This window comes from Pseudomonas sp. PS01301, assembly GCF_029960215.1.
GTDB classification, from domain to species: Bacteria; Pseudomonadota; Gammaproteobacteria; order Pseudomonadales; family Pseudomonadaceae; genus Aquipseudomonas; species Aquipseudomonas coleopterorum.
Genome location: NZ_JASCPM010000042.1, coordinates 1 through 41,062, shown reverse-complemented (window position 1 = coordinate 41,062; position 41,062 = coordinate 1). Strand labels below are relative to the sequence as shown.

The 41,062-nt window shown below is 62.7% G+C and carries 38 protein-coding genes and 1 tRNA gene; 21 read left to right on the top strand and 18 right to left on the bottom strand.

What is annotated here, in order from left to right; all coding sequences use genetic code 11:
- Positions 1–662: 662 nt before the first annotated feature.
- Entirely contained in the window at positions 663–1,031 is a 369-nt protein-coding gene (locus QMX89_RS18550) for a c-type cytochrome (RefSeq protein WP_049862506.1), read from the bottom strand.
- Positions 1,032–1,156: 125 nt separating this feature from the next.
- On the opposite strand from QMX89_RS18550, the gene ampC reads away from it, so the two are divergent.
- Both ampC and QMX89_RS18540 read left to right on the top strand, forming a co-directional pair.
- Positions 1,157–2,305 (top strand): class C beta-lactamase, encoded by a 1,149-nt coding sequence (ampC, locus tag QMX89_RS18545; protein ID WP_282349327.1) that lies wholly within the window; start codon positions 1,157–1,159, stop codon positions 2,303–2,305.
- A gap of 71 nt (positions 2,306–2,376) precedes the next feature.
- On the top strand, positions 2,377–2,937 hold the full coding sequence (locus QMX89_RS18540; protein WP_282349325.1) for a hypothetical protein: 561 nt from the start codon (positions 2,377–2,379) through the stop codon (positions 2,935–2,937).
- 244 nt (positions 2,938–3,181) lie between these two features.
- On the opposite strand, the gene QMX89_RS18535 is transcribed toward QMX89_RS18540, so the two are convergent.
- The 8 genes from QMX89_RS18535 to QMX89_RS18500 form a co-directional block, all read right to left on the bottom strand.
- Entirely contained in the window at positions 3,182–4,474 is a 1,293-nt protein-coding gene (locus tag QMX89_RS18535; protein ID WP_282349324.1) for an ATP-binding protein, read from the bottom strand.
- Between the two features lie 145 nt (positions 4,475–4,619).
- A tRNA-Val gene (locus QMX89_RS18530) sits at positions 4,620–4,696 on the bottom strand.
- Positions 4,697–4,800: 104 nt separating this feature from the next.
- The gene (locus tag QMX89_RS18525) at positions 4,801–5,469 is read right to left on the bottom strand and encodes a UPF0149 family protein (RefSeq protein ID WP_049862503.1); all 669 of its coding nucleotides are present in this window, start codon (positions 5,467–5,469) and stop codon (positions 4,801–4,803) included.
- 79 nt (positions 5,470–5,548) lie between these two features.
- Positions 5,549–6,535 (bottom strand): asparaginase, encoded by a 987-nt coding sequence (locus QMX89_RS18520; protein ID WP_049862502.1) that lies wholly within the window; start codon positions 6,533–6,535, stop codon positions 5,549–5,551.
- A 13-nt stretch (positions 6,536–6,548) separates the two neighbouring features.
- Entirely contained in the window at positions 6,549–7,739 is a 1,191-nt protein-coding gene (locus QMX89_RS18515) for a hypothetical protein (RefSeq protein ID WP_282349320.1), read from the bottom strand.
- 12 nt (positions 7,740–7,751) lie between these two features.
- The gene (locus QMX89_RS18510) at positions 7,752–8,645 is read right to left on the bottom strand and encodes a nitrilase family protein (RefSeq protein ID WP_049862500.1); all 894 of its coding nucleotides are present in this window, start codon (positions 8,643–8,645) and stop codon (positions 7,752–7,754) included.
- Positions 8,646–8,791: 146 nt separating this feature from the next.
- Positions 8,792–10,732: an FAD-dependent oxidoreductase gene (locus QMX89_RS18505; RefSeq protein WP_282349319.1), complete on the bottom strand. Its 1,941-nt coding sequence runs from the start codon at positions 10,730–10,732 to the stop codon at positions 8,792–8,794.
- A 206-nt stretch (positions 10,733–10,938) separates the two neighbouring features.
- Positions 10,939–11,922, bottom strand: a complete 984-nt coding sequence (locus QMX89_RS18500) for a 2-hydroxyacid dehydrogenase (protein ID WP_282349318.1) — start codon at positions 11,920–11,922, stop codon at positions 10,939–10,941.
- A gap of 199 nt (positions 11,923–12,121) precedes the next feature.
- Between QMX89_RS18500 and QMX89_RS18495 the strand changes: the two genes are divergently transcribed.
- Positions 12,122–13,003, top strand: a complete 882-nt coding sequence (locus QMX89_RS18495) for an alpha/beta fold hydrolase (RefSeq protein ID WP_049862497.1) — start codon at positions 12,122–12,124, stop codon at positions 13,001–13,003.
- 104 nt (positions 13,004–13,107) lie between these two features.
- Positions 13,108–14,019 (top strand): formate/nitrite transporter family protein, encoded by a 912-nt coding sequence (locus QMX89_RS18490; RefSeq protein ID WP_282349316.1) that lies wholly within the window; start codon positions 13,108–13,110, stop codon positions 14,017–14,019.
- Between the two features lie 12 nt (positions 14,020–14,031).
- Here QMX89_RS18490 and QMX89_RS18485 read toward each other — a convergent pair whose 3' ends face one another.
- On the bottom strand, positions 14,032–15,111 hold the full coding sequence (locus tag QMX89_RS18485) for an MBL fold metallo-hydrolase (RefSeq protein WP_282349314.1): 1,080 nt from the start codon (positions 15,109–15,111) through the stop codon (positions 14,032–14,034).
- A 187-nt stretch (positions 15,112–15,298) separates the two neighbouring features.
- On the opposite strand from QMX89_RS18485, the gene QMX89_RS18480 reads away from it, so the two are divergent.
- The 4 genes from QMX89_RS18480 to QMX89_RS18465 all read left to right on the top strand — a co-directional run bounded on the left by QMX89_RS18480 (position 15,299) and on the right by QMX89_RS18465 (position 19,555).
- Positions 15,299–17,428: an EAL domain-containing protein gene (locus QMX89_RS18480; protein WP_282349313.1), complete on the top strand. Its 2,130-nt coding sequence runs from the start codon at positions 15,299–15,301 to the stop codon at positions 17,426–17,428.
- Positions 17,429–17,541: 113 nt separating this feature from the next.
- The gene (locus tag QMX89_RS18475; protein WP_282349312.1) at positions 17,542–18,729 is read left to right on the top strand and encodes a GAF domain-containing sensor histidine kinase; all 1,188 of its coding nucleotides are present in this window, start codon (positions 17,542–17,544) and stop codon (positions 18,727–18,729) included.
- 98 nt (positions 18,730–18,827) lie between these two features.
- Positions 18,828–19,229 (top strand): DUF202 domain-containing protein, encoded by a 402-nt coding sequence (locus tag QMX89_RS18470; protein WP_049862492.1) that lies wholly within the window; start codon positions 18,828–18,830, stop codon positions 19,227–19,229.
- Positions 19,226–19,555: a DUF202 domain-containing protein gene (locus QMX89_RS18465; RefSeq protein WP_056844269.1), complete on the top strand. Its 330-nt coding sequence runs from the start codon at positions 19,226–19,228 to the stop codon at positions 19,553–19,555. The genes QMX89_RS18470 and QMX89_RS18465 overlap by 4 nt, the downstream gene beginning before the upstream one ends.
- Before the next feature lie 20 nt (positions 19,556–19,575).
- Here QMX89_RS18465 and QMX89_RS18460 read toward each other — a convergent pair whose 3' ends face one another.
- Positions 19,576–20,211, bottom strand: coding sequence for a DUF998 domain-containing protein (locus QMX89_RS18460; RefSeq protein ID WP_282349310.1), 636 nt, complete (start codon positions 20,209–20,211; stop codon positions 19,576–19,578).
- Positions 20,212–20,330: 119 nt separating this feature from the next.
- Here QMX89_RS18460 and QMX89_RS18455 point away from each other — a divergent pair, with 119 nt between their 5' ends.
- Entirely contained in the window at positions 20,331–20,744 is a 414-nt protein-coding gene (locus QMX89_RS18455) for a GNAT family N-acetyltransferase (protein ID WP_282349308.1), read from the top strand.
- Positions 20,745–20,754: 10 nt separating this feature from the next.
- Here QMX89_RS18455 and QMX89_RS18450 read toward each other — a convergent pair whose 3' ends face one another.
- Together QMX89_RS18450 and QMX89_RS18445 are read right to left on the bottom strand one after the other, a co-directional pair.
- Positions 20,755–21,732 carry a YihY/virulence factor BrkB family protein gene (locus QMX89_RS18450; protein ID WP_282349306.1) on the bottom strand — a complete coding sequence of 326 codons (978 nt, stop codon included), beginning with the start codon at positions 21,730–21,732 and terminating at the stop codon, positions 20,755–20,757.
- A gap of 237 nt (positions 21,733–21,969) precedes the next feature.
- A complete protein-coding gene (locus QMX89_RS18445) occupies positions 21,970–22,161 on the bottom strand; it encodes a CsbD family protein (protein WP_049862489.1) in 192 nt (63 codons plus the stop codon).
- 215 nt (positions 22,162–22,376) lie between these two features.
- Here QMX89_RS18445 and QMX89_RS18440 point away from each other — a divergent pair, with 215 nt between their 5' ends.
- A complete protein-coding gene (locus QMX89_RS18440) occupies positions 22,377–22,757 on the top strand; it encodes a hypothetical protein (RefSeq protein WP_049862488.1) in 381 nt (126 codons plus the stop codon).
- A 21-nt stretch (positions 22,758–22,778) separates the two neighbouring features.
- Here QMX89_RS18440 and QMX89_RS18435 read toward each other — a convergent pair whose 3' ends face one another.
- Positions 22,779–23,615, bottom strand: coding sequence for a S1-like domain-containing RNA-binding protein (locus tag QMX89_RS18435; RefSeq protein WP_282349305.1), 837 nt, complete (start codon positions 23,613–23,615; stop codon positions 22,779–22,781).
- A gap of 220 nt (positions 23,616–23,835) precedes the next feature.
- Between QMX89_RS18435 and QMX89_RS18430 the strand changes: the two genes are divergently transcribed.
- From QMX89_RS18430 to QMX89_RS18420, 3 genes are all read left to right on the top strand, one after another.
- The gene (locus QMX89_RS18430) at positions 23,836–24,024 is read left to right on the top strand and encodes a hypothetical protein (protein WP_177327984.1); all 189 of its coding nucleotides are present in this window, start codon (positions 23,836–23,838) and stop codon (positions 24,022–24,024) included.
- 160 nt (positions 24,025–24,184) lie between these two features.
- The gene (locus QMX89_RS18425; RefSeq protein ID WP_049862486.1) at positions 24,185–24,904 is read left to right on the top strand and encodes a TorF family putative porin; all 720 of its coding nucleotides are present in this window, start codon (positions 24,185–24,187) and stop codon (positions 24,902–24,904) included.
- 120 nt (positions 24,905–25,024) lie between these two features.
- Positions 25,025–25,858: a DUF6279 family lipoprotein gene (locus QMX89_RS18420; RefSeq protein WP_282349328.1), complete on the top strand. Its 834-nt coding sequence runs from the start codon at positions 25,025–25,027 to the stop codon at positions 25,856–25,858.
- Positions 25,859–25,867: 9 nt separating this feature from the next.
- On the opposite strand, the gene glcC is transcribed toward QMX89_RS18420, so the two are convergent.
- Positions 25,868–26,620, bottom strand: a complete 753-nt coding sequence (gene glcC, locus QMX89_RS18415; RefSeq protein WP_056844267.1) for a transcriptional regulator GlcC — start codon at positions 26,618–26,620, stop codon at positions 25,868–25,870.
- Between the two features lie 198 nt (positions 26,621–26,818).
- On the opposite strand from glcC, the gene glcD reads away from it, so the two are divergent.
- The 7 genes from glcD to QMX89_RS18380 all read left to right on the top strand — a co-directional run bounded on the left by glcD (position 26,819) and on the right by QMX89_RS18380 (position 35,491).
- Complete coding sequence (glcD, locus tag QMX89_RS18410) at positions 26,819–28,318, top strand: glycolate oxidase subunit GlcD (RefSeq protein ID WP_282349304.1); 1,500 nt, start codon at positions 26,819–26,821, stop codon at positions 28,316–28,318.
- Positions 28,318–29,379, top strand: a complete 1,062-nt coding sequence (gene glcE / locus QMX89_RS18405; protein ID WP_282349301.1) for a glycolate oxidase subunit GlcE — start codon at positions 28,318–28,320, stop codon at positions 29,377–29,379. The genes glcD and glcE overlap by 1 nt, the downstream gene beginning before the upstream one ends.
- A gap of 17 nt (positions 29,380–29,396) precedes the next feature.
- Entirely contained in the window at positions 29,397–30,617 is a 1,221-nt protein-coding gene (glcF, locus tag QMX89_RS18400; protein ID WP_282349300.1) for a glycolate oxidase subunit GlcF, read from the top strand.
- Positions 30,618–30,674: 57 nt separating this feature from the next.
- The gene (locus QMX89_RS18395) at positions 30,675–31,076 is read left to right on the top strand and encodes a heme-binding protein (protein ID WP_049862480.1); all 402 of its coding nucleotides are present in this window, start codon (positions 30,675–30,677) and stop codon (positions 31,074–31,076) included.
- 29 nt (positions 31,077–31,105) lie between these two features.
- Positions 31,106–33,286, top strand: coding sequence for a malate synthase G (locus QMX89_RS18390; protein WP_282349299.1), 2,181 nt, complete (start codon positions 31,106–31,108; stop codon positions 33,284–33,286).
- 112 nt (positions 33,287–33,398) lie between these two features.
- Positions 33,399–34,133: a response regulator transcription factor gene (locus QMX89_RS18385; RefSeq protein WP_282349298.1), complete on the top strand. Its 735-nt coding sequence runs from the start codon at positions 33,399–33,401 to the stop codon at positions 34,131–34,133.
- A gap of 29 nt (positions 34,134–34,162) precedes the next feature.
- Positions 34,163–35,491: an ATP-binding protein gene (locus tag QMX89_RS18380; RefSeq protein ID WP_282349297.1), complete on the top strand. Its 1,329-nt coding sequence runs from the start codon at positions 34,163–34,165 to the stop codon at positions 35,489–35,491.
- A gap of 24 nt (positions 35,492–35,515) precedes the next feature.
- Here the strand turns inward: QMX89_RS18380 and QMX89_RS18375 are convergent, their stop codons facing one another.
- The 3 genes from QMX89_RS18375 to cysK all read right to left on the bottom strand — a co-directional run bounded on the left by QMX89_RS18375 (position 35,516) and on the right by cysK (position 39,745).
- Positions 35,516–37,468: a TonB-dependent receptor gene (locus QMX89_RS18375; protein WP_282349296.1), complete on the bottom strand. Its 1,953-nt coding sequence runs from the start codon at positions 37,466–37,468 to the stop codon at positions 35,516–35,518.
- 155 nt (positions 37,469–37,623) lie between these two features.
- A complete protein-coding gene (locus tag QMX89_RS18370; RefSeq protein ID WP_049862475.1) occupies positions 37,624–38,562 on the bottom strand; it encodes an aspartyl/asparaginyl beta-hydroxylase domain-containing protein in 939 nt (312 codons plus the stop codon).
- Between the two features lie 208 nt (positions 38,563–38,770).
- Complete coding sequence (gene cysK / locus QMX89_RS18365; RefSeq protein ID WP_049862474.1) at positions 38,771–39,745, bottom strand: cysteine synthase A; 975 nt, start codon at positions 39,743–39,745, stop codon at positions 38,771–38,773.
- Between the two features lie 123 nt (positions 39,746–39,868).
- Between cysK and QMX89_RS18360 the strand changes: the two genes are divergently transcribed.
- Positions 39,869–40,945 carry a DUF748 domain-containing protein gene (locus QMX89_RS18360; RefSeq protein WP_049862473.1) on the top strand — a complete coding sequence of 359 codons (1,077 nt, stop codon included), beginning with the start codon at positions 39,869–39,871 and terminating at the stop codon, positions 40,943–40,945.
- Positions 40,946–41,062 lie beyond the last annotated feature (117 nt).

Sequence of the window (41,062 nt, the reverse complement as noted above, 5' to 3'; positions counted from 1 at the left end):
TTGTGATGCTGATAATCTTGTTGACTAACAGTCTTAACTCACAAGCACCCACACGAATTGCTTGATTCAATTGTTAAAGAGCGGTGGGTTGATTCTTTCGTCTCAACCGAGGCGCGCATTCTACGCTAGCCTCACATTCTGTCAAGCGTTTATTTTGAAGTTTTTTGAGAATCTCGAACAACTTCAACCGCTTGCGCTTTCGATTGCTCGTCAGCGGGAGGCGCATATTACAAGATTTTGCAGGGGAGTCAACGGCCCTCGGGAAGTTTTTTACGACTGTGGATCAATTGATCATTTGAGCATTTGGCGCCTCAAGGCCCTGGCGGGACCAGCTCGCACTCAGGTCGACTCGACTCCAACTGGCACAGGTGCTGCCGCCTTGGGTCGCCCATGGGCAGTTCACGGTACGCGGCCGGCCCCTTGCGCCAGGGATCCGGCGTATTCATTCCATTGTGCGGGTACTGCCCGCTCGGTGCACAGGCCACAAGACACAACGTTGCCACCCCGATCAATACTGTCACCTTCGCCATTCAGTCCTCCGTGATGGAAGCGCTCAATGATACGAAGACGGGCCAGGCTGCCAAGGGTGGGGTTTCATACTCATCTGTAGGATGCCGCCTAAATGTCAGTCCCCTGCGCAATCCCACCGCGTGGTACCTGTCCTACGGATTACTCTTGAGGTACTCGAGCAGGTCAGCCATTTTTTGGTCGTTGCCGAACCACCACAGGCGCATCTTGGTGCCGGGCACCACATCGCTGGGTGCCTCGACGAAGGCTGCGATCTTCTCGGGAGTCCAGACAATGCCCGAGTTCTTCATTTCGGCTGAATAGCTGTAGTCGTTCGTGCTTCCCGCGGGACGGCCGATCACTCCGTTGAGTTGCGGGCCGAAGGCGGCCTGGGCTCCTCGGCCAACCTTGTGGCAGCCACCACAGTTCTTTTCGAATGTGGCCCGACCGGCCACAGCGTCGCCTGCGGCGTGGGCGTACAACGGAGCCAGCAGTGCCAGAAGCATGCAGGTTGTTGATTTCATGATTCCTCGCGGCGTTTTCACAGACGCCCCATCATAGCGGCTGGCACGGGAAAGCGAGATGCCGGGATAATAGAGCATCTAGACAGAGACAATCAGTACCGATCAAAACGACAAAGGAGTCATTCATGGGCAGATCCCGCACACTCATGACCGTTGGATGCCTGGTGGCATTCGCGACGGCGTGGACGGGGACAAGCGTCCAGGCTGCCCCATCCGCAGTCGAAACCCTGGTCAAGGCTCGGGCCGAGTCCCTGATGAGTCAGTACAACATCGCCGGCATGGCGATCGCGGTGACCGATGGGCGTCAACAGATGTTCTTCAACTATGGACTGGCTTCACGAGAGGCACGGACACCTGTCACTGCAGACACACTGTTCGAGCTGGGTTCGATCAGCAAGACCTTCACTGCCGCCTTGGCCGCCTATGCGCAGGTCAATGGCAAGCTGTCATTGAGCGATCATCCTGGCCAATATCTGCCAGCGTTGCGCGGCACACCGCTGGATCAGGTGACGCTGGCGGATCTGGGCACTCACAGTGCTGGCGGATTCCCTTTGCAACTGCCGGATGACATCCAGAACGATGCGCAACTGACGACGTACTTTCGCGACTGGCGACCCAGCTATGCGCCGGGTACCCAGCGCAGCTATGCGAACCCCAGCATCGGCCTGCTCGGACTGATCGCTGCCAAAAGCATGGATGTTTCCTTCGCCCAGGCCGTGCACGACACACTGCTTCCGGCCCTGGGCCTTGCCCATACCTATCTGGATGTACCCGCCGACCAGTTGCCGTTGTATGCGCAGGGTTACGACAAGCAAGATCAGCCCGTACGGCTGAATCCTGCGGTACTGGCCGATGAGGCCTATGGTTTCAAGTCCAGTGCCCGAGACATGCTTCACTACCTGCAGGCACAGATGGGTACGGTGACGGTTCCGGCGAAACTTCGTGAAGCGCTGAAGGCCACGCAGCAGGGCTACTTCAGGGTAGGCGGCATGACGCAGGGACTGATCTGGGAACAATACGGCTATCCAGTCGCTCTCGACACCCTGGTGCAAGGCAACTCCAACGCAGTGGCCCTGGAAACCCAGCCTACCAATCCGCTGCAGCCGCTGGGCGAGGTATGGATCAACAAGACGGGAGCCACCAACGGGTTTGGCGGGTATGTGGCGTTCGTACCGTCGAAGGGAATCGGGGTGGTCGTGTTGGCTAACAAGAATTATCCGAACGAAGCGCGGGTAAGGTTCGCGCACGAGCTGGTGCAGGCACTGGATAAGTGAGGTTCGCGCGCGTTCTCAAGCCAAAGGGTCTGGAGTAGGATCCCACTCCTGACCCTATTGGAGTTTCGTCAATGCGCCGCACCTGCCTGTTTCTCGCTTTAACGCTGGGCCTGGCCAATGTGGCCTGGGCCGCCAAGCCGGCACCGAGCGCGCCGAAGACACAGACCGTCAAGACGCTTGATGGCAAATTCATGTTTACCCTGCCAGCTGGCTATACCGTCAACCCACTGCCCCCCGCGGATCCGAAAAGCGATGCGGCGGGCGCCAAGGGGATGATGTACATGAATGACAATGAGAAACGTGTGGTGGTGACCACCGAACTGCCCATTCCCAAAGGCGGGCATGCCGCCGACAACGACGATGAATTCCTGACCGGCGCCACTGCCGGCTTCATCGACCAGCAGGCAAGAGCACTGCCTGATTTCAAGAAAACGGCCGAGAAGCGCATCACCTTGCGCAAGCTGGGCGTGGAGCAGATAGACAGCACCGCGACCATGGGGGGCGGTGCAACCATGACCACCACTTTCGTTGCAGGGTCGGGACAGACCATGTCGGTCGTCCAGGTGATTTCCCGTGCCAGCGATGCGAGTGGTCACGCAGCCATGGTCAAGCGGATCGTGGCGGGCAAGTAACCTGATCTGCCTATCGCGGCAGACAGGTCCTGCCGCGATGGCGGAGAAAAACTGCGCCCAACAAAAAACCCGCCGAAGCGGGTTTTTTGTCTAGCCATTCCAACATCCTGTTAGCAGCTTCCTTGCAATGGCCGGTCGTCCATGACCCTGAGTCGTATCCTTCGTCCCAGTTAGTGAAGCTAGAATACTGCTGTGGTGAAGGTCGCAATAGAGGCGATTGTAGCCACTGCGTGTAAGCCATTGGCTATACCGCATCGATGCATCGCAGCCAAAGGGTAACCGTGGTGCCCTCGCCGGCCCGGCTTTCAATCCGAGCGATACCCTCGGCGCTCAACGCAAACCCATAGACCTGCGACAAGCCCAGTCCTGTGCCCTGCCCTGAGGCCTTGGTGGTATAGAAGGGTTCGAAAACCTGGGCCAGTACGTCTTCAGGGATGCCTGGTCCGTCGTCGGCAACGCTCAGGCAAAGGTAGTCACCATCGGTCAGCTGCGCGTCGCCGCGGACCGCTCGCAGACAGGTTGCAACTCGAATCTGTCCGGCACCGCGCAGGGCATCGCGGGCATTCACCAGCAGGTTGAGCAAGGCGGCGTCCAGTTGATGGGCGTCGCACATCACTGCCTGGGCGGGCGCCTGCAGATCCAGCAGCACCTGGGTAGTGGCGCCCAGCGCGCGGCCGAACAGATCGCTGTTGTGCTCGATCCGCTCGTCGAGCCTCACCGCGTGCACGCTGGGCTCTTCGCGACGGGCAAACGCGAGCAGGTGGTGGATCAGTTGGGCGCCCTGCCGCACGGCCTGCAAACCGATCTCTGTGAGGCGCTCGACTTCCAGGGGCTTGCGTGCCTTGAGACGGGTCATTTGCAGGCTGGCACTGACCGCTTGCAGCAGATTGTTGAAGTCGTGGGCGATGCCGGCGGTGAGCTGACCCAGCGAGGATATGCGTTGGGCATGCCGCAAGGTCGACAGGGTTTGCTGGTGCTCACCCAGCACATTGTCCAGCTGACGGGACAGGGCAAGGGTTTGTTTCTCGCGCTCTTCGTTGAGCAGGCGCAGTTCCAGTTGTGCTGCGGTCTGCCTGGCCAAGGCCTGCAGGGCATTGCACTGCGACACCTCCAGCGTGCGCGGCACGGTGTCGATAACGCACACGGTGCCCAGTGCCGAGCCCTGGCGCGTGATGATCGGCGCGCCGGCATAGAAACGAATGTAGGGCGGGCCCAAGACGAGCGGGCTCTCCTTGAAGCGCGGGTCGAGATGGGTGTCCGGCACTATCATCACGGCATCAGGCGCCAGAATGGCATGGGCGCAGAACGCCAGGTCGCGGTGAGTCTGGGAAACGTCGAGCCCTACACAGGCCTTGAACCACTGACGTTCGCGGTCCACCAGCGACACCAGGCCAATGGGCGTGCCGCAAAGGTGTGTCGCTAGGTGGACGATATCGTCGAAACCAGGCTCAGGGGGGCTGTCCAGCACACTCAGATGCTCGAGCGCAGCCAAGCGTTCGGACTCGTCGATAGGCGATGGAGCCGGGCTGTGAGTCATGCAATGGGCCAAGTCGAAGAAATGATCGGAATAATGCGCGCCACGGGCCACTGGGGGCAAGTGCGTGCAAGCCTATTGCGCGTAAACGAAAAAGGGCGACCCTTTCGGATCGCCCTTCTGCACCGCCCAGCAGAGCGGATTTGTTTGGTAGGCGCGATTGGACTCGAACCAACGACCCCCACCATGTCAAGGTGGTGCTCTAACCAACTGAGCTACGTGCCTGCTGTGGCGCGCAATTCTACGGATTGACGCGCCGCTGTCAACGGCAATTTGCCTCCAATGGTAAAAAAATCACCCACTTGCAATCGGTGCGCAGTGTTCGATCCTCAATGCAGGCAGCACTGCTTGAATTTCTTGCCACTGCCGCACGGGCAGGGATCGTTGCGCCCGGCTTTGGTTTCGGCGATGACCGGGGTGTTGCTCGGACGACGCTCGAACCAATACTGGTGCAGACGGATCGCGGCCATCTGGATCATTTCCATGGCTTCTTCGGCATCCAGCTCTTCGCCCGAACCGTCGCGTTTGAGCAGGTCGACGCCCTGTGTGTGCAAGGTGATCAGCGCGAGCAGGTCTTGTTCCTGGTCGGGCATATCAAGCCAGCTGCCGCCCACCACGACACCGCGCTCGTAGCCGTAGCACCAGTCCTCGACGCTGACGACTTCCTCATCGTCGAACAGATTGAAGATCGGCGCGAAGTTTTCGAAGTCTTCCTCCAGCAGCATGGCCAGTTGGTTCATGTGCTGGATGAGCAGATCGAAGAATTTCTGGAACTGCTTGTCGTCCTTGAAGACCGGCAGTTGGTCGGGACCACCCCACAGCGCTGCGTACCAGTCGTCGAAGGCGATCGCCTGTGGACCTGAAACGATGGCCGCAAAGAAACCGTCGAGCTCGGAAATGCTGCCGACCGATGTTTCGCTGGCGTATTGCCCCAGCACCTCTTCCACGTAATCCAGTTGTTCGTCGGTCAGCGCGTCGTTGCTGATGTTGTAGGCCATGGTCTGCTCGATCGGGTCATCAAAAGAATGCTCGCATTGTAGCCGCCAGCGTCGACGATGTCCCCGGATCTGCCGCGGCCTAGTCGCCCAAGTGAGCGAGGTAGGCTTGCAGGGCGCCCTGCTGGCCGCTGCCGAGCAGGGTCCAAAGCAGGATCCTGCACTTGCGTGGGCAGAGAAAGCTGCCCATGACTGCACCCTTGGCTTGCAGATCGATTTCGCCGCCGACAAAGCCGTAGCTGCCACTGGCGGTGGGACCCTGGCCGGTGCGGGTAGCGACTATCACCGGCAGGTGCTGGGCAATGGCCTGCAAGCAGGTGGCCCAGCGCTGCGAAACATGACCAGCGCCAAAGCCGGCAATGACCAGGCCTTGATACCCGACGTCGACGACCCTGTCGAGCAAGAGGGTGTCTGCATCCAACGCTGCTTCCAGAAGCAACACGCTGTGATCGGTTCGAGTGGGATACGGCACACAGTGGCGAGCCGGGGGTGGAGCGGCGTAATGCACCTGGTTTTCGACCATCAGTCCAACCGGGCCGAAGGGCGACGAGGCGAAGGCATCCATTGCCAAGGCGGCGACCTTGCGTACTCGCGATGCGGCGTGCACTTGATCGTTGATCACCACCAGCACGCCACGACCACGACTGCGTTCAGCCAGCGCCACTTGCCCTGCGGCGAGGAGGTTGGCCGGGCCGTCGGCACCGCAATGGGATGCCGCGCGCATGGCGCCGGTCAGGACCAGGGGCTCGTCCAGATCCCAGAGCAGGTCGAGAAAGAATGCGGCCTCCTCCAAGGTGTCGGTACCCTGGCTGATGACCACGCCCACCGAACCGGCGGCGATGCAGCCGCGTGCCCAATCCAGGGCATCGAGCAACGCCTGGAAGCTCAGGGAGGCGCTGGGCAACAGGTTCAGCGTGTGCACCTGAACCTCGGCCAGAGACGTGAGTTGCGGCAGCAGATCCACCATGCCCTGCCCGCTCAGGCTGGGCTGAACACCTGCACCAGTGGGCTGGGCCTGCATGCTGATGGTGCCGCCCAGGGCACCTACGGACAGTTTGGGTAGAGCCATGGGCGGTTCTCCGTCAAAGGTTGGGACTGCCGATGATCAGGCCGATCAGTGGCAGGATAAGCAAGGTGCTGATGGCCATGGACAGCACGTTACCGATGTAGCCATGCATATAGGACGGTAACCGCTGACTGATGGCGACGGCCAGTGGCGGCGCCAGCAATGCGCCCAGTGCGGCACTGAGGATGATCACCGGCAGGCTGCCACCATGGACCAGAATCGCGGCGGGGGCTACCGAGACCACGGGTATGTAGGTCGGGTACCAGCCGCGGGCTATCCATTGATGACGCCAGATGAGCACGCCCAGTGCCGAGGCGAGGGTTTGCGCCGCCAACAACTGCAACAGCCAGCCGGAACCGTAGAACGGGCTGGCCGGATTGAGCATCAGGGCCAGCAGCGCGCCCAGCACCAACCCCAGGCTGGCCCACTCGTTGCCGAAGAACGGCGCCTCGGAGAAGTCGGCAAGGATGCGCCGCAAGGTCCAGCGCACCCCGTAGTCCGGGGTCGCGGCCACCACCGGTGGCGCTGTCGAGGGCGTCGCATCGGGCTTCACCAGGGCCGGGAAGCGTTTGCACAGCAGGAAGCCGATGACGCTGCCCACTGCCATGCCCGTGACATTGCCGATCACCACCGGCAAGGCCAGCGGGGTGCACACGTACTTGACGATCAACAGGCAGGCTGGCGTGATCAGCACGGCGCCCATGACAGCTCCAGTGAGCGCCACACGCCAGCCACGGCCGAACAGCAGTACGGTGGCCGCCGGCATGGAAACGAAGGCGACGAAGGTTGGCTGCCAGGTATCGGCCGACAGCGTCCAGCCCCAGAGCAGGTTGCCCAGGCCCAGACCCAGCAGCGAACTGGTCACCACCCATGGCCACAGGCCGGTGCCGTAGCAGATTGCGAAACCCTGCCAGCGTTTGCCGGTGCGATTGGCCCACCAGCCCAGCCCGGCGCCGACGAGCAGGCCGATGGAGGCGAACTCGTGTTTGTAGAACGCCACTTCGCTGATATCACCGACTATCCAGCGCCACCAGGCCGCCGGATGGTGGAGGTTAGCCATCATGTCGCCATAGCCGGGCCACAGCGCATCGACAGCCAGCAGCTTGCCGCTGATCACGGTCAGCGTGACCGCCAGTGACAGCAACAGCAAACCTGTCAGGGTCCCGCTGGATGCGCGCGTTGGTGTGTCGTGCAGAGAGGTGTCCATGGGCATCCCTCCTCAGCGCGGCAGCGCGGCATGGCGGTCGTAGCCCAGCATCGAGCCGTACAGGTCGACCCGACGGTCGCGTGGCAGGTCGTTGAGGCTGTTCCAGATCGGTGCGCTGCGTGCCGAGACCAGGTCGATGTCGGCAAAGAGGATAGTTTCCTCTTCGGCGCCGGCCACTTCGCTGAGCGGCCAACCGTTGGTGCCGGCTATCAACGAGCAGCCGAGGAAGCGATCGCCGCGGTCGGTGCCGATGCGGTTGGCGGCGGCGATGAAGGTGTTGTTGACGTGGGCGGCAGTGATGGTCAGGTAAGACGCCATGCATTTGCCGGTTTCATCGAACAGCGGCGGTGGCGTCCAGACCCAGTTGTTCAGGCTGCAGATGATGTCGGCTCCTTGCAGGCTGAGTAGACGTGGTACTTCCGGGAACCAGACGTCCCAGCAGATCATCAGGCCGATGCGCCCGATGGGCGTCTCGAACACTGGAAAGCCGAGGTCACCGGGACTGAACCAGAGCTTTTCCAGGTTCCACAGATGCGCCTTGCGGTACTTGCCGATGAAACCATCGGGGCCGACCAGCACGGCGCAGTCGTAGAGCTTGTGACCGTCACGCTCTGCCAGGCCGGCGGCAAGGTAGACCGAGTGTTCGCGCGCAAACTCGATCCAGGCCTGAGCACTGGGTCCTTCAGGCACTGTCTCGGCCAACGCGAACGCTTCTTCGCGGTTGCGGAAGGCGTAGCCGGTGTTGGCCAATTCGGGCAGCACGATCAACTGGGCACCTTCGGCCACGGCGCGCTGGGCCAGATGCAGGCTATGGGAGAGGTTGAACGTGCGGTGGTCGACACCGCATTGCGGATCGAACTGAACGACAGCGACCCGCACGGGGCTGATAGCGGAAGCAGAGGACATGGAGGCACCTTTTTGTTGTTTTTGGATTGCCTCCGCATAGAAACGCATTCGTCTGGGTTAAAAAACAGGACGATTCCCAAGCTGGTGTAGGAGTAATCCTGCCAACCGTACAAAGTCGTTCAATACGCCTACGGACTCGATCGGGTTCAGGACTCAGTGCCATACCGAGGGTAATGGGACAGATCGAATCCGCCGTTGAACGCTACACCTTGGTTGGCGCAGAGGTTGATCACCGCATCGACGGCCCCGCGCATGGCCGGCTCGGTCCAGCCGGCGTCGACCGAAAAGGACTCACCCGCCAGGTACAGGCCAGATCGAGCACTGTAGTCACGGTTGTAGCTCATCAGGCCGACTGCATCCTGGTAGGCCCCGGCGCGGTAGAGCTTGGCGCAGCCCAGGGCATTGCGGTCCGTGACCCAGCGCTGCACGCACGCGTTGGCGGTGTCGATGAACGGAGAAATACGTGAACCGACATTACTGCAGCGCAGCAGGATGCGGTCCAGCTCGCGAATGCACTTGTCGACCAGCTCGGCATCGCTGAAAGCCGCCAGCTTGGTCGCATCGTCCTCCCAGGTGTAGCTGAGCAGGATGCAGTCGTAGGCATAGTTGTCGTTGTAGCGGTAGGCATAGACGTCGTGCACGAAACTGTCGGTGATGAGGATCTGCGGGATGTCACAATGGGCCGACAGAAAGGTTTTCTTCAGCGGGGCGTAGACTTTGCAGCTGGTTTCCCAGTGCGCGGTCTTGTAGGCATTGATGGTGGTCTGGGGGAGCATGGCTGGGGTGAAGCCGTCCACCTGGATTCGTGTTTCGAGGATCCAGGAGGGCACCGTGACGATGACCGAATCGAACTGCTCCGTCATTTGCCGGCTGGCCAGTGCGTCGCTCTGATGCCAGCGGTAGCCCACTTCTATGCTGCCATCGCCCAGTCGGGTGAGGCGGTTCACGGGGCTGTCGGTGATCAGGCTGGCAGGCTGCTGGCGCAATCGCTCGTAAGGCGAGCGAGCGCCTTCTTCCAGAGGCATGAACATCAGGCACTCATCCAGCGCGGCCAGACCCAGGTAGCGCGGTGTGGCGAACGTCACGCCCTTGGAGTCGGTCACGGCTTGCTCGCCTTGGAAAGGAGCTGGTAGCGGGTTGCCCTGGCCATCGACGCGGCCATGCACCAGTTGCAGGTGACTGCTGAAGCCGAAGATCGCAGTGCGCAGCGGGTACAGGCTGCAGACGTCGTAGAAGGCGCCCCAACTGCCGTCGCCTATGCCGATGGCGTAGAAAATCGAAGACTCGTCGGCCGACATGCCCAGCCCGCCGAAGTCTCCGGGGTTGTCGGGATCCCAGGCGATGATGGCGGCAGAACGGACCAGCTCGCGGAATGGCACATGCTGGTAGCGCGTGACGATGGCAGACCACAGGGTCGGCCATGCTTGGCTGCCGAACACGGCGGCGACCTGCGTTGCCATCCGCTCGGCGAACAGCTTCCATTTCTGGTAGACGGCCTGCAACGCGGCGGTGGGCGGTGGCGTGCTGCCCTCTGGATTGTTCCAGACCAGCAACCGGGGTTCGCCCTCCCCTGCCAGTTGGCCTTCGCGCAGATAAATACCGGTGGAGCGCACGAAGGGCGTGCCGGGATTCGGGAAGTCTGAGGTTTTGAGGTCGTACAGCCCAGCGTAGTACGCCATCAATGAGCGGCCTTGGGCGGGCGCCTCGCCACTGCGATTGAAAAAGGGCATGCGCATCGCGCCCATTTCGAAAGGCGTGGAAGGCGCTGTGGATTGCGGACCGTCCGGGTGCACGGTCAGATGACGTCCGCCGAGACGGCGCGACTGCTCGATCAAGGTGATGCGTTCGAAGCCGCAGCGCAGCAACTCACGGGCTACCACCAGGCCTGCGACGCCCGCGCCAATGATGCAGATGCGGTGTTGTGCGTTACCGCCGCGAGCAATGCCGCCGGTTTGCTCGAGCAGACGACGGTAGTCGAAACACAGATCCGGAGGGTTGGGAAAACGAGCGGCCCAAGGCAGGCTGGCGGCGGTTTGCAAGGTGGCCGCGATGTCGGCGGGATGGTTGTGGGATGAGCCAATGGTCATAAACGACAGTCCTTGTCGGTCAGCTTGAGGAGGCGTCAGTGTGCGAAGCCGTGGTGCGTCCAGGCAGAGGGATTGGGGGGCTGCGGTGTAGGAAGGATTTGGGGCGTATGTGGGAAGCAGGTGCGGTGGTTCAGGGAGGTTGCGGTGTGGCCGGACGCGGCTCGCGCCGCTGCTACAGGGGGCCGGGTGTGTCGCCGCGTCGGGTGTTAGACGGGACGGGGGTTTGTAACGACGTTCTGGAGGGGCTGGCCTTGGTGCAGCCGGTTGATGTTGGCGGCGATGAAGGCGTAGCGGCGTTCGAAGAGGCCCTGGGTCCAGCCGGAGGCGTGGGGCGTGCAGTAGGCATTGGACAGGTCTTCGAAGCGGTGGTGAGCGGGTGCGACCGGGTCGGTGTCGCCGCTGGGGTAGCGGTACCAGACATCCAGGTAGGCCTTGGCGATGAGGTGGTCGCGCAGCGCGTGGTACAACGCATCCTCATCGACCACGGCGGCGCGGGCGATGTTGATCAGTACGGCATCAGGGCGCATCGCAGCGAATTGGGCGACCGCGAAGGAACCGCGGGTACGCTCGTCCAGCGGGCAGGTCAGGATGACGAAATCGGCACGGGGCAGCACCTGGTCAAGTTCGGCGGGTGTGTACGCTTCATCCATGGGGCCGTCCACTCGTCCACCTTCGGCGCGTGCGGAAATGGCGATGACATGCAGGCCGAATGCCTGGGCTCGGCTGGCAACGGCGTGGCCGATGCGGCCGAAGCCGACGATGACCACGGTCTTGCCGAACAGCTCGCCGCGAGGTTGGCGTTTCAGGTAGGCGTGCGTCCATTGCTCGGTACTGAAGCGAGCTCGCAGGGCCGCCAGTTCGACCTGATGTTCGAGCATGCAGGCCAAGGCGTATTCGGCCATGGGAATTTCATGCTCGAACACATTGCAGACGGTTGCGCCAACGGGCAGCGCGGTGAAATCGATGCCATCCAGCCCGGCACCGGGCACGTGCAGCAAACGAAAGGCCGGAGCCGGGCTACGCCGCTGGAAACGCATCGAGACCACGACGTCGGCACCTTCGATCTGATCGTCCCAGGCGTCCGATTCGTGGGCCTCGCGGGGCAGCGCGACGAACTGCGTCGGGAAATCCAGGGCTGCGGAGAGCGCGTCGCGATGTGTTGCGGCCTCTCCTACCATCACGATTTTCATGTGTTGTCCTTTTTTATTGAAACGCCGCCTGCGACGGCGGCGCGATCATCGGTAGTCGATGGACAGTAGAAGATCGTCCTGCCGATGGCAACCGGGTGGCTGCCTACGCCAGCGCTGACACCACTTGAAACCAATTCGCGAGGGAACAGCGTCGGGCCCGTTCAGGTCCAGTGCAGAGACCCGATTGGAGTTTGCATGCATGGCAACACCTACCACCGCGCCCCGTCGCCGGCGCTGGCTTCCCTTTCTGCTGCTGGCGCTGGCGATCGGTGTCGGCCTGCCCTACGGTTGTTCGCAACTGGCCTACAAAGAGCGGCAGTTGTTGTTCAACATCGAGCCAGGCACGGCCAGCTGGTACGCAGGCTTGCCTTCGGGCGTCACCGAATTGCAGATTCCAGTGGAGAAGGCCCTGAGCAGTACCCAGTACTTGCATGCCTGGTGGTGGCCGGCGCCGCGCGCCGATGCACCGGCGGTGCTATACCTGCACGGTACACGCTGGAACCTGACCGCACAGGTGCGCCGCATCAGCCAGCTGCGCGAGCTGGGTTTCTCGGTGTTGGCCATCGATTACCGCGGATTCGGCGAAAGCCCCGGCGATCTGCCATCCGAGCGCACCGTGTACCAGGACGCCCAGGCTGCCTGGCAGCGCCTGGTGCAGTTGCAGCCCAAAGCCGAGCGACGCTTCATCTATGGTCATTCGCTGGGCGGCGCGATCGCGGTGGATCTGGCAGAGCATCTGGCCGAGGGCAGTGAGCCGAAAGCAGCCGGACTGATCGTGGAGTCGACCTTCACCGACCTGGCTGCTGCAGCAGCGGCGGTGGCCAACACTTCGCTGCCGGTGCGCTGGATCATGTCGGAGAAATTCGATTCCATCGACAAGATCGGTGATATCAAGATTCCGGTGCTGATCGTTCATGGCCTGGACGACCGTTATGTGCCGCCGCGTTTCAGCCAGGAACTGTTCGATGCCGCGGCCGAACCCAAGCGGTTGCTGCTGGTGCCCGGCGGTACGCACAACAACAGCATGACCCTGGGCAGCCAGGCGTATGCCAAGGCGCTGCGCGAGGTATTCGGCCTGTAGCCGATGTCTGGCGGGCGGTGACGCAACTTATTCAGTGCCCTGAAGGTCTGTGCTGTGGCAGCCGTGCACCCGGCACGCGCGCCACCGCATTCGCAGGAACCTCCATGGAAAAGCACGAACCCCGCCTTGATGCCCCTGAAGAAGACGGCAAGACGCCTGGCCTGTCGGCCGACGAAAAAGAAGAGGTCCATGAGAACCAGCCGCCCCGCGCGGCGGTGTTGCATGAAACCATCCGCATACAGGGCGACCATGAACTGGAACGTACCGTAGCCGCCCTGTTCTGGTCGGCCCTGGCCGCCGGCCTCACCATGGGCCTGTCGCTGATGGCCATGGGACTGTTCAACTCCCGTCTGCCCGCAGGCGAGGCCAGTAAAGTGATCGCCAGCCTGGGCTATTCGGCAGGCTTTCTTGCGGTGATCCTGGCACGCCAGCAACTGTTCACCGAGAACACCCTGACCGCCGTACTGCCGGTCATGAGCAAGCCGAGCCTGGGCAATTTCGGACGGCTGTTCAAACTGTGGGGCGTGGTGCTGGGCGGTAACCTGATGGGGACCTTGCTGGTGTCCTACGTCATGCTGCATTTGCCGATCTTCGATACCAAGACCGACGAGGCCTTTCTCGAAATTGGGCGCAAGGTCATGGAAAACGACCTGTCGCAGATGTTTTCCAAGGGCATCATCTCCGGTTGGATGATCGCCACCATGGTCTGGATGATCCCGTCGCAGGAAAGCGCTAAGATGTGGATCATCATCCTTGTCACTTACCTGATGGCGCTGGGCGATTTCACCCACATCGTGGTGGGCTCGGCAGAGGTGTCCTACCTGGTGTGGGCTGGCGAGCTGGACTGGAAGGCCTTCTGGCTCGATTTCGCGGCACCGACCCTGGCAGGCAACATCATCGGCGGCAGCTTCATCTTCGCCCTGATCGCCCATGCGCAGATCAGAAGCGAAAGCGGTCTGCCACCCAAGGATGGCGGCAAGGGCAAGTCACGCAAGGAACCCAACGCCGACGTCTGATGCCTTGACCGGTCAAGGTGTGACTGCGGAAGCCGGGGAATCGACTTGCTCCCACCAGTGCTCGCCGAGTCGAGGCTGACGCAGATCGATGCGCTCTCCCATGCGCGGCGTGCTCAACGGCACGCCCTTGGCCTGGGCCAGCGCGCTGATGCGGTCGAAGGGTTCGTGCCAGTCATGGATCGAAAGGTCGAAGGTGCCGTTGTGCACCGGCAGCAGGGTCTTGCCGCGAACATCCAGGTGCGCCTGCAGCGTTTCTTCGGGCTGCATGTGCACGTTCGGCCAGGCGACGTTGTAGGCGCCGGTTTCCATCAGGGTCAGGTCGAACGGGCCGAAACGCTCGCCGATCTGTTTGAAACCTGGGAAATAACCGGTATCGCCGCTGAAGAACAGACGAAAGTCCTTGTCGATGATCACCCACGACGCCCACAGCGTGCTGTTGCTGTCGAACAGGCTACGGCCCGAGAAATGCTGCGCGGGCGTCGCCACCAGACGCAAGCCGCCGACCTGGGTTTCTTGCCACCAGTCCAGTTGGCGAACCTTGCTGGCCGGTACGCCCCACTCGAGCAATCGGTCACCTACGCCCAAGGTGGTCAGGAAATACTCGCTCTTGCCGGCCAGCGCCTTGATCGCGTGTTCGTCCAGATGGTCGTAGTGGTCGTGGGACAGGATGACCGCCTTGATCGGCGGCAGGTCGGCAATGCTGATCGGTGGTTGGTGAAAGCGTAGAGGACCGGCCCACTGTACCGGGGAAGCGCGTTCTGAAAACACCGGATCGGTCAGCAGAAACTCGCCGCCCATCTTCAGCAGCACGGTGGAGTGCCCCAACCGCCAGAGGCTGTAGTCCGGCGCCGCCAGCAGTTGGTCGCGCGACAGTTGCTCCACCGGCAGCGGCGCCTGCGGGCGGGTGCCGGGTGGCTTGCTCAGCAGCAGGTACTTGATGCCGATGCGCAGTTTCTTCATGAAGCCGTCCTTGGGCAGGACCACCTGATTGCGATACTGGCCGTCCTCGCGCAACGAGGCGGGCAATTCTTCGGCATTGGGCGAAAACGACGTCATAAGTGCAAGCACTCCGAAAAGCAGTGGAATTTTCATGCAGCCCTCGGGTTGAAAGGTGCGTGCTACAGCATACGCTTTCGGCCTGCCGTGCGAAGTGAGAGTTCCGGCCCGATCGGTGGGGCGGATTCCGGTGACCGGCGCCTGGTCGTTCGAGGGGAACCATGGCCCGAAGTCACACGTCCAGATGGGACCCGGAAATATCTGTTCGCAGGGACCGCTGCCCATGAATGCTGTTGATGCCGCCAATGCCTCACGCTACTCACGCCACACACGGGTTCTGGTGCTGGCGTTCGTTCTGCCCATCCTTGCCTGTGTGCTGATCATCGGCGGTGCCGTACTCGGTATTCCCACTGCGTCGGAGCCTGCCAATGGCTTATCGGCCCAGACAACTGCAACCCAGTCTGCCAGCGTGGAGCGAGACCTGGGCGAAAACGGTGGCCGGCCCGTGATCTCGCTCGACGATGCCGGCGCCGGCTTGCCCGTGCAGGCCTCGCCACCGGGTGGCGAACCCTGGTGGTCCATGTCGCTGCCGACGCTTGCTGCGCTGCTGCTGGCCGTGCTGATCTTTTCCGGTGCACTGTTGCGCAAGACCTTGCGCAGCTTGCGTGACATCGATCAGGACCATGCTCGGTTGCAGCACGAATACGAGGCCCTGCGGTGCAGCGATGAGCGACTGCGCGCGTTGGCCGACGCCTCTTCGGACTGGATATGGGAAACCGACGCGTTTTTGCGTGTCAGCTACCTTTCCGCAAGCTTCACCACCGCAACCGGTTTGGCGCGGGATGTGTGGCTGGGCCAGCCGGTCGAGCTGCTATTGCAGTGCGAAACCCTTCCGGCTGGCCAGTGGCTGCAGCAACTGGGTGACGGCTCGTCAGGTGTCGGGCATCTGCGCTGCAGCTATCGCGACAGCATCGGCCAGACCCGCCACTGCCGCATCGTCGCCTGCCCTATCGTGCATGATGGGCAGATTGCAGGCTACCGCGGCACGGTGCTCGACATCACCGATCAGGTCGGCGCCCAGGCTCAGCTCGCTCATCGCTCGACCCACGATGCGGTGACGGGGCTGGGAGACGAGCATGCCCTGACGCGGTTTCTCGATCAGACCCTGGCCGATCGTCTTCGTCCTGTGCCCTTGACCCTGTTGCTGCTGGACCTGACCGGTTTCGAGCAGCTGGGCGAAACCTTGGGGCAACCTGCGCGCGACTGCATCCTGCGTACGGTCGCCGGTCGTCTTCGCGACAGCACACGTAGCAATGATCTGGTGACCCGTCTGCGGGATGGGCAATTCATGATCGTGCTCGCCAGCATCGACGTGATGATCGAGATCGAGCGTTTCTGCCAGCGCCTGATCGATAATATACAAAGGCCCATCGTGCACGGCGTGAAGCAATTGCAGGTGGGGGTGAACATCGGCGTGGTCCATGATCATCCCAGCCGGGGAGACGCCCGCGAGTGGATCGGTTGCGCTCAGCTCGCCCTAGGCGAAGCACAGGCGCAAGGCCCCGGCTACTGGCAGCATTTCGCGCCTGCGCTGGACCGCCAGCAGCACCTTCGGCAGTTGGAAACCGATCTGCGCTCCGCCCTTCAGCATGACCAATTGCTGCTGCACTTCCAGCCACGGTACAGCGCCGACGGTGATCGGGTGATTGCCGTCGAGGCACTGCTGCGCTGGCAGCACCCGGTCGAAGGAATGCTCACCTGCGACGCGTTTCTGCCTCTGGCCGAGCGCAGCGACCTGATCGTGCCCATCGAGCACTGGCTGCTACGCGAAGCGTGCGCGGCGGCGCGGCACTGGCCGCAGTCGATTGCGGTGTCGGTGAGCCTGGCGCCAGCGTATTTCAGCCGCAGCGACGTCGCCCGCGATGTGCGCGATGCGTTGACCGACAGCCGCCTGCCGGCCAATCGCTTGCAGTTGCAAGTTGCCGAGCAGGTCATGCTGGGTTGTGCCGACGGCGCGATGGGGGCCCTTACGGCCTTGAAGGAATCAGGGGTGGGTTTGATACTCGACGAATTCGGCAGCGGTTATTGTTCGTTGGGGTATTTGCGCATTTACCCATTCGATGCCGTGAAGATCGACCCACGCTTCGTCGCCGGTCTGGTGAGCAACCCACAGGATCGCGGACTGGTGCGAGGCATCATCGACCTGGGTCGAGCCATGGGCGCAAGGGTAATCGGTGCGGGCGTCGGCACTGACCAACAGCTGCGGGCCTTGCAGGACGACCGCTGTGCGGAAGTCCAAGGCCTTTACCTCGGTGAGGCCATGGAGCCGGCAGCATTGACACCGCTGCTTCAGCAACAGGCCGACTTGCGCAGGTCACGACAAGGGCATCAAGCAGGTTTGCACGCCCGCTGATCGACAGGCTGTCCAACATTTTTTTACAGGCCCCGAACGCCTCGTTAGAATCGGGGCATCCCCCGGACACGACCGTCAATGGTCCCGGCCTGCGCAACCACAGTGGACACCTCATGGGCACGACTGCAGCAGCCGACATAGCCACCATCTCGCGCATCGACGCGGTCCCTTCCATATTGCAGGTCATCTGCGAAACCACAGGCTTGCGCTTCGCAGCCGTTGCCCGTGTGACCGAAAATGCCTGGACCACCTGCGCGGTGCTCGACAACATCGGGTTGGGCCTGGAAGTCGGCGACGGGCTGGACGTGACCACGACCTTGTGCCATGAGATCCGCACCAGCCATCAGACCGTGATCATCGACAAGGTCAGCGAAGACGAGGTGTATTGCAACCACCCCACACCGCGCCTCTATCGTTTCGAAAGCTACATTGCCACGCCCGTCTTCCGGGCCGACGGCAGCTTCTTCGGCACGATCTGTGCGCTCGATCCACGGCCCACCCGTCTCAAGGGCACCAGTATCGAGCCGATGATGGCGTCGTTCGCGCGCCTGCTGTCGCTGCAGATGGAGAACGAGGAGCGGCACCAGCGCACGACCATTGCGCTGGTGGAGGAGCGGGAAATGGCCGACCTGCGCGATCAGTTCATCGCTGTGCTGGGCCACGACCTGCGCAACCCGCTGTTCGCCATCAACGCTGGCGCCGAGCTGTTGCAGCGACGGGTCGCCGATGAGCGCAGCGTGGGCATCGTCAAGCATATCCAGACCAGTGCACGCCGCGCCTCGCAACTGATCGAGGACGTTCTGGACTTCGCTCGCGGACGATTGGGCGCCGGTATCGTGGTCGACCTGCAACCCGATGCCGACCTAACGCGCAGCCTGGAACATGTGGTCTCGGAGCTGCAGCGCATCCACCCCGAGCGGGTCATCTCGATGGATGTCGACGATTTGCAGGGCGTGCTGTGCGACAAGGAGCGCATTGGCCAGTTGCTCTCGAACCTGGTGTCCAACGCCATCATTCACGGCGCGCCGGACAGCGATGTGCGCGTTAAAGGTCGCCTGTCCAATCGGGAGTTCACGCTCGCGGTGCATAACCAGGGGCCGGCGATCGCCGAAAATGTGCGGGCGCAACTGTTCAAGCCATTCGCTCGGCCCAGCGTGCGCAGTCCGCGCGGCGGCCTTGGGCTGGGCCTGTACATCGCCTACCAGATTGCATTGGCCCACGACGGCCGACTGGAGGTGAGCTCCAGCGATGAAGACGGTACCGAATTCGTCTTCCACCTGCCCGTGGTCACCGCCGCCTGAGCTCGTTGCCGTTCGAGCGCCTGCGCGGATGAAAGTGCACGGCCCGACGGGCGACGGTGGTAGCATCGCCCTACTTCCACACCCTGCCTGGCAACCACATGGCGAGACCTGACCCCGGGATCCCCCCTCAGCACGGCGAGCGAAGCGCGCGACAGCTGCGCCTGCTCAAAGGCGGCAGCGAGCCCGACCCCCGCTTCACTCTGGCCAACGAACGCACCTTTCTGGCCTGGATCCGTACGGCATTGGCGCTGATGGCCGGTGGCATCGCCGTCGAGGCGTTCACCGCGGATGTCTTCGCGCCGGAGTTTCGCAAGACCCTGGCGGTCATCCTGTTGCTGCTGGGCATGCTGCTCAGTGCCAGCGCCAGCCTGCGCTGGCTGAACGTGGAGCGGGCCATGCGGCACAAGCAACCGCTGCCCATTCCGCTGCTGGTGCCGCTGCTGTCGATTGGCGGTGCCCTGGTCACGGCCGCCTTGATTGCCTTCGTGGTATTGCGATGAGCCTGCCTCAGGCAGGCCATCAGGATGAAGGCCTGCAGCCCGAACGCACCTTGCTGGCGTGGGGACGGACGCTGCTGGCGATGCTAGTGGCGAGCCTGTTCTTTCTGCGCTGGATGCCCCACCACGGCCGTTTTGCCGGGGCCCTGATTGCCCTGACGCTGATGGCGGCGCTGGCGATCTGGATGAGCCAGCGGCGCCGTTACCGCTGCCGTGTCGAAGGGATCAGTCGTGCATGCTTTCCGGCCGACGTGACCGGGGTGCTCGGCCTGGGCAGCATGGTCACACTGATCGGCGCTGCGGCCATCTGGATCACCTTGATGACTTGAGCCATGATGACCTGAGCCGTTCAGAGCTGCCCGCTGCGGTCGTCCTTGAACAGCGCCCAGGCCAGCCCGGCGATCCACAACAGCGAGGCAAAGTAATTGACCCGCTGGAACAGCCCGAAACCACGACCGACGTCCATGGCAGCTGCCATCCACGGCAGGCAGCCCAGAGCGAACAGGCTGCACACCAGGGACAGCCAGACAAGCCCCTTGCGGCCTTCGCGGCGTGCCACGAAAATCCACAATGCACTGGCCAGCAACAAGCTCGCGGACATGATCACGCTGGCGATGGTGTGCAGGTTCTGCTGCATCGACGGGTATTCCAGCGAACAGCCGTTATCACAGGAAAAGTAGCCGGCAGCCAGGCTGGCAAGACCGTGCACAATGACCAGCGAAGCGCTCAGACGCGCCAGCCGCAGATGGGCATGACGCATGTACAGGCCAATGCCGAACGCGATCAACAACACACCCAGCGGGAAGTGAGCGAACCAGGGCCAGAGCGCGTGGGTGGGCGCATCGATGGCGCCCAGCAAGCCCATGGCCAGATTGACATGGCTGTACCCCGGATACAGGCTGCCGGCCACGATAAGCGCGATGGCCAGCCAAAGGGGCGTGATCAGGCCGGCCAGATAGAGTGGATTGCGAATCGGCTGCTGCACAGCGCATCTCCGTCATAAAAAAGAGGCCCGGACCTTACTACAGCGTCGGTGCCGTCACGAAGCAATTTTTCCCGCGATTGGGCAAACCCGACACTTTGGTAACAGCAGGACACATTTGCGTGGAATTCATCGAATTACTGCCCCAGGCAAGACCGCTGCTGGACAAGTTCTACAAGCTGCAACGAAGTCGCATGCGCAGTGTGGGGAATGCGCGCTGGTGGGTGGCACGGGACAGCGAGATCATCGCGGGGGCGAACTTCATGCCGATATCCGGCGGTCATTGGCTGACCGGGCTTCACGTGGCAATCGAGCATCGCAACAGGGGCTACGGCCGAGGTCTGCTCAATGGGGCTCAAGCCGCGCTGGGTGGACCGGTATGGTTGTTCTGCGCACCTGAGCTGCACGATTACTATCGACAAGCTGGCTTCGAGGAGGCTGTCACGCTGCCATCCGAGTTGGCCCAACGCCTGGAACGCTACAGGGCCAGCAAGGACTTGCTGGCCCTGGTGAGGGCCGAGGCGGCCACCGCCTGACAGCGTCGACTCAGGGTTGCGGGCGAGGAACCACTGTGGACGGTCTGGCAGGTTCCGGGCGCAAGTCCTTTTCACCACTGGGCTGGGTGGCCGTCTGGTCCACCGCCGGAGCCTGTTCATCCGGGTCCTTGGCGCCCTTGTCCTTGCCCTCGGCCGACATGTGTTCGATCACCGCATTCATCTCGGCGCCCAGCAACAGCACGGCCGAAGAGATATAGAAATACAGGAGCAACACGATGATCGCGCCGATGCTGCCGTACATGGCGTTGTAGTCAGCGAAGGTCTTCACGTAATAGGCAAAGCCCAGCGAGGCGACGATCCAGACCACCACCGCGAGCATCGAGCCTGGCGTGATGAAACGGAATTCCTGCTTCACGTCAGGCATCACGTAGTAGATCACTGCCACGGCGATCATCAGCAGGATAACGATCAGCGGCCAGCGCAGGATAGTCCACAGGGTGACGATGAAGTCTTCCATGCCGATCTGGCCGGCCAGCCACTGCATGACCTGCGGACCGGTGACCATCAGGGCCGCCACGCACAACAGCATGCCGGCCAAGCCGATGGTGTAGAAAATCGAGAGCGGAATGCGCTTCCAGGCCGGACGCTCCTCGACCACATCGTAGGCGGCGTTCATGGCGCTCATGGTCAGGCGCACACCTGCCGAGGCGGTCCACAGCGCAACCACGATACCGATGGAAAGCAAGCCGCCCTTGGACTGCTGCAACTGGTCGATGACCGGATTGACCTGTTCCAGCGCCTGGGGCGGCAGGACCAGATCGGCTTGCAGGCGCATCCAGGTAAAGAAATCGGGTAAATGCAGGAAACCGATCAGGGCGATCAGGAACAGCAGAAAGGGGAACAGGGAAAACAGCATCTGGTAAGCCAGCGCCGAAGCATAGGTCGGCATTTCGTCGTCGACGAATTCCTTGACTGTGCGAACCATGACCTTCATGAAAGGCAGGTTATGCATGTGGGGAAATAACATAGCGTCTCCTTGCGCCACTCAACCTTCGAATACGCCGCCTGGGTGGGTGCAGAACATGATTGGATCAGGCAACTGCAGCAAGGCGTGTTGCGGCCCGGCAGCTCAGAGCCGGCTTTCTACCGCAAAGCCGCAGGAAAAACGACAGTCAGAGTATGTACGTCCGTGTCTGCCCAATAGCACAACGGCCATCGATAGATGACCGTTGGTAAACCTCATTCAAGCAGAGAACACTCTACTTCAGGGTTTTTTCACAGTGTCTTTGACGGCGTTTTTCACGTCGCCTTCGACTTGCTGTGCTTCGCCTTTCTTCTCTTGAACTGCGCCTTTGACCTGCAGTTCTTCGTTACCGGTGACCTTGCCGACGCCTTGCTTGATGTTACCAACGGCTTCGTTGGCCACGCCTTTGATCTTGTCTGAAGTGCCGCTCATGATAAGTCTCCTGGTCATTTAGGAATGTCTTGTCTCGACACAAGAATTGACCGACGTCGGGTCGCCAGAGTTTCAAATTATTTTGCGCGGCAAAAGACGCCGCGGTCATCTGGCAGACACCGGCGGTTGGTCGGAGCTTTATGTTCCAGCGATTTGCCCGCAGAATGCCGGTCGGATTCGGTCAGTGCCGAAGCGTCATACCAGTAGGAATTTTCATGAAACTCGACAAACCTCAAGCCATCGCCCGTCGCAACAAGGAACTGGGTGGCGCGGTGCTCGGCGTCAACAACTGCCATTTCGCCTTGCTGGACCCAAAGCGCAACATCTGGTGGTTCGACATTCCGGTGGCCCGCCTGCAGATCGGCCAGTACGAATGGATTCACCTGCTGCTGCACACCCCTGCCAGCGATCAGCTGCTGCACGTGAAAGTGACGACCGCCTTCCTGCGCGAGCACATCGAAGGCCTGGTGGTGCGCAACGCTGGCAAGCGCAAGTCGACCGTCAGCCTGGAGCTGAGCGCCGACAAGGATTCGTTTCTCAAGGACGTACGCCCCGCTGGCAGCGGCGTCGGCTTCGCGCCGTTCCTGCAGCCCTGACAGCGGGCTGCGCAACGGGCATCAGACCAGTTCGATGCGGTCGGCGTGGATGACGATCTGGCCGTCCTTGTACAGGGCGCCGATGGCTTTCTTGAAGTTGCCCTTGCTGACGCCGAACAGGTCGCTGATCAGTTGCGGATCGCTCTTGTCGCTGACCGGCAGCGTGCCCTGGTTGGCGCGCAGCTTGTCGAGGATCTGGGCGTTCAGGCTGCTGGCCAGCTGGGCACCGACCGGCTGCAGGCTCAGGGCGATCTTGCCGTCGTTGCGCAGTTCCTTGATGTAGCCCTTCTCCTGCTTGCCCGAGCGCAGGAACTTGAACACTTCGTTCTTGTGGATCAAGCCCCAGTGGGCGTTGTTGATGATGGCCTTGAAACCCATGTCGGTTTCTTCGGCCACCAGCAGATCGACTTCCTGACCCACCTGATAGGCCGGCGGCACTTTGTCCAGATAGCGGTCCAGGCGCGCGGTGGCGGTGATGCGGCGGGTGCGCTTGTCCAGGTACACGTGCACGACGCAGTACTCGCCGGCTTTCATCTGGCGCTTTTCTTCGGAAAACGGCAGGAGCAGGTCCTTGGGCAGGCCCCAGTCGAGGAAGACCCCGATGCTGTTGATTTCAACGACCTTGAGACTGGCGAACTCGCCGACCTGCACCTTGGGCTTTTCGGTGGTGGCCAGCAGCTTGTCTTCGCTGTCCAGGTACACGAAGACGTTCAGCCAGTCTTCGTCTTCGCTGGGAATATCCTTGGGGATGTAGCGGTTGGGCAGCAGGATCTCGCCGTCCGCGCCGCCATCCAGGTACAGACCGAAGTCCGTGTGTTTAACCACTTGCAATGCGTTGTAGCGCCCGACTAAAGCCATTTCGAATATTCCTCGTCACCTGGCTGGGCATTCTACCCGAGAACCCTTCGGCTCGCTGCGCAAGGCGTCCGATGCGCCGTTGGCGCCGAGGTAGTTGGTGCGCCAGATCCTTGATTTCAAAGGGCTGCGGCGGCATCGATCGGCACCACTGGTCCGTGCGGTCAGCCGGGAATGGATAAATCATGTACAATGCCTGGCCATATTAATTTTTGACAGGTTAATGGCAGCCATGCGCGTTAAAGCATCCAACAGCAAAGTCAAGCCCGCCCCCGCCGTTGAAACCAGCGAATCGATCAACGAACAGATCGCCGCGTTTCTCAAGTCCGGTGGCGAGATCCAGCAGATTGCCAAGGGCGTGAGCGGCCAGACCTTCACCCCGTCCAAGCACATCAGCCTGGGCAAGAAGTAAGTTTGCAGCCCGGCCGCCGCGCCGGGCAAAACTTCCGCATCCTCTTTCTCCCCGCATCACCCTTGTCCCCTCGAATCGACGAATGGCAGCCTCGCATCGCCCTTGAGCGGTATGCTTGCAGCCTTCTAGATCGGGCCGTCCAGGCTTACTGGAGGTAGGCATGCTCAGACCCAGCTGGTTATTGATAGCCGGACTTGCGGTCCACCCTTCTCTCTACGCCCAGGTCATCCAGCGTGACATCGGCGATTTCAACCTCAAGCTCGGCACCACACCGTCGCGCAGCATGGCTGCGGGCCTGGTCCAGCCCAGTACCGGCAGTTCGTTCCACGGCGGACTGGATCTGACCCACGACAGTGGGGTGTATTTCGGCCAGTGGTCGCCCAACATGGGGTTGGCCTCTTCCAGCAATCTGGAAGTCGACTCCTACCTGGGCTACAAGCATCCGTTCGACAACTCCCTGGGTTATGAAGTCGGCGTGATCCAGTACAGCTATCCGGAAGTGGATGCGCCCTCCACCCATGCGCTCTATGCCGGTCTGCGGGTGCTGGACCGGCGCTTCGGTGCTGCGTTCAACAATACGCCCGACGGCCAGAACAGCACGTTGTTCGCCGACCTCGGTGGCCTGCCACTGCTGGATGTGGGCTTTACCATGAAAGTCAGCAACCATCAGCTCTCGACTCCCTTCACCATCGGCGAAGGGCAGGAAGTACGCGCCTTCAATGACTGGTCGCTGCAGATGTCACGGCCCATCGGCAGTTTCGATCTGGATTTCATCTACAGCGGTTCGGACCTGAGCGGGGCCAATTGCGCCGCTTACTCCGGTCAGAATGGCCAGTGCGACAGTATGTTCATGCTCAAGGCCCAGCACGCGTTTTTCTGACCTCGGGTTTTTCCACATCGTGCTGAACCGCACGCACCGGCATGGCTCTATAACCACAACAACGCCATCGCACGGACCGCCGCCATGAATCTTCTGTCTCGTCGCCTGTTGCACTGCTGGATGCTGCTGGGCCTGTGTCTGCTGTTCGGTGGCTGCACGCGGGTGGATCTGGCCTACCGCAATCTGGATGTGATCATTCCCTGGTCGATGAACGACTACCTGGACATGAATCGCGAGCAGAAGAGCTGGTTCGACGAGCGCCTCAAGGAGCACCTGCGCTGGCACTGCACCACGCAACTGGCCGACAACCTGCAGTGGCTGGACAAGGTCCAGCGCATGGTCGCCGAGCAGCAGGTGACGGCGCCGGCGCTGCGCGAACGCACGGCCGAGGCGAAACAGGCGATCTCGGCGATTGCTGTGCAAGTCACGCCATCGGCGGTGGAGTTGCTGCAAGGTCTGGATGACAATCAGGTCCGCGCGTTGCAGCAGTCGCTGAGCGACGATTTGGCCAAGCGCCGCAAGGAATACGTGGAGCCGCCGTTGCAGGCGCAGATCGACGAGCGCGCCAAACGCATGAGCAAGCGTCTCACCCCATGGTTCGGCAACCTCACCGACGAGCAGCAGCAACGGGTGCAGGCCTGGTCGCAGAGTCTGGGTGCGCAGAACCGTGAATGGATCGACAACCGCGAACATTGGCAGAACCAGTTGCTGGCCGCCCTGCAGCAACGTCAATCCGCCGAATTCCCGGCACGCATCGCGCAATTACTGCAGCAGCGTGAAACGGTATGGACCCCGCAATATAAAGTTGCCTATGCACGCACCGAGCAGGCGGCCATCGACCTGATGGTGGGGCTGGCCGCCGACAGTACACCGGAACAGCGCACGCGTATCGAGCGGAAGCTGGGTGAGCTGCGCGAGGACTTCGCCAACCTCAAGTGCCTGAAGAACGCCTAGTCCGGCGCTTCAGGCCCACCCCTCCAGGCGCATCGTCGCCCTGACCAGACGCTGCTCCTCTCCTTCGATCTCGCGCAGATTCGCGCAAATACTTTCGATGTGCGCGACGGCTGCCTTGCGCGCCTGCTCGGGCTGACGATTGATCACGGCGGTGTAGAGCCTGGCGTGCTGCTTGTCGATCTGTTGTTTCTGCGGCTGGCGGTGGTACAGGTTGTTCACGCAGGCGAACACCGAGTTGAGCAGCAGGTCGGTCAGCGAGCGCAGGGTCTGCACCAGCACCGGATTGTGCGAGGCATCGCAGATGGCCAAGTGAAAGGCATGGTCCAGGTGGGCGTGCCGTGTGGCGTCCAGCGGCTGGTCGTGGGCCGCCAACAGCGCCTGATAGCTGCGTTCGATCAGCACGAAATCGGCCTGGGTACCGCGCAGCGCAGCCAGCCGGGCCGACTCGCCTTCGAGCAGCGAGCGCACTTCGAACAGATCGTAAAGCGTTCGCGGCTGGGAGCTGAACAGGTGCATCAAGGGCGTGGCATCGTTGGCCGGCGACAAGGACGCTACGAACGAACCGCGGCCCTGCTCGGTGGCGATGATGCCGCGGGCGCGCAACAGCTTGAGGCCTTCGCGCAGTGCATTACGTGATACCCCGAGCTTTTCCACCAGGCGCCGCTCCGATGGCAAAGGCTGGCCAGTCTTGAGAACGCCGTCGACGATAAGCCGCTCGATGCGCTCGCACACGACATCGGCAATCTGAGGTTTGTTGTGCATATCATGCCTGCTGGTAGGACCATTGCCCGGGATTCCCCGGGAACTGTCGGCGAGACCCTGAAAATAAGCCAGTAGAGGCACCGAGAGAAGCCCCGAGGTGAAAAGAACTGGTCCTACCAGTGGTTCCAGGCGTAGACAGGCATGTGGTTTGCGACCACTGTTGAGCGCATAAGAACGACAAGCCGGTGACCTGCGCCCATGAACATCCTCTACGACGAACGCATCGACGGCGTCCTGCCCAAGGTGGACAAAACCGCTCTGGTGCAGGCATTGCACGCACAACTCCCTGACCTGACCGTGCTGCACCGTGCCGAAGACCTTCGCCCCTACGAGTGTGATGGCCTGAGCGCTTATCGCAGCGTACCGCTGCTGGTGGTATTGCCCGAGCGGCTCGAACAGGTGGAGGTGTTGCTCAAGCTGTGTCACGAGCGAAAGGTACCGGTGGTTGCACGCGGTGCGGGCACCGGGCTGTCCGGCGGGGCGTTGCCGCTGGAACAAGGTGTGCTGCTGGTCATGGCGCGCTTCAAGCAGATTCTCGACATCGATCCGGTCAAGCGTTCGGCACGGGTGCAGCCGGGTGTGCGCAACCTGGCGATCTCCCAGGCGGCGGCACCGTATGGTCTGTACTACGCCCCGGATCCTTCGTCACAGATCGCCTGTTCGATCGGCGGCAACGTCGCGGAAAACGCCGGTGGTGTGCATTGCCTCAAATACGGCTTGACCGTGCACAACCTGCTCAAGGTGCAGATGCTCACCATCGAGGGTGAGCGCCTGACCTTGGGCAGCGATGCCCTCGACTCGCCTGGCTTCGACCTGCTGGCCCTGTTCACCGGCTCGGAGGGCATGCTGGGCATCATCACCGAGGTTACCGTCAAGCTGTTGCCCAAGCCGCAGGTGGCCAAGGTGTTGCTGGCCAGTTTCGACTCGGTGGAAAAAGCCGGCGCGGCGGTCGCCGATATCATCGCGGCAGGGATCATTCCCGGTGGTCTGGAAATGATGGACAACCTGGCCATTCGCGCCGCCGAGGACTTCATTCACGCGGGCTACCCGGTGGACGCCGAGGCGATTCTGCTGTGCGAACTCGATGGCGTGGAAGCCGATGTGCATGACGATTGCCAGCGCGTCTACCAGGTGTTGACCGAGGCCGGTGCGACCGAGGTGCGCCAGGCCCGGGACGAAGCCGAACGCCTGCGCTTCTGGGCCGGCCGCAAGAACGCCTTCCCGGCGGTCGGTCGGCTCTCGCCCGATTACTACTGCATGGACGGCACCATACCGCGCCGCGCCCTGCCGGGCGTGCTCAAGGGCATCACCGAACTGTCCGAGCAGTACGATCTGCGCGTGGCCAACGTATTTCATGCCGGGGACGGCAACATGCATCCGCTGATCCTGTTCGATGCCAACCAGCCGGGCGAGCTCGAACGCGCCGAGGCGTTGGGTGGGAAGATTCTGGAGTTGTGCGTGGCGGTGGGTGGCAGCATCACCGGCGAGCACGGCGTGGGCCGCGAGAAAATCAACCAGATGTGTGCGCAGTTCAACAGTGACGAGCTCACCCTGTTCCATGCCGTGAAAGCCGCGTTCGACCCCGATCGCCTGCTCAACCCCGGCAAGAACATTCCGACCCTGCAGCGCTGCGCCGAATTCGGCGCCATGCATATCCACCATGGGCAACTGCCATTCCCCGAGCTGGAGCGCTTCTGATGGCCGACCGCGATTTCGACGCCAGCGAGCAACTGCTGGATCAGGTGCGACAGGCCCTGGCCGACGACCGTCCGCTGTGCATCCAGGGCAGTGACAGCAAGGCGTTCCTGGGCCGCATTGGTGCCGGTGAGCGGCTCGATACCCGCGTGCATTGTGGCATCGTCAGCTACGACCCCACTGAGCTGGTGATCACCGCACGCGCCGGTACGCCTTTGCAGACTCTGCGGGCCGCCGTCGAGCAGGCGGGACAGATGCTGCCGTTCGAGCCACCGGCCTATGGCGAGCAGGCCACCCTGGGCGGCACGGTCGCTGCCGGACTGTCCGGACCGCGACGGCCATGGGCCGGTTCGGCCCGCGACTATGTGCTAGGCACGCGGGTGATTACCGGCCAGGGCAAGCACTTGCGTTTTGGCGGTGAGGTGATGAAGAACGTCGCCGGTTATGACCTGTCGCGACTGTTGACCGGCAGTTTCGGCACCCTGGGTGTGCTGACTGAAGTGTCGCTCAAGGTGCTGCCCAAACCGCGCGCCTGTTTCAGCATCAAGCTGGCCTGCGATGCCGAGCGCGCCTTGCTCAAGCTCGCCGAGTGGGGCCAGCAGCCAATGCCGATCAGTGCTGCATGCCACAGCGATGAGGCGCTTTACCTGCGCCTGGAAGGCGGCGAGGGATCGGTGGCTGCTGCCCATGAACGCATCGGCGGCGAGCCCATCGACTCGGTGTTCTGGGATGACCTGAACGAGCATCGCCTGCCCTTCTTCGCCCAGCCCGAAGCGCTCTGGCGCCTGTCGTTGCCCAACAACACCGGCATCCTCGATCTGCCCGGCGAGCAATTGATCGACTGGGGCGGCGCTCAGCGCTGGCTGAAATCCAGCGCCAGCGCCGCGTCGATCCGGCAAGTGGTCGAGGCGGTCGGCGGGCATGTCGCCTGCTACACCGCCGGGACCACCCCCGAACCGTTCCAGCCCCTGCCCGACTTGCTGCTGCGCTATCACCGCCAGCTCAAGACGCAGCTGGACCCGCAAGGCATCTTCAACCCCGGCCGCCTCTACGCGCAGCTGTGAAACAGGAGTCCTGAACCATGCAGACCCAATTGAGTGATCAGGCCCGTTTGCTGCCACGCGCCGAGGAAGCCGAACGCATTCTGCGCAGTTGCGTGCACTGTGGCTTCTGCAATGCAACCTGCCCCACCTATCAATTGCTGGGTGACGAGCTGGACGGGCCGCGCGGACGCATCTACCTGATCAAGCAAGTGCTCGAAGGCCACGAAGTGACGGCGCACACGCAGCAGCATCTGGATCGCTGCCTGAGCTGCCGCAACTGCGAATCCACCTGCCCCTCGGGGGTGGACTACCACAACCTGCTGGACATCGGTCGCGCAGTGGTGGACCAGGCGGTGCCGCGGCCTGTGGAACAACGCTGGCTGCGCGGCGGTCTGCGTGCACTGGCCCCCCACCCGAGCGCATTCAAGGCGTTGATCCAGCTGGGCCAGACCTTTCGCCCACTGCTACCGCAACGCCTCAAGGACAAACTGCCGCGCCAGGTCCACGCGGCCGTGGCCCGCCCTGCCACGCAACACGCACGTCGCGTGCTGATGCTCGAAGGTTGCGTACAGCCGGGACTGTCGCCCAATACCAATGCCGCCGCCGCGCGCGTGCTGGACCGGCTGGGCATCAGCGTCACGGCGGTTCGTCAGGCCGGCTGCTGCGGTGCGGTGGACTACCACCTGGATGATCAAGCGCGCGGCCTGCAGCGAGCGCGGCACAACATCGACGCCTGGTGGCCGGCGATCGAAGCAGGCGCCGAAGCCATCGTGCAGACCGCCAGTGGCTGCGGCGCTTTCATCAAGGATTACGGGCACCTGCTGGAACAGGATCCGGCCTACGCGACCAAGGCCCAGACAGTCAGCCGGCTGGCCAAGGACCTGGTCGAGGTGTTGCGCGACGAGCCGGTGGAGCGATTGGCCGTTCACACCGACCTGCGCATGGCCTTCCACTGCCCATGCACCTTGCAGCACGCGCAGAAGCTGGGTGGCGTGACCGAACAGCTATTGCGACGCTTGGGCTTTCATTTGACCGATGTGCCGGACGGCCACCTGTGCTGCGGTTCGGCCGGCACCTATTCGGTGACCCAGCCGGTGTTGTCGCGGCAACTACGCGACAACCGCCTGAACGCCTTGGAAAGCGGTGCGCCGCAAGTGATCGCCACCGCCAACATCGGTTGCCAGAATCATCTGGACGGGGCCGCACGCACCCCGGTGCGGCACTGGATCGAACTGGTGGAACAGGCCATGGCCGATTGACACCCACTTTTGACACATTGCTATTTGAACCCCTCGACAACAGCACTGGAGAAGCACATGCAAAGCAAAGCGATTCTTGGCCAGGAAGACGTCACCCGCATCCTCGCCGCTGCCCGCGCCGAAGCGCAGAAGAACAACTGGGCGGTGGGCATTGCCGTGGTCGACGACGGCGGTCACCTGCTAGCGTTCGAACGGCTGGACGGCGCCGCCGCCAGCACGGCCTACATCGCACCGGGCAAGGCACGCACTTCGGCGTTGGGGCGCAAGGAATCGGTGGTGTTCGAAGAGATGGTCAACAACGGGCGGACCGCGTTCCTGTCCGGTAATCTGATGACGTGTTTGGAAGGCGCCGTGCCGCTGATCCACGAAGGCCAGGTCATCGGCGCGGTCGGCGTGTCCGGGGTCAAGCCCGCTGAAGATGCCCAGATCGCCAAGGCCGGCGCTGCCGCCCTGGCCTGAATTCCTTCCCCGTATCCAAGGAGACCGCAATGAAGCACCGCATGAGAGCCCAGCGTCTGCAAGTCGACGCCACCCTGTACGATTTCATCGAGAACGAAGTGCTGCCTGGCAGCGGGTTGGAATCCGAAGCGTTCTGGACCGGTTTCGACGCCCTGGTTCACGAGTTCGCACCGCAGAACCGCTTGTTGCTGGCCGAACGCGACCGCTTGCAGACCGAACTGGACAAGTGGCACCGTGCGCACCCCGGACCGATTCAGGATCCGGCCGCCTACCGCAGCTTCCTGCGCGCCATCGGCTACCTGGTGGCCCAGCCAGACCGCGTGGAAATCAGCACCCGCGATGTCGATGACGAAATCGCCCTGGTGGCCGGTCCGCAGTTGGTAGTTCCGTCGACCAATGCCCGTTACGCCCTGAACGCCGCCAATGCCCGCTGGGGCTCCTTGTACGACGCGCTGTACGGCACCGACGCCATTCCGGAAAGCGACGGCGCGGCCAAGGGCCAGGGCTACAATCAGGTTCGCGGCGACCGCGTGATCGCCTTCGCCCGCGACCTGCTCGACCAGAGCACCCCGCTGGCCAAGGGTTCGCACCGCGACGCCAACGGCTATCGTATCGAAGCAGGCCAGTTGCAGGTGAGCCTGGCCGATGGCGGCGTGACCGGACTGGCCGATCCGAGTCAATTCGTCGGCTTTCAGGGCGACGCGCAACAGCCGGTTGCGGTGTTGCTCAAGCACCACGGGCTGCACATCGAGATTCAGATCGACCCCACCTCGCCCATCGGCCGTACCGACGCTGCAGGTGTGAAAGACCTGCTGCTCGAGGCGGCCCTGTCGACCATTATCGACTGTGAAGACTCGGTAGCGGCGGTGGATGCCAGTGACAAGGTGGCGATCTACCGCAACTGGCTGGGCCTGATGCGTGGCGATCTCACCGAGGAATTGGAGAAAGGCGGCCAGCGCATCACCCGCCGCCTCAATCCGGATCGCCAGTACCACACGCCAACAGGCGGCGAGTTGACCCTGCATGGCCGTTCGCTGCTGTTGATCCGCAACGTCGGCCACCTGATGACCAATCCAGCGATCCTCGACGATGAAGGCCGGGAGATCCCCGAGGGCATTCTCGACGGCGTGATCACCAGCCTGATCGGGCTGTATGACCTGGAACGTCGAAGCAACTCCCGCACGGGCAGCCTGTACATCGTCAAGCCGAAGATGCACGGCCCGGCCGAGGTGGCCTTCGCGGACAAGTTGTTCGCCGCCATCGAGGACCTGCTCAACCTTTCGCGCAATACCCTGAAGATCGGCATCATGGACGAGGAACGCCGCACTTCGGTGAACCTGGCGGCCTGTATCGGCGCTGCATCGACCCGCGTGGCGTTCATCAACACCGGCTTCCTCGACCGCACCGGCGATGAGATCCACAGCGCCATGCAGGCCGGCCCGATGATGCGCAAGGGCGACATGAAAGGCAGCGCCTGGATTGCGGCGTACGAGCGCAACAACATGCTCACCGGCCTGGCCTGCGGCCTGCGCGGCAAGGCGCAGATCGGCAAGGGCATGTGGGCCATGCCCGACCTGATGGCCGACATGCTGGTGCAAAAGATCGGTCATCCCAAAGCCGGTGCCAATACTGCCTGGGTCCCCTCGCCCACCGCAGCCACTTTGCATGCACTGCATTACCACCAGGTCAATGTCAGCGAAGTGCAGCAGACGTTGGAGCAGATCGACGCCAAGGCCGAGCACGATGCGCTGCTGGACAACCTGTTGACCATCCCGGTGGTGGCCAATGCACAGTGGAGCGCCGAGGAGATCCGTCAGGAACTGGACAACAATGCCCAGGGCTTGCTGGGCTACGTGGTGCGCTGGGTGGAACAGGGCATCGGTTGCTCCAAGGTACCGGACATTCACGACGTCGGGCTGATGGAAGACCGCGCGACCCTGCGCATCTCCAGCCAGCACATGGCCAACTGGCTGACCCACGGCGTGGTCAGCCGCGAGCAGATCGTCGAAACCCTGGAGCGCATGGCCCGCGTGGTGGATCAGCAGAATGCCGGGGATCCGTCGTACCGCCCGATGGCGGCCGACTTCCAGAACTCGGTGGCGTTCACGGCCGCCAGTGCGCTGGTCTTCCAGGGCTGTGAGCAACCCAGCGGCTACACCGAGCCGTTGCTGCACCGGTTCCGTCTGGCGTTCAAGAACGCTCAGGCGTGACACCGGCCGGACGGGGTCGGCGCCCGCCGCCCCCGTCCGGTGCTGCTGCACGGTTATCGAGCTTGCTGTAAGATCGCGTTCCGAATGAGAATCATCCGCGAACGCAGCCATCATGAATCCTTCCCCTCCTCGTCTGCTGGTGGTCGATGACCACCGCAAGATCCGTGAGCCGCTGGCCATCTACCTGCGCCGTTTCGGTTTCGACGTCCGCACCACCGAGGACGCGGCGGGCATGTGGGCGCTGCTCAAGCATGACGTGTTCGACGTGCTGATTCTCGACGTCATGCTGCCCGATGGCGATGGATTCGAGCTGTGTCGCGCGCTGGCGCACAAGTCGGCGGCCGCGGTGATTCTGCTGACCGCACGCGACGCCTGCGCCGACCGTGTCCAGGGGCTGGATGCCGGTGCCGACGACTACGTGATCAAGCCGTTCGAACCGCGCGAACTGGTGGCGCGCATCCACAGCGTACTGCGCAGGCGCGGCACGCCCGGCGAAGCCATGTCAGTGCTGCCCGCCCCCTTGCGTCGTTTCGAGTTCGCCGACCTGAGCTTTCGCAGCGGCTGCAACACGCTGACCCGTTCCGACCAGAGCCAGGTGCGTCTGAGCACCGTGGAAGGCCGCTTGCTGGAAGTGTTTCTCGAGCACCCCAATACCGTACTGGGTCGCGAGCGCTTGATCGAGCTGACCTCGCGGCCGGGCAGCGATCTGTTCGATCGCGCCATCGATCGGCAGATCAGCCGTCTGCGCCGCAAGCTGGCCGACAGCGCCTTGCAGCCGATGCTGTTGCAGACCGTGTGGGGTGGTGGCTACCGCCTGGCGGCGAACGTCGTTCAGTACCCGGCATGAAGGGGCTGCGCCGGGCCTGGCCACGGACCATGACCCGGCAATTGGGTGTGCTGTTGCTGCTGGCGCTGCTGGCGTCCAACCTCATCGCGATGCTGTTGCTGCAACGTACCGGATCGCTGGTACACCCGCTGTCACGCACCTTGGTGGTCGAGCGTCTGGCTACGGCCTATCAAGCGGCGCGCGATCTGCCGGCGGCCGACGCCCGGCGCCTGCTCGACGCCATGGGCACTGCCGACGCGCGCTTCTGGGTGGCTTCCGCAGCCCAGGTCCAGCCTTTTGCCATGCACACCGAAGAGCGACGCCTGGCCACAGCCGTGCGTCAGCGTCTGGTGCTTGCCGACCAAGTGGTGGTTGTCCTGCAGTTGGAACGCAGCAGCGGCGGGCCGGCCCGCGAGCACCTGTTCAAACGCGCCGGTTGGCAGGCCCTGCGCCTGCGCAGCTCGATGAGCCTGCCCGACGGCACCCAGCTCAACGCCGAGCAGGCACCTGCCGGTGCCTATGAATGGGGCCGACTGCTGGCCTACAGCGTGCCGGTCAGTACCATCCCGGTGCTGCTGATCGTGATTTTTTTCATGCGCCGCGTCGTCGCGCCGGTCAAGCGTCTGGCACTGGCTACCGAACGCGTCAGCCGGGGCGAATGGATCGCCCCGCTGCCGTTGTCGGGCCCGCGCGAGGCACAGGAACTGACCCTGGCGTTCAATGTGATGCAGGAGCGTATCGCCCGCCATGTCGAGGGCCGCACGCGCATGCTGGCCGCGCTGAGCCACGACCTCAATACGCCCATCACCGAGCTGCGTTTGCAGGTGGAGTTGCTCGAAGACCCCGAGCTGCGCCAGGACATGCTCGACAGCCTCGACGAGTTGCGCGCCATGGTCAGCGAAACCCTGGACTTCGTGCGCGGCGATGCGGTGCAGGAGGCCACCGTCGAGGTTTCGCTGAGTGACTTGCTGAGCGATCTCGCTCGACGCTACCAGACCCTGGGCACGCCCATCGACTGGCCAGGCTCAGCGCCGGTGGCCTGCCGCTGTCGACCACTGGCCCTCAAGCGGGCGCTGACCAACCTGATCGACAATGCCTTGCGCCATGGCGGTGATGCCCAGGTGCGCCTGTACCGGGAAGCGTCAGGCGGGCTATGCATCGAGACTCGCGATCACGGACCGGGGATCGACGCCGCCTGGCTGCAACAGGTGTTCGAGCCCTTCGTGCAACTGGGCAAGGGCGGCGCCGACCCCAGCCACGGTGGCGGCCTGGGCATGGGGTTGGCGATCGCACGCGCCTGCGTGCAGGCCCATGGCGGCGAGTTGGTGCTGGAAAACCGGACACCGGGGCTGGCGGCCCTGGTGCGGCTGCCGGGCTGATCCTTCCGGTAGAGCCTTGGCGTGTCAGAAGCGCAGCGTGGTGCCCATCCAGAACGTGCGACCGTAGTTGACCGTGCCGTAGGTGTCGTCATCCAGACGTTTGTCGGCCAGGTTGTACACCGCCGCCTTGAGGGTGATGTCGCGGGTCAGCTCGTACGAGCCACCGATGTCGGCCGTGGTGTAGGCCGGGGCCGGTTCGCCACTGAGGGTGGTGCCGTATTCCTGGCCATAGTAGTTGACCGAAGCCCACGCCTGGGCGCGGTCGGACAGGGTCCAGTCGGCACTGACGTTGGCCTTGTGCTCGGGTGTCAGCGACAGCGGTGCGCCTGCGTTGCTGCCGCTCTTCTGCTCCGAATCGGTGTAGGTGTAGTTGCCCTTCACGGCAAAGGCACGAGTGATGTCCCAGCGGCCGTTGACCTCGGCACCGGTGATCGTCGCTTCATCGACGTTGATGCGGTCCTGGACGATGTAGCCGTTCCAGCGGCGGGCCGTGTTTTCCGTGGACAGCTTGTCCTTGAACACGTTGTGGAACACGGTGGCGCCGGCCGACAGGTTATTGCGGTTGGACCACAGCGCCGACAGTTCGTAGTTGGTGCTGGTTTCCGGTTTCAGGTCCGGGTTGCCCAGGTTCACGTAGGTGTTGCGGCGGATGGTGGCGTAACCGGGCACCACGGCGCGAATCTCCGGGGCCTTGAAGCCGCGCGCTACGCCGCCCTTGAAGGTCCAGTCCGGGGTAGCACGCCAGACGCCATAGAGACGCGGGCTGACGTGGGTGCCGTATTGCTCGTGCTCGTCGACGCGGGCGCCGGTGGTCAAGGCGAAGTCGTCGGTCACCGACCATTCGTTTTCGGCGAACAGGGCTTTTTGGGTCACCGAGAACTCGTAGTTGCGGCGGTCCATCAGGCCCTGGTTCCAGTCGCTCAATTGCGCTCGGTTCCATTGCAGGCCGGTGGTGGTGATGTTGTAGGCCGTGGGGATGACCAGCTTGGCATCGAACACGGTGTTTTCCACCACCGGTTTGCGCCCCAGGATTTCCGGCTGATTGGCTGCGGCCTTGCCCTCGCGGCTGGCTTTTTCATAGGCCAGGGACACGTCCGACGTCGCCCAGCCCCAGCGCCCCTGGTGAGAGAGTGAGTAGTGGTCGCGGTTGTTTTCCTGCTCGCGGGTGGCCCAGTTGACGCTGGTGCCGTCGCCGTTCTTCAAGCGCGTGGCGCCGCCTTCCAGAAGGATGTCGTGGTCTTCGTTGGGGGTGAAGGCCAGGCGCGCGGTGAGGTCCTTGTGGTCGGCCTTGGTAAAGCCGTTGGTGACCTCCACGTCATCGTCGGCCTGGCGGTCGAGGTAGCGGCCCCAGACCTGCACGCCCAGGTACTTCTCCACCAGTGGACCGTTGAGGTAGAACTGGGTCTGACGAGCGTTGCCCTGATCGCTGTGCTGGCGCGCCGCGTAATCGTAGGACACCGAGCCGCCCCACTGGGGAGAGACCTTGCGAGTGATGATGTTGATCACGCCGCCGATGGCGTCCGAGCCGTATAGCGAAGACATCGGGCCGCGGACCACTTCGATGCGTTCGATGGCTTCGGCCGGTGGCACGAAGCTCTGCTCGTAGCCGCGGTTGCCGTTGACACGAGTTTCGCGGCTGCTCTGGCGTTTGCCGTCGACCAGAATCAGGGTGTAGTCCGGTGGCATGCCGCGGATGGAGATGTCGGTCTCGTTGGCGCTGCCGTTGACGATCACACCCTCGATGTTGCGTACGGCATCACCGAGGTCGTTGTAGGATTTCTTGCGCAGTTCGTCGCCGGTGATGATGGTGACGGAGGCCGGTGCATCCTCCACGTTTTGCTCGAAGCCGGATGCTGTGACCACCACCTCATCGAGGACGGTCGGGGCGGTCAATTCGATCGGCTCGGCTCGAGCCACCCCGGCAGTGGCCAGGGCAATCATCACGGCCAGGGGCCGCAAAGAAAGTGGAGGATGCATGGAACTTCCTTACGATTCGATTGTAAAAGCGAATCGTATGCATCCTCAGGTGGGGAGGTTGGACAAGGTGTGACAGGGGGTGGGAGGTGTATTGCCTATACTGACGCCTTCGCGGGCAGAGACCGCTCCCACAGGTGGTGTGGGAGCCCTTGGGATCAACCAAACAACCAGTACCCCAACGCGGTCAGCACAACCACCGCCAGCACCGGGCGCAGGACGCGGTAGGCTTTGGGGTTGGCGCGCTTGAACTGCTTGACCTTGCCGCTGAAGCGATCGCTGAAGGTCTTGCTCCAGGCGTAGGCCTGGTTGATGCCGCCGACGCGCTCGTCGTCCAGGTTCTGCGGCGCGGTGGCGCGCCCCAGGAACGCGCTGACGCGCTTGTTGAGGCTCGCCATGAAGCGATTGCTCAGCGGCCGCTCGATGTCACAGAACAGGATGACCCGAGTGTGTTCGGTTTCGTTCTTGACCCAATGCACGTAGGTCTCGTCGAACATCACATCGTCGCCATCGCGCCAGGCGTATTCCTGGCCGTCGACGAAAATGCGGCAGGCATCGGAGTTGGGCGTCGACAGGCCCAGGTGATAGCGCAGCGAACCGGCGAATGGATCGCGGTGTGGGTTCAGATGGCTGCCGCCGGGCAGCAGCGCGAACATGGCGCCCTTGACGTTGGGAATGCTGTTGACCAATTCCACGGTGCGGGGGCACAGCGCGTTGGCCGATGGCAGGGATTTGTCGTACCACTTGAGGTAGAAACGCTTCCAGCCTTTCTTGAAGAACGAACCGAAGCCGGCGTCGTTGTTCTTCTCGGCGGCGCGGATGTAACCCTCGTCGAACAGGTGCATGGCTTCGTCACGGATGACCTGCCAGTTGTCCTTGAGCACATCCAGCTCGGGGAATTTGCTGCGGTCCAGATAGGGTTTGGACGGCACGCTGGAAAACAGGTACATCAAGGCGTTATAGGGCGCGAACAGAGCGGAATGGTTGACGAACTGGCGCAGCACCGGCAGACGCGCCTTGCCCCGCAGGTGCACGTAGAGCGTGCTGCCGATGAACAGCAACAGCACGGCAGCCTTGGCGGCGAAGGAAAGGGTCATGGAGCGGATCCTCGAATGGGCAGTGCGCCATGATAAACCCTGGGGGCTCGGCTGGAAATGAAAGGCGCGGGGCAGCGGTCGGCATACAGCCGGTGCAGGCCCGTAGGAGCGGTCATCGGCCGCGAAAAGATCCGCGCGGTGGGTCAGGTGCATCGCGGCGTGATCTTCGCGGCCGCAGACCGCTCCTACGGTGAGGCACGCCGCTGCGTCAGGCTTGCAGTTCAGTCTCGGTGAACAGGTCGCTGAAGAGCATGCTCGACAGGTAGCGCTCACCCGAATCGGGCAGGATGACCACGATGGTCTTGCCTTGCATTTCCGGCTTCTCCGCCAGCTTGGCGGCGGCTGCCATGGCGGCGCCGCAGGAAATGCCGCAGAGAATGCCTTCCTCCTGCATCAAGCGCCGTGCCATGGCCTTGGCTTCGTCGTCGCTGACCAGCTCGACACGATCCACCAGTGACAGGTCGAGGTTCTTCGGAATGAACCCGGCGCCGATGCCCTGGATCTTGTGTGGCGCGGGAGTGATGTCCTGGCCGGCCATGGCCTGGGTGATGATTGGCGAGGTCAGCGGCTCGACCGCAACGCTGAGGATCGACTTGCCCTGAACCTGCTTGATGTAGCGCGAGATGCCGGTGATGGTCCCGCCGGTCCCCACGCCGGCTACAAGCACATCGACGGCGCCGTCGGTGTCGTTCCAGATTTCCGGGCCGGTGGTCTTCTCATGGATGGCCGGGTTGGCCGGGTTGTCGAACTGCTGCGGCATGAAATACAGCTCGGGGTTGCTGGCAACGATCTCGCCCGCCTTTTCGATGGCACCCTTCATGCCCTTGGCCGGCTCGGTCAGGACCAGTTCGGCACCCAGCGCCTTAAGCACCTTGCGCCGCTCCAGGCTCATGGACGCAGGCATGGTCAGCATCAGCTTGTAGCCGCGCGCGGCGGCCACGAAAGCCAGGCCAATGCCGGTATTGCCCGAAGTGGGCTCGACGATGGTCATGCCCGGCTTGAGCTTGCCGGAGCTTTCCGCGTCCCAGATCATGTTCGCGCCGATGCGGCACTTGACCGAGTAGCCGGGGTTGCGCCCCTCGATCTTGGCCAGCAGGGTCACCCCGCGCGGGCCGATGCGGTTGATCTGCACCAGCGGCGTGTTGCCGATGGAGTGGGCGTTGTCGGCGTAAATGCGGCTCATGGCGAAAAGGTCCTTGTGCTGCAGCAGGAAAAATCCAAGGTTAAGCCCGTGATGGGGGCGAGTCCAGCGAACGGATGAGACTGTGGACAGTCAATGGCTAACCATCGTTCGGGAGATTCTGCCATGAAACGTCGCTACAGCTGGCCGCTCTGGACCTTCACCGGCCTGGTTGTACTGGTGCTCGCCCTGCACATCGCCCTGCCCTACCTGGTGCGCGACTACCTCAACGACAAGCTCGCCGACATGGGCGAATACAAGGGCCGCGTCAGCGACGTCGACCTGGCCTGGTGGCGCGGCGCCTATCAGATCAATGGCCTGCAGATCATCAAGACCAGCGGCAAGGTGCCGGTACCGTTGCTCGACGCGCCGGTGATCGACATCGCCGTGAGCTGGCACGCCCTGTGGTACGACCACGCGGTGGTGGCACGGGTGGAATTCCTGCGCCCGGAGCTTAACTTCGTCGACGGTGGCGCCAACAAACAGGCCACTCAGACCGGTGCCGGTACTGACTGGCGCGACCAGATGAACAAGCTGCTGCCGATCACCCTGAACGAGGTGCGGGTCAACGACGGCAAGATCAGCTTCCGCAATTTCTCGTCCAAACCCCAGGTCAACATCAGCGCCAACCAAGTCAATGCCAGCCTCTACAACCTGACCAATGTGGAAGACCTGGAAGGCAAGCGCGATGCGCGTTTCGAAGGCCATGCCAAGCTGTTCGGCCAGGCCCCGGTGGAAAGCACTGCCACGTTCGATCCGTTCAGCAACTTCGAAGACTTCGAATTTCGCCTGCGCGCCACCGGGATCGAGCTGCGTCGGCTCAATGACTTCTCCGGTGCCTATGGCAAGTTCGATTTCAACGCCGGCACGGGCGATATCGTGATCGAGGCGGATGCCGACAATGCCCGCCTGAGTGGCTACATCAAGCCGTTGCTGCACAACGTCGATGTGTTCAACTGGCAGCAGGACGTGGAAAACAAGGACAAGGGTTTCTTCCGTTCGATCTGGGAGGCGGTGGTCGGTGGGACCGAGACGGTGCTCAAGAACCAGTCGCAGAACCAGTTCGCGACCCGGGTCGAACTCAGCGGTAACGTGCATCGCCAGGACATCAGCCCGCTGCAGGCGTTCTGGCAGATCCTGCGCAACGGCTTCGTGCAGGCTTTCAACGCACGCTATGAACAGGCGCCGCCCAAGCAGGAATGAGGTGGCAGGTCTACTCACACAAGGTCGGATGCAAATGCTGTGGCTGGACTGGCCTCTTCGCGGGCAGAGCCCGCTCCCACAGAGTTTGCACCGCCCCTTGTGGGAGCGGGCTCTGCC

What these genes read in the sequence shown, in the direction of transcription:
- QMX89_RS18535 (WP_282349324.1), bottom strand. Translation starts at nt 4,474, where the DNA reads ATGACTCACAGCCCGGCTCCATCGCCTATCGACGAGTCCGAACGCTTG.
- QMX89_RS18430 (WP_177327984.1), top strand. Translation starts at nt 23,836, where the DNA reads ATGGCAGCCATGCGCGTTAAAGCATCCAACAGCAAAGTCAAGCCCGCC.
- QMX89_RS18505 (WP_282349319.1), bottom strand. Translation starts at nt 10,732, where the DNA reads ATGACCATTGGCTCATCCCACAACCATCCCGCCGACATCGCGGCCACC.
- QMX89_RS18490 (WP_282349316.1), top strand. Translation starts at nt 13,108, where the DNA reads ATGGAAAAGCACGAACCCCGCCTTGATGCCCCTGAAGAAGACGGCAAG.
- QMX89_RS18540 (WP_282349325.1), top strand. Translation starts at nt 2,377, where the DNA reads ATGCGCCGCACCTGCCTGTTTCTCGCTTTAACGCTGGGCCTGGCCAAT.
- ampC (WP_282349327.1), top strand. Translation starts at nt 1,157, where the DNA reads ATGGGCAGATCCCGCACACTCATGACCGTTGGATGCCTGGTGGCATTC.
- QMX89_RS18550 (WP_049862506.1), bottom strand. Translation starts at nt 1,031, where the DNA reads ATGAAATCAACAACCTGCATGCTTCTGGCACTGCTGGCTCCGTTGTAC.
- QMX89_RS18390 (WP_282349299.1), top strand. Translation starts at nt 31,106, where the DNA reads ATGAAGCACCGCATGAGAGCCCAGCGTCTGCAAGTCGACGCCACCCTG.
- QMX89_RS18420 (WP_282349328.1), top strand. Translation starts at nt 25,025, where the DNA reads ATGCTGCTGGGCCTGTGTCTGCTGTTCGGTGGCTGCACGCGGGTGGAT.
- QMX89_RS18510 (WP_049862500.1), bottom strand. Translation starts at nt 8,645, where the DNA reads ATGTCCTCTGCTTCCGCTATCAGCCCCGTGCGGGTCGCTGTCGTTCAG.
- QMX89_RS18520 (WP_049862502.1), bottom strand. Translation starts at nt 6,535, where the DNA reads ATGGCTCTACCCAAACTGTCCGTAGGTGCCCTGGGCGGCACCATCAGC.
- glcF (WP_282349300.1), top strand. Translation starts at nt 29,397, where the DNA reads ATGCAGACCCAATTGAGTGATCAGGCCCGTTTGCTGCCACGCGCCGAG.
- glcD (WP_282349304.1), top strand. Translation starts at nt 26,819, where the DNA reads ATGAACATCCTCTACGACGAACGCATCGACGGCGTCCTGCCCAAGGTG.
- QMX89_RS18380 (WP_282349297.1), top strand. Translation starts at nt 34,163, where the DNA reads ATGACCCGGCAATTGGGTGTGCTGTTGCTGCTGGCGCTGCTGGCGTCC.
- QMX89_RS18480 (WP_282349313.1), top strand. Translation starts at nt 15,299, where the DNA reads ATGAATGCTGTTGATGCCGCCAATGCCTCACGCTACTCACGCCACACA.
- QMX89_RS18425 (WP_049862486.1), top strand. Translation starts at nt 24,185, where the DNA reads ATGCTCAGACCCAGCTGGTTATTGATAGCCGGACTTGCGGTCCACCCT.
- QMX89_RS18475 (WP_282349312.1), top strand. Translation starts at nt 17,542, where the DNA reads ATGGGCACGACTGCAGCAGCCGACATAGCCACCATCTCGCGCATCGAC.
- QMX89_RS18500 (WP_282349318.1), bottom strand. Translation starts at nt 11,922, where the DNA reads ATGAAAATCGTGATGGTAGGAGAGGCCGCAACACATCGCGACGCGCTC.
- QMX89_RS18360 (WP_049862473.1), top strand. Translation starts at nt 39,869, where the DNA reads ATGAAACGTCGCTACAGCTGGCCGCTCTGGACCTTCACCGGCCTGGTT.
- QMX89_RS18395 (WP_049862480.1), top strand. Translation starts at nt 30,675, where the DNA reads ATGCAAAGCAAAGCGATTCTTGGCCAGGAAGACGTCACCCGCATCCTC.
- QMX89_RS18385 (WP_282349298.1), top strand. Translation starts at nt 33,399, where the DNA reads ATGAATCCTTCCCCTCCTCGTCTGCTGGTGGTCGATGACCACCGCAAG.
- QMX89_RS18515 (WP_282349320.1), bottom strand. Translation starts at nt 7,739, where the DNA reads ATGGACACCTCTCTGCACGACACACCAACGCGCGCATCCAGCGGGACC.
- QMX89_RS18485 (WP_282349314.1), bottom strand. Translation starts at nt 15,111, where the DNA reads ATGAAAATTCCACTGCTTTTCGGAGTGCTTGCACTTATGACGTCGTTT.
- glcE (WP_282349301.1), top strand. Translation starts at nt 28,318, where the DNA reads ATGGCCGACCGCGATTTCGACGCCAGCGAGCAACTGCTGGATCAGGTG.
- QMX89_RS18525 (WP_049862503.1), bottom strand. Translation starts at nt 5,469, where the DNA reads ATGGCCTACAACATCAGCAACGACGCGCTGACCGACGAACAACTGGAT.
- QMX89_RS18370 (WP_049862475.1), bottom strand. Translation starts at nt 38,562, where the DNA reads ATGACCCTTTCCTTCGCCGCCAAGGCTGCCGTGCTGTTGCTGTTCATC.
- QMX89_RS18440 (WP_049862488.1), top strand. Translation starts at nt 22,377, where the DNA reads ATGAAACTCGACAAACCTCAAGCCATCGCCCGTCGCAACAAGGAACTG.
- QMX89_RS18375 (WP_282349296.1), bottom strand. Translation starts at nt 37,468, where the DNA reads ATGCATCCTCCACTTTCTTTGCGGCCCCTGGCCGTGATGATTGCCCTG.
- QMX89_RS18445 (WP_049862489.1), bottom strand. Translation starts at nt 22,161, where the DNA reads ATGAGCGGCACTTCAGACAAGATCAAAGGCGTGGCCAACGAAGCCGTT.
- glcC (WP_056844267.1), bottom strand. Translation starts at nt 26,620, where the DNA reads ATGCACAACAAACCTCAGATTGCCGATGTCGTGTGCGAGCGCATCGAG.
- cysK (WP_049862474.1), bottom strand. Translation starts at nt 39,745, where the DNA reads ATGAGCCGCATTTACGCCGACAACGCCCACTCCATCGGCAACACGCCG.
- QMX89_RS18450 (WP_282349306.1), bottom strand. Translation starts at nt 21,732, where the DNA reads ATGTTATTTCCCCACATGCATAACCTGCCTTTCATGAAGGTCATGGTT.
- QMX89_RS18465 (WP_056844269.1), top strand. Translation starts at nt 19,226, where the DNA reads ATGAGCCTGCCTCAGGCAGGCCATCAGGATGAAGGCCTGCAGCCCGAA.
- QMX89_RS18435 (WP_282349305.1), bottom strand. Translation starts at nt 23,615, where the DNA reads ATGGCTTTAGTCGGGCGCTACAACGCATTGCAAGTGGTTAAACACACG.
- QMX89_RS18470 (WP_049862492.1), top strand. Translation starts at nt 18,828, where the DNA reads ATGGCGAGACCTGACCCCGGGATCCCCCCTCAGCACGGCGAGCGAAGC.
- QMX89_RS18495 (WP_049862497.1), top strand. Translation starts at nt 12,122, where the DNA reads ATGGCAACACCTACCACCGCGCCCCGTCGCCGGCGCTGGCTTCCCTTT.